Origin of the sequence: Streptomyces azureus, from assembly GCF_001270025.1 — a bacterium.
Lineage (GTDB): Bacteria > Actinomycetota > Actinomycetes > Streptomycetales > Streptomycetaceae > Streptomyces > Streptomyces azureus.
Window position 1 is genome coordinate 53,714 of record NZ_DF968256.1, and the last position, 43,657, is coordinate 97,370.

Sequence of the window (43,657 nt, forward strand, 5' to 3'; positions counted from 1 at the left end):
GCGTTGCGCAACTGGGAGGGCCCGAAAAAAGGACTCCCGTCTACTCCGGACAGGGGTACGTCGTTTGGTCCGTTTCGACTCAGGCCTGGACGCTCCGTCGGCAGGGCGGGCGTCCGGGCCGACGGATCCGCGTCAACTGACGGACTCCGGGGGCAGGGTGACGCGGGCCGTGCGCCGCTCGCCGTCCAGCACCCGCAGCGCCCGGCCGAGTGTGCCGGCGTGCAGTTCCGTCTCGCCCCGCTGATGCATCAGGGCCAGCGCGTCACGCAGCGCCGTCGCCTTGCCCACCAGGGCCTGGGCGGCGCGCAGTCCGCGGTAGGTGTCGCCGGGCAGCGCCGGGTTGATCCGGCCGAGCAGGTCGACGACCTCCAGGTAACGGTCGATCAACTCAGCCTCGGCGCGGGTCAGCGCGGGCAGCGGCGGCAGTTCGGGCGGGAGCACCGGCGGCTCACTCTCCGGTCGGCATGGCCAGAGTGGCCTTGCGGTGGGGGACGATCCGGTCCACCAGGCCGTACTCCACGGCCTCCTGGGCGGTGAGGACCTTGTCGCGCTCGATGTCCTCGCTGAGCTGCTCCCGGCTGCGGCCCGTGTGCCGCGCGAGCATCTCCTCCATGCGGGTCCGGACGCGGGTCAACTCGTCGGCCTGGATCGCGAGATCGCTGGCCTGCCCGCGGGCCGGCTCGGGCAGCGCGGGCTGATGGATCACCAGACGGGCGTCCGGCAGCGCGGATCGCTTGCCGGGTGTGCCCGCCGCCAGCAGGACCGAGGCGGCCGCGCCGGCCTGGCCCAGGCAGATCGTCTCCACGTCGCAGGAGACGTACTGCATCGTGTCGTAGATGGCCGACAAGGCGTGGAAGGTGCCGCCGGGGGAGTTGATGTAGAGCGAGATGTCGCGGTCGGGGGCCTGGTGTTCGAGGTACATGAACTGGGCCATCACGTCGTTCGCCGAGGTCTCGTCCACCGGCGCCCCGAGGAAGACGATCCGCCCCTCCAGCAGCTTCGAGTACGGATCCGTCGTCCGTTGCCCGGACGCGGTGCGTTCGGTGAACTCGGGCAGCACGTAACGGGCGGACGGTCGGGTCATGGTGAACCCCTCCTCGCGGGCAGAGCCGTCTCCTGCGACAGCTGTCTCTGTAAAAAATGTACAGGACGTACGTGACGTTATGATGGCTGCATGGCCTACGAGATTCCGGTGACGCAAGCCAGGGCTGAGCTCGCCGACCTGATCAACCGCGTGGTGTACGGCGGTGAACGCGTCGTCGTCACCCGGCACGGCAAGCCTCTCGTCGCCCTCGTCTCAGCCGATGACCTGCGGCGAATCGAAGAGGCCGCAGAGCTCGCGGAACTCGCGGAGCCCGCGGAGGAGCAGGTGATCAGCGCTGTCTCCACGGTCCGCGAGGTCGCGTCCGCTCCTCGCGAACGGCAGCGGTTCGGGATCGCGGCGAAGCACCGGGGGGCCGGCCCGGCGTAGCCCGGGGTCCGCAGTCCGGGCAGGCCGAAACCGTGCACCCCCGTCCGCTACAGCTGGGGGTGCACGGTCGTTTCTGCTGTGTGATCGCCCTTCTGTGAGGACGGCGGCTCAGCCCACCGCCGCGAGCTCCCGTCCGTCGGTCGCGGCCTCGTCGCGCGCCTTCCGTGCCCGGAGCGCGCCGCCGAGCAGTACGGCGCCCAGGCCCAGCGCCGCCCACCAGGTCAGGGTCAGGGCGGGGCCGGTCGCCGCCGCGCCGTCGAAGTACGACACCGAGCGCAGCAGCGTCGTACCCGCGCCCGGCGGCAGCCACTGGCCGATCGCACCGGCCGGCTCCGGCAGCATCTGCGGTGCCGAGGCGGCGCCGGAGAACGGGTTGCCGAGGAGCATCACCACCGCTCCGGCGATCCCCATGCCGGCGGTGCCGACCAGGGCGGCGAGCCCGGCGACGGCACCACTGACGGCCAGCGCCGAGAGCCCGAGCGCTGCGGCCTCCGTCCACCAGTCGCCCGTGAGCACCCCGAGCCAGCTGTGCGCGACCCCGGCTGCGGCCACGCCCACCAGGGCGGACGCGGCGAGCAGCGCGGTCACGGCCCGGGCGCCGCGCAGCCCCAGCACGGTGACCACCGCTCCCGCCGCGATACCGGCCAGGGCGAGGGGCAGTACGGCGGCATTGAACGCCGCACCGCGCGGATCGCTCGCCGGGGTGGCCACGACGTCGACCGTCCTGACCTGCGTGCCCGCGGCGGCGGCCTGCTGTGCCACCGCCTGCTGGAGGAACTGGGCGACGGCCGGCCCCGCGGCGGACGCGGTGAGCAGTTCGGGGCCCTGGGGAGTGACCACGACCGCGCCGTACACGGTCCGGTCCTCGACGGCGTCCCTGGCTGCGGCCTCGTCGGCGTAACGGTGGATCTCGAAGGCGCCCTCGCGCTGCTCCATCCGCTTCTCCATCTGCGCCGCCGCGGCGGGCGGCCCCGCCACGCCCAGCGGCAGGTCGCGCGGTGCGGTGCGGGCGGCCGGCCAGGCGAAGGCCCACAGAGCCAGGGCCGCGAGGACGGGCACGAGGACGACGACCGCTATCAGGCGGCGGGTCGGGGTGGCGGGCATGAGGATCTCCTGCGAGCGGCAGACAGCGGTGCCGGGCGACTAAAAAGAAGGATCGTTCGTTTTTGTTCTGCCACCACCGTGCGCCGCCCTTCGTCGCTTGTCAAGAATGAATATTCGTTTTACGTTGTGGACCATGGCCCGCGTGTCCCAGGAACACCTCGATGCCCGCCGTCGGCAGATCCTCGACGGCGCCGCGCTCTGCTTCGCCCGCAACGGCTTCCATGCCACGTCCATGCAGGATGTGCTGAAGGAGGTCGGCCTCTCCGCCGGTGCCGTCTACCGCTACTTCAGTGGCAAGGAGGAGCTGATCGGGGCGATCGTCGGTGAGGTGCTCGACGTCGTGGGCGGCGTCTTCGAGAGCGCGGCCGAACAGAGTCCGCCGCCGCTGCCCGACGAAATGATCCCCGGGCTCCTCGCGACCCTGAAGGAAGCCAGGCCCGGAGTGGTGCACAACGGCGAGTGGATCTTCCCCCGCCTCATGCTCCAGGTCTGGACCGAGACCCTGCGCAACGAGGACCTGGCAGCCATCGTCCACGCCGGCTACGCCAGGGTCCGTGCCGCATGGGTGAAGGTCGTGGAGGGCTACAAGGACGCCGACCTCATCGCGGCGGACGCCGACCCCGACGCCATGGCGCGCGTGATGATCGCCCTCGCGCAGGGCTTCGCGGCTCAGATGGCCGTGTTCGGGGAGATGCCCCCGGAGATCATGAGGGACGGACTGCGGGCGATGGTGAGCATGCGGGACCCCGCTCAGCGGCCTGAAGGATCACAGCTCGGTTAACGTGTCTGAAACCCGGTCCAACTAGCCTGCCGCCACGCCACCAGGGCTTTTCCCCGGTGGCTGCGGCAACCGGGCCCCGCACGGTCCGGAGCGAGGACTGTGAGGTGGGACGTGCAACTGACCCCGCACGAGCAAGAGAGGCTGCTGATCCACGTGGCGGCCGACGTGGCCGAGAAGCGCCGGGCCCGTGGGCTGCGGCTCAACCACCCCGAGGCGGTCGCCCTCATCACGTCGCACATCCTCGAAGGTGCCCGTGACGGCCGTACCGTCGCCGAACTCATGTCCTCCGGACGCACACTGCTCACCCGGGACGACGTCATGGAAGGCGTCCCGGAGATGATCCACGACGTCCAGGTCGAGGCCACCTTCCCGGACGGCACCAAGCTCGTCACCGTCCACGAGCCCATCGTCTGAGAGAGGTCTCGATGATTCCCGGAGAGATCCTCTTCGCCGACGAGCCGATTGCGTACAACGAGGGCCGCGAGGTCACCCGGCTCACCGTCCTCAACGCCGCCGACCGTCCCGTCCAGGTCGGTTCCCACTACCACTTCGCCGAGGCCAACCCCGGTCTGGAGTTCGACCGCGCCGCCGCGCGCGGCAAGCGGCTGAACGTCGCCGCCGGCACGGCCGTGCGCTTCGAACCCGGGATCCCCGTCGACGTCGAACTCGTTCCGCTGACCGGCGCCCGTGTCGTGCCCGGTCTGCGCGGGGAGACCGGAGGTGCCCTCGATGCCTGAGATCTCGCGTGCCGCGTACGCCGACCTGTTCGGCCCGACGACCGGCGACCGGATCCGGCTCGCCGACACCGACCTGCTGGTCGAGATCGAGGAGGATCGTTCCGGCGGGCCCGGGCTCGCCGGTGACGAGGCCGTGTTCGGCGGCGGCAAGGTCATCCGCGAGTCCATGGGCCAGGCGCGTGCCACCCGGGCGGAGGGCACGCCGGACACCGTCATCACCGGCGCGGTGATCATCGACCACTGGGGCATCGTCAAGGCCGACGTGGGCATCCGCGACGGGCGGATCACCGGGATCGGCAAGGCCGGCAACCCCGACACCATGGACGGCGTCCATCCAGACCTGGTCATCGGCCCCGAGACCGAGGTCATCGCCGGCAACGGCCGGATCCTCACGGCGGGCGCGATCGACGCCCACGTGCACTTCATCTGCCCGCAGATCGCCGACGAGGCGCTGTCCTCGGGCATCACGACCCTCGTCGGCGGCGGTACGGGCCCGGCCGAGGGTTCCAAGGCCACCACCGTGACCCCCGGGCCCTGGCATCTCGCGCGGATGCTGGAGGCCATGGAGGCCTACCCGCTCAACATCGGCCTGCTGGGCAAGGGCAACACCGTCTCCCACGAGGCGATGCTGTCGCAGATCCGGGGCGGCGCACTCGGCCTGAAACTGCACGAGGACTGGGGCTCGACCCCGGCCGTCATCGACGCCTCGCTGACCGTCGCCGGGCAGACCGGCATCCAGGTCGCCATCCACACGGACACGCTCAACGAGGCCGGGTTCGTCGGCGACACGCTCGCCGCGATCGCCGGGCGGGGCATCCACGCGTACCACACCGAGGGCGCGGGCGGCGGGCACGCGCCGGACATCATGACCGTGGTCTCCGAGTCCTACGTGCTGCCGAGCTCCACGAATCCGACCCGGCCGTTCACCGTCAACACCGCCGAGGAACACCTCGACATGCTGATGGTCTGCCACCACCTCAACCCGGCCGTGCCGGAGGACCTGGCCTTCGCCGAGTCCCGGATCCGGCCGTCCACGATCGGCGCCGAGGACGTGCTGCACGACCTGGGCGCGATCTCGATCATCTCCTCCGACTCGCAGGCCATGGGGCGCGTGGGCGAGGTCATCATGAGGACCTGGCAGACCGCCCACGTGATGAAGCGGCGGCGGGGGGCGCTGCCCGGGGACGGCCGCGCCGACAACCGCCGGGCGCGCCGGTACGTCGCCAAGTACACGATCAACCCGGCACTCGCCCAGGGCCTGGCCCGGGAGATCGGCTCCGTCGAGAGCGGCAAGCTGGCCGACCTGGTGCTGTGGGAGCCGTCGTTCTTCGGCGTCAAGCCGCAGCTCGTCATCAAGGGCGGGCAGATCGCCTACGCGCAGATGGGCGACGCCAACGCCTCGATCCCCACGCCGCAGCCGGTCCTGCCGCGCCCGATGTTCGGGGCGATCGGGCGGGCACCGGCCACCAACTCCCTGAACTTCGTCGCCCCCCTGGCCGTCGAGGACGGGCTGCCGGAGCGGCTCGGCCTCGGGAAGCGGTTCGTGGCGATCGAGTCGACGCGCGGGGTCACCAAGGCCGACATGCGGGAGAACGACGCCCGGCCCGAGGTACGGGTCGATCCCGACAGCTTCGCCGTGCACATCGACGGGCAGCTGGTCGAGGCGGCGCCGGCGGCCGAACTGCCCATGGCCCAGCGGTACTTCCTGTTCTGAGGACGTCCTGATGTCACGTGCGGCACTTCTCGTCCTGGCCGACGGCCGTTTCCCCGCCGGCGGTCACGCCCACTCCGGCGGGGCGGAGGCAGCGGTCAAGGCCGGCCGGATCAGCGGGGCCGCGAGCCTGGCGGAGTTCTGCCGGGGGCGGCTGCACACGGCCGGTTCGGTGGCGGCCGCCCTTTCGGCGGCCGCCGCGCTGGGCATCGACCCCGTCACGCTGGACCGCGCCGCGGACGCCCGTACGCCCTCGCCCGCGCTGCGCGTCGCCGCGCGCAAGCTGGGGCGGCAGCTGATGCGGGCCGCCCGGGTGACCTGGCCGTCCGTCGAACTGGACGCGCTGGCCCGGGAGTTCCCCAAGGGGGCCCATCAGCCGGTGGTGCTCGGGCTGACGGCGCGGGCGGCCGGACTGGGGCCGGTCGACGCGGCGTACTGCGCGGCGTACGAGAGCGTGAGCGGGCCGGCCACGGCGACGGTGCGGTTGCTGAGCCTGGATCCCTTCGACGCGACGGGGGTGCTGGCCCGGCTGGCGCCGGATGTGGACCGCGTCGTGGACCGGGCGGTGGAGGCGGCGCGAAGGGTGGTCGACGAGGGGGTCGACGCGTTGCCGGCGGGGTCGGCGCCCTTGCTGGAGATCGGGGCGGAGGTACACGCGGGCTGGCCCGTGCGGCTGTTCGCCTCATAGGCAGCCGATCAAGTTGATCACCCTCTCCCCCCAAACCACTCGAATCAATCGGGCAAGAACGTAGGAGCCGCGCCATGCACCTCGACCACGACCACACCCACGACGGCCCCGGCGCCGTGAGCGCCGACGCCCTCCGGCCCGACGGCAGCCGCCGAGCGCTGCGCATCGGACTCGGCGGGCCCGTCGGGTCCGGGAAGACCGCCACCGTCGCCGCACTGTGCCGCGCGCTGCGGGACGAGCTGTCCCTCGCGGTCGTCACCAACGACATCTACACCCGCGAGGACGCCGAGTTCCTGCTCCGGGAGGCCGTGCTGCCGCCCGAGCGGATCACTGCGGTGGAGACGGGAGCCTGCCCGCACACCGCGATCCGGGACGACATCTCCGCGAATCTGGAGGCGGTGGAGGACCTGGAGGACGCCGTCGGGCCGCTGGACCTGGTCCTCGTGGAGTCCGGTGGGGACAACCTCACCGCGACCTTCTCCAGGGGACTCGTCGACGCGCAGATCTTCGTGATCGACGTGGCGGGAGGCGACGACATCCCGCGCAAGGGCGGGCCGGGCGTGACCACCGCCGACCTGCTCGTCGTCAACAAGACCGACCTCGCCCCGTACGTCGGCTCCGACCTCGCGCGGATGGCGGCCGACGCCAAGGCGCAGCGGGCCGAACTGCCAGTCGTCTTCCAGTCGTTGCGGAGCGAGCCCGGGGTGTCGGATGTCGCCGCCTGGGTGCGTGCGCAGCTCGCCGCGTGGGCGGCACGAGCGTGAACAGCTCCGGCGTGCGGTCCGTTGCGAGGATCGTCGCCCGGGACGACGGCCGGGGCGGGACGGCCCTGCCCGTGCTGGAGAGCGACGGGCCGCTGGCGCTGCGGCGCACCCGGGCGAGCGGTGCCGAGGCGCGGGTCATGCTGGTCGGAGCGATGAGCGGGCCGCTCGGCGGCGACCACTTCACCGTGCGGGCCCGGGTGGAGGAAGGAGCGCGGCTGTCCGTCGGGTCGGCCGCCGCCACCATCGCCCTGCCGGGGCAGACCAAGGGAGAGGCCCGCTACGACGTCCGGCTCGACGTCGGCGACCGGGCCGAACTGCACTGGGTGCCCGAGCAGTTGATCTCCGCGCAGGGCAGCGACCTGTACGTCACGACCCGCGTCGAGCTCGCCGCCACGGCCCGGCTCGTGCTGCGCGAGGAGCAGGTGCTCGGGCGGGCGGGTGAGGAACCCGGGCGGCTGACGAGCCGGCTGACCGTGCGGGTCGCCGGGCAGGCCGTGCTCGACCAGGAGCTGGCCTGCGGGCCCGGCGCGCCGGGCGGCTGGGACGGCCCCGCGGTGCTGGCGGGTCACCGTGCGGTCGGGCAATTGATCGTCGTACGACCCGAGTTCGCCGTCGAGCCGGTGCCGGCCCGGGCGCTCGGGGAAGGGGCCTCGGTCGTCCCGCTCGCCGGTCCCGCCGCCCTGGTGACCGCCGTGGCGCCGGACGCGCTGCGGCTGCGACGGCTGCTCGACGAGGCACTGGCGTCACTCGTGCGCACGTAGACGTCCGCTCACGCCCCGAACCAGGCGTCCTCCGCCGCGTAGTCGAACAGGTCCGGGTAGATCCGTGCGAGAGTCGGGAACGCGTCCGTCCAGTCCTGCCCGGACAGCCGGCGGGTGAGCCAGTCGACCGTCTCCGGCAGGCTCTCGGGGTAGGACACGACCGGCCGGTAGCCCAACTCCCGCTCCGCGGCGGACATGTCGAAGACCAGCGGCAGCTCCACCGACCAGGGCGAGCTGCCCACGGACGGCGAGGGTGCGGCCCCGTCCACCAGGACGGTCTCCGTCTCCACTCCCATCACCGCGTCCACCGCCGACCCGATCTCGGCCACCGTCGGCGGCTGCGGATCACAGGCGTTGAGCACCCGCGAGCCGGGCCGGGCGGCCGCCAGCCGGATCAGTTCGGCGAGGTTGCGGGCGGCCGACGTGTGAAAGCGGCTCTCACCCCGGTGGGCGAGCACCCTCCTGCGCCGGCCGTCGAGGTTCCGTTTCACGAAGTACAGCTCGCGGGGGAGCGGGCTGTGGGGCCCGTGGATCGCGCCCGCGCGCAGCAGGGTCGTGGGCAACCGGTCGCCCGCCGCGATGAGTTCCCTCTCCAGGGCGGCCTTGCCGGTGCTGTACGTGGCGTCCCCCGGCGGGACCGTCGGCTGGTCCTCCCGTACGGGCACGGGGTACCGCGGGAAACCACCCGGCTCGCTCATCGTGTCGAAGCCGCGGCCCGTGCCGTCCCCGTACACCGACACCGTCGACACGACCACGGCCGAGCCGACGCGGTCGGCCAGCCCCGTCAACTGCCGGGCGTGCCCGGCCCCGTAGGCGACGATGTCGACCACGAGGTCGCAGCCGTCACCGATCAGCGCGCCGAGCGCCGCGTCGTCCTCGCGGTCCAGCCGCCGCGTCCGTACCTCGCCGGGCCAGCTCTCGTCCCGGGCCCCGCCGCGCGACGCGGCCGTCACCTTCCAGCCGTCCCGCGCCAGCGCCTCCACCGCGGGCCGTCCTATCTGCCCGCCGGCCCCGATCACCACAGCACGTCTCATGCCGCGACCATAGGCGGTCGAGGCGGCCGGGGAGACGGCTTCTGCCGACAGCAGAGCCTCAAGTGAGCGGCAGGCGCGGAAACTTCCGCTCCTTCGCGGCGGCGGCCTCCTCGGCCTTCACGACGGCCGCGTACTGGTCGACGTACTCCTGTTCGGACAGGGAGAGGATCGCGTACATGATCTCGTCGGTGACGGCGCGCAGGATGGCCTTCTCGTTCTCCATGCCGGCGTAGCGCGAGAAGTCGAGGGGCTTGCCGAAGCGGATCACGACGGGGTGGACGTTGGGGATGACCTTGCCGGGCGGCTGGGCCTCGAAGGTGCCGATCATCGCGCAGGGAATGACCGGGACACCGGCCTTGAGGGCCATGACCGCGACGCCCACCTTGCCCTTGTAGAGCCGGCCGTCGTGCGAGCGCGTGCCCTCCGGGTAGATGCCGAGCAACTCGTCCTTGCTCAGCACGCCGAGGCCCTCGCGGATCGCGGCCTGCCCGGCGTCCTTGCCGGATCGGTCGACGGGGATCTGGCCGGCGCTGCGGAAGAACGACGCCGTCAGCCGGCCCTTGATGCCCGGGCCCGTGAAGTACTCGGCCTTCGCGAGGAAGGTGATGCGCCGCTTGAGGACCGCGGGCATCAGGAAGTGGTCCGAGAACGACAGGTGATTGCCGGCGATGATGGCGGCGCCCTCCGCCGGAACGTGCTCCAGGCCTTCTATTCGAGGCCGGAAGACCAGCCTCAGCAGCGGTCCGAGCAGCACGTATTTCAGCAGGTAGTAGAACAAAGCGGGCGCTCCTCGACTCTTGCGGTGGACTCAACCGCCGCGTTCCAGCAGGTCAACCGGCATGTCGTGGGGTGCCAGTGTAGGTGCAGGCATGGCCACCGGGCACCTCGTGCGACGGGACCGTGCCGATCCTTTGCCGATTGACTGACGGTCAGTCAGGAAGGTGTATCCGGTGTTGCTCATGCGGCTGGGGAGGACCGCGGGACCAGCGTGCTGCTCCACCCGGGTGGGCTGGCGGGATACGGGCGGTGCCTGGCCACCCGCTGTCTCTTGCGGCCTTCCCGAGTAGTCTGCGAAACATGCGGATCTCTGTTTCCTCGGACATGGACGAGCCCGTCGCCCGCTCCCTCGTGGCCGCGCTGCGCGACCGAGGGTACGAGGTGCGCCCGCACGGCGCGCTGCGTCCCGGGGACGACCCCCAGTGGGCGGTGTGCTCCGAGTCCGCGGCCCGCGAGGTCGCCGACGGGACGGCCGACCAGGCCGTGGTGTGCTGCTGGACCGGCACGGGCGCCTCGATCGCCGCGAACAAGGTGCCGGGCGTCCGGGCCGCCCTGTGCACGGACGCGTACACGGCCGACGGGGCGCGCCGCTGGAACGACGCCAACGTCCTCGCGCTCAGCCTGCGGCTCACGTCCGAGCCGCTGCTGAAGGAGATCCTCGACGCGTGGTTCGCCGGCGAGCCCAGCACGGACGCCGAGGACCGGCAGAACGTGGACCGCGTCAGGCTGCTCGACCACGGCAACACCCGCCGCTAGGGAGTGCCCGCTCACAGCCGCACGATGATCAGCGCGGTGTCGTCCGTGGCGCCGCCCGGCGGCAGCAGTTCCAGCAGGACCGTGTCGGCGAGGGTCTCGGGATCCTGGCCCCGGTTCCGGTGCAGCGCGTCCGCGAGACGGGCCAGGCCGGTGTCGATGTCCTCGCCACGCCGCTCGACCAGGCCGTCGGTGTAGAGCACCAGAGTGGCGCCCGGCGTGAAGGCCGTCTCGGCCTGGGGTCTCGGAATCGGGTCGGGGCGGGCGTCGAGCGGCGTGTCCGTGGCACCGTCGAGGAACTCGGCGCGGCCGTCGGGGTGGACCAGCACGGGCGGCAGATGGCCGGCGCTGCTGTAGGTGATGGTGTGCCGGTCGAAGTCGATGAAGGTCGTCACGGCGGTCGCCGACTCGGCGCCGTCGACCACGTGGGCGTAGCGCCCCAGCACGTCCAGGGCCTGGGCCGGGCCCTCGGCGACCCGGGAGGCCGCGCTGAGCGCGCTGCGCAGCTGGCCCATGACGCCGGCGGCCTCCAGTCCGTGCCCGACCACGTCGCCCACGGACACGCCGACCCGGTGGCCGCCGACCAGGTCGACCAGGTCGTACCAGTCCCCGCACACGTTGAGCGCGCCCACGGCGGGCCGGTACCGGACGGCGGCCCGGTGGTGGGGACTGACCTGGCGGTCGGGCAGCATCGCCTCCTGGAGGGCCAGCGCCACCTCGCGCTCCCGGGAGTGCGCCTGACGCAGCCGCTCGTTGAGCTCCTGGAGCTCGCGGGCGCGGGTGTACAGCTCGGCCTCCAGGACCCGCGACCGGCCGCCCCGGCCCCCTCCCGGGCGGCCCCGGGCCCGGATCAGCTCCGTGACCTCCTCGACACGGTGCAGGATCAGCGCCACCTTGCCGTCGGGGCCGAGCAGCGGCGCGTTCAACGGACTCCAGTAGCGCTCCTGCCATTCCCCGGGCCGCTCGGGATCCTCGACGTCGTAGCGCTGGAGGGCCATGGCGTCGCGCTCCCCGGTCGCCAGGACCCGGTACAGCGAGGCCTCCAGGTTGCGCCTGCCCGTCGAGGCGGGGTCGTTGGGGTTGTCGGGGAAGACGTCGAACAGGTAGCGCCCGACCAGCTGCTCGCGGGAGCGCCCGGACACGCGGACGAACTCATCGTTGACATCCGCGTACACCAGCTCGGGCGTCAACAGCGCCACCATGCCGGGCAGGGCCTGGAAGACCGCCGTGTAGTCGATCGCCGAATCCGTCATGGCCGCCGCCTCACCACTGCCGGGATCAGACCAGTTTCCCACGGTATGGGGGAACCCGGCCCCGGCTTCACTCCAGGAGCGCCACGGGCAGCTCGGCGAGCTCCGTCAGGGACTGCTCCGCCCAGATGATCTTCCCGTCGGGGACGAACCGCGAGCCCCACCGCTGGGTCAGCTGGGAGACCAGCAGCAGACCGCGCCCGCCCTCGTCCGTCGTACGGGGATGGCGCAGATGGGGCGCGGTGGCGCCGCTGTCCAAGACCTCGCAGACCAGGGCGCGCTCCCGGATCAGGCGGAGCCGGATGGGCCCGGTGGCGTGCCGTATGGCGTTGGTGACCAGCTCGCTCACCACCAGTTCCGTCGTGAACGCCAGCTCGTCCAGCCCCCAGCGGGCCAGCTGCCGGGTGGCCGTGCGGCGGGCGTCGGCGACGAGGGCCGGGTCGGGGTCCAGGTCCCAGGCCGCCACCTGCTCGGTGCCGAGGCGTTTCGTACGGGCCATCAGCAGAGCCACGTCGTCGTACGGACGCGCCGGGACCAGCGCGTCGACGACGTTCCGGCAGCGCGCCTCCAGCGGACCCGCCCCTTCCAGCGCCCGGCGCAGCCGTTGCCGGCCGGCGTCGACGGCCCAGGTCTCTCCCTGGGCCAGCAGCCCGTCGGTGTGCAGGGCGAGGGTGCTGCCCTCCATGAGGGACAGCTCGACCGCCTCGAAGGGCGGACCGCCTACGCCGAGCGGCGGCCCCTGCGGGAGATCGACGAACGTGACGGAGCCGTCGGGCAGGACCACGGCCGGTGCCGGATGGCCCGCGGCGGCCATCGCGCACCCGCCGTCGACCGGGTCGTAGACGACGTACACACACCCGGAGCCCACGCACTGCGTGCCCGCGGAGCCCGCCGCGCCCGGTTCGGCGCCCTCTTCCCGGGCCGACCGCGCCACCAGGTCGTCGAGGTGCGCCAGAACCTCCTCGGGCGGCAGATCCTGAGCGGCCAGGGTCCGTACGGCCGTCCGCAGCTGCCCCATGGCCGCGGCGGCGTCGATGCCGTGCCCGGGCACCTCGCCCACGACGAGCGCGACGCGCGCCCCGGACAGCGGGATGAGGTCGTACCAGTCGCCGCCCAGGCCGGTCAGCTCGTCGGCCGGCCGGTAGCACGCGGCCACCTCGACCGCGTCCTGCTCGGGGAGCCGGTGGGGGAGCAGGCTGCGCTGGAGGACGAGCGCGGCGTCGCGCTCGCGCGTGTAGCGCCGGGCGTTGTCCACGCAGACGGCCGCGCGGGAGACGAGGTCCTCGGCCAGGCGCAGGTCCTCCTCGTCGAAGGGCTCCCGGCCGTGGCGCCGGAAGAAGGTGGTGATGCCCAGGGTGGTGCCGCGCGCCCGGACCGGCACGGCGATCACGCTGTGCAGGCCCAGCTCCCGGAACCTGGCCTGCCGGCCGCTCGGTGCGTCCGTGGTCCAGTCCCGGGCCAACGGGTCGAGCCGTTCCTCGCGCCAGGACCGTCCCGTGGTGAGGCAGAGCACCGGGGGCGTTCCGGCCCGGAAGGCCACCACCTCGCCGATGTCGATGACGGACTCCGCGAGGTCGTCCTCCGCGCACCGGTATCCGGCGCGGCGCAGCGCCACCGGCTCCTCCGTGTCCGCGAGCGGGCCGGGGGGCAGTTCGGCGCCCCGCAGCACCGTCTCCAGCAGGTCCACGGTGACGAAGTCGGCCAGCCCCGGCACGGCCACGTCGGCGAGCTCCTGCGCGGTGCGCATGAGGTCCAGGCTGCGGCCGATGCTCTCGCCGGCCCGGTCGAGCAGCGCCAGCCGCTGCCGGGCGCGGTGCCGCTCGGTTATGTCGACGACCGTGTAGTACACGCCCATCGGGTTGCCCTGGTCGTCGTCGAGCCGGGTGAACGACAGCATGTGCGCCGTCTCGCGCAGCGGCGCCGACTGCACATGGCCCACGTGCTCGTACCCGACCACGGCCTCGCCGGTCTCCAGCACGTGCCGCATCTGCGCCTCGACCGCCTGGGCGTCCAGGCCCGGCTGGACGTCCGCGAAGCGCAGGCCGAGCCGCCGGGGCGGTGGTCCGCCGCCGAACTGCTCCAGAGCCGCGTTCGACCACACAAAACGCAGGTCCGTGTCCACGATCGCGATACCGACCGGGGCGTCGGACACCATCCGTTCCAGCACCGTACGGCTCATGTCCCAGCCGGGCGCGTCGGCCAGCTCCGACAGCAGCGCCAGCCAGCGCGCGCCGCCGTGCGCCTCCTCGGCCGAGGTGATCCGGGCCGCGACCCTCACCGGTTGCCCGTCCCGGCGGCGGGCCGTCAGCAGCCCCGTCCAGCCACCGTCCCTGCGGCACCGCTCGACCAGGTCCGGCACGCGCTGCGCGTCCTCGGCCGTCAGCAGATCCGCCAGCTTCCTGCCGACCGCCTCGGCCGCCGGATACGCCAGCAGCCGCCGGGCCTCACCGGTCCAGCCCGTCACCACGCCCTGCGGATCGAGCAACAGGGGCGCGGCGTCGGCCACGTCGAACCGCTGCCGGCCAACGCCGTACTCCTCGTGTGCGCCCACGGCCGACCTCTCTGTCGCTGAGAGTGGTCTACCACCTCTTGCCTCAATCTTCACCCTCCCGGCATGCGGGGGCGGCTTGTGCCGGGCCGGGTCGGGGCCTCTGCCATTGACCTCTTGCCGGGCGGCCTCCGCCATCGCCCCCTGCCAGACAGCCTCCGACCCGACGCTCCGCCAGGCGGCGCTCGCCATCAGCCCCTGGCCAGGGCGGCCTCCGTCGCAGCCCCTGCGCCTCTTACCGCAGCACCTTTTCCAGCGATCCGAGTGCCCCCTCGAGCTCCTCGGCCGTGATGGTGAGCGGCGGGGCCAGGCGGATGGTGGAGCCGTGGGTGTCCTTGACCAGGATCCCCTCCCGCATGAGGCGCTCGCTGATCTCGCGGCCGGTGCCGAGCGCGGGGTCGATGTCGACGCCCGCCCACAGGCCCCGCGAGCGGAAGCCGACGACGCCCTTGCCGACCAGCCCGGTCAGGCCGTCCCGCAGGGCCGCGCCCAGCTCGGTCGCGCGGCGCTGGAACTCGCCCGTCTCCAGCAGCTCGACCACCGCCGTGCCGACCGCGGCCGCCAGCGGGTTGCCGCCGAAGGTCGACCCGTGCTCCCCGGGGTGCAGCACCCCGAGGACCTCCCGCCGGGCGACCACCGCGGACACCGGCACGATGCCGCCGCCCAGCGCCTTGCCCAGCAGCACCACGTCCGGCACGACCGAGTCGTGCTCGACCGCCAGCGTGCTGCCCGTACGGCCGAGCCCGGACTGGATCTCGTCCGCGACGAACAGGCACCCCTTGCGGCGGGTCAGCTCGCGCACGCCGGCCAGGTAACCGTCGTCCGGAATGATCACGCCCGCCTCGCCCTGGATCGGCTCGATCAGCACCGCAGCCGTCGTCTCGTCGACCGCCGCTTCCAGCGCGGCCAGGTCGTTGTACGGCACGATCCGGAAACCCGGCGTGAAGGGGCCGAACCCCTGCCGTGCCGTCTCGTCCGTGGAGAAGCTGACGATCGTCGTCGTACGGCCGTGGAAGTTGTCCGCCGCGACCACGATCGTCGCCCGGTCGGCCGGGACGCCCTTGACGTCGTACGCCCACTTGCGGGCCACCTTCACCCCGCTCTCCACCGCCTCCGCACCGGTGTTCATGGGCAGCACCATGTCCATCCCGGTCAGCGCCGCCAGCCGCTCGGCGAACTCGGCGAGCCGGTCGTTGTGGAAGGCGCGGGAGGTCAGGGTCAGCCGGTCGAGCTGGCGGTGGGCGGCCTCGATCAGCGCCGGGTGCCGGTGGCCGAAGTTCAGTGCCGAGTAGCCGGCCAGCATGTCGAGGTAGCGGCGCCCCTCCACGTCCTCCACCCAGGCGCCCTCGGCACGGGCGACGACCACGGGCAGCGGATGGTAGTTGTGCGCCAGGACCGGCTCCTCCGCGCGGATGAGCTCCTGAGAGCCACGGGTACGGACGGGTGCGGTCATGAGCGGATCTCCCGGATCTCCTGGGTGCAGCACTTGATGCCGCCACCGGCCTTCTGGAACTCGGACAGGTCGACGGGGACGGGGACGTAGCCACGGCCGGCGAGCCGGCCGACCAGGCCCGTCGCCCCCGGTGAGATGAACACGTGCCGCCCGTCGGAGACGGAGTTGAGCCCGAACGCCATCGCGTCCTCGCGGGTGGCGAGCACCGCGTCCGGGTACAACCGGGCCAGCACCTCGCGGCTGCCCGGCGAGAACGCCTCGGGGTAGTAGGCGATGTTGTCGTCGTCGAGGACGAACAGCGCCGTGTCCAGGTGGTAGAAGTACGGGTCCACCAGCGTCAGGCTGATCACCGGTACCCCGAAGTACTCCTGCACCTCGCTGTGGGCTTCACGGGTGGTACGGAAGCCCGTCCCGGCCAGGATCCAGCGGCCGGCCGGCACCAGGTCGCCCTCGCCCTCGCACACCGACTCGGGGTGGTAGACCTCGTAGCCCTCCGACTTGAACCACGCCTCGTACGGCACGGACTCGGGACGGCGCTCGGGCGCGTGGAAGAGGGAGCCGAAGACGCGGCCGTCGACGACGACCGCCGCGTTCGCGGCGAAGACCATGTCGGGCAGACCGGGCACGGGTTTCACAGTGTCCACGGTATGGCCGTGGGCACGGTAGGCGTCGACCAGCGCCTGCCACTGGTCCAGCGCGCGGACGACGTCGACGGGTTCGCCGGGACGCATCCACGGGTTGATCGCGTACTGCACGGCGAAGTGTCTGGGTTCGCAGACGAGGTAGCGCCGCCGGCGCGGCACACGGGAGTCGGGCACAGAGGGGTCCCTCCGCTTCCTCACGGTGTGTGACTGGGTGTTGACACCAAGGTAGGAACTGACGGAGGCGGCCGACAAGGAACATCGGTTGCGCGTGGGCGCAGGAACGCTGCGTCTTGAGGCCCGTCAGCGCACGCCTGCTGCGCCGCCCGGGAACTCCTCCGGCGCGGGATGGCTGGCACCCGCCTCCGGACTCTCCGGAAGCAGATGGGACAGCACCATCACGCTGATCGTCTTCCGGATGAAGGGCTCCTGGCGGATCCGCTCCAGCACCTCCTCGAAGTGCTCCACGTCCCGCGCCCGCACGTGCAGCAGCGCGTCCGCACCGCCCGTCACGGTCATCGCCGCGGTGATCTCCGGGTAGTCGCGCACGACCTCCGCCAGCCGCCGCGGCGGGGCCGCGCCCTCGCAGTACACCTCGACATAGGCCTCGGTGCGCCAGCCCAGCGCCGACGGCTTCACCGTCGCCGTGAACCCGGTGATCACGCCCGTCTCCCGCAGCCGGTCGACCCGGCGCTTGACCGCCGTGGCCGACAGCCCGATCGCCGTGCCGATCTCGGCGAAGGACGTCCGGGCGTTGGCCATCAACGCGGTGATGATCTTCCGGTCGAGTTCGTCGAACGGCGTGGACCTGCTGTTCATGCGGGCACTGTATCCACCGGCATCCCGGCCCGCGCCCGGCCCGGCGCGGGCACCTCGTCCAGGGGCAACGTCCACCGGCACATGTCCAGACGTACGAATCGCCCCTACACTCCGGATTCATGCTGCGCGCCCTCGCTGTCGACGACGAACGCCCCTCGCTGGAGGAGCTGCTCTACCTGCTGCACGCGGACCCCCGCGTCGGCAGCGCGGAGGGCGCCGGCGACGCGACCGAGGCGCTGCGCCGCATCAACCGCGCCCTGGAATCCGGTCCGGGCGGGCCCGAGGCCATCGACGTCGTCTTCCTCGACATCCAGATGCCCGGCCTCGACGGGCTCGACCTGGCCCGGCTGCTCACCGGGTTCGCCCGGCCGCCGCTCGTCGTGTTCGTCACCGCCCACGAGGACTTCGCCGTCCAGGCCTTCGACCTCAAGGCCGTCGACTACGTCCTCAAGCCCGTCCGCAAGGAGCGGCTCGCCGAGGCCGTACGGCGTGCCGCCGAGCTGCGCGGCACCGCGCCCCGCATACCCGTGAGCGAGCCCGACCCCGACCACATACCCGTCGAGCTCGGCGGCGTGACCCGCTTCGTGGCCGTCGGCGACATCACCCACGTCGAGGCCCAGGGCGACTACGCCCGTCTGCACACCGACAAGGGCAGCCACCTGGTCCGCATCCCGCTGTCCACCCTGGAGGAGCGCTGGCGCTCCCGCGGCTTCGTCCGCATCCACCGCCGCCACCTCGTCGCCCTGCGCCACATCGGCGAACTCCGCCTCGACGCGGGCACCGCCAGCGTCCTCGTCGGCACCGAGGAGCTCCAGGTCAGCCGGCGCCACACGCGCGAACTGCGCGACCTGCTCATGAGGAGGGCGTGACGGTGCCCCAGGACCACACCGAGCGCCGCGTCGTCGTCACCGGCCCGCCCCGCCGCACCCGCCGGGCCTCCGCCTACTACTACCGCCCGCGCACCGAGATCGACGAACAGACCACTCTCGGCCACACCTACGTCCGCTCCCTGATGCGCACCCAGCTGCGCGCCGCGCTCACCGTCTTCGCGGTCCTCGGCCTGCTCGTCGGCCCACTGCCGCTGCTGTTCGCGGCGATGCCCGACGCCCGCCGCCTGGAGTGGGCCGTCCTCGGCTTCGGCCTCTACGCCCCGCTGGTCCTGCTCGCCCGCTGGTACGTCCGCCGCGCCGAGCGCAACGAGCGCGACTTCGTACGCCTCGTCGAAGACCGATGAACTCCCACTACGCCGTCCCCGCCGTCGCCCTGGTCGTCGTCGCGACGATTCTCGTGGGCGCCTTCGGCCTGCGCATCTCCCGCACCACCTCCGACTTCTACGTCGCCTCCCGCACCGTCGGCCCCCGCCTCAACGCCGCCGCCATCAGCGGCGAGTACCTCTCCGCCGCCTCCTTCCTGGGCATAGCGGGGCTGGTCCTGGTCCAGGGCCCCGACATGCTCTGGTACCCGGTCGGCTACACCGCCGGCTACCTGGTGCTGCTTCTCTTCGTCGCCGCCCCGCTGCGCCGCTCCGGCGCCTACACGCTCCCCGACTTCGCCGAGGCCCGCCTGGCCTCGCAGGCCGTACGGCGGCTGGCCGGTGCCTTCGTCGTCGGCGTCGGCTGGCTGTATCTGCTGCCCCAGCTCCAGGGCGCGGGACTGACCCTGACGGTGCTGACCGGGGCGCCCGACTGGCTCGGCGGGGTGATCGTCGCCGTCGTCGTGACCGCCACCGTCGCCGCCGGCGGCATGCGCAGCATCACCTTCGTCCAGGCCTTCCAGTACTGGCTGAAACTCACCGCCCTGCTCGTCCCCGCCCTGTTCCTGGTGCTCGCCTGGCAGAGCGACGGGTCTCCCCGCCACGCCTTCGACGAACCGGCCACCTTCCGCGAGCAGCGCGTCGTCCGCGTCGGCGACAGCATCGACCTGAAACTGGACCGGCCCCTCACCGTCACGGTGACCGGCACCGTGGACGGCCGCACGCACACCGATACCCGCCTCGACCTGCCCGCCGGCACCCACCGCGTCGAACGCGGCACCCGGCTCACCTTCGCCGAGGGAGCGGCCGTCCCCGAGGCACAGCGCAGCGGCGGCGGCGACCTGTCGCCCGCACCGGCCGAGAGCAGCGAGGAACGCCCGCTGTACGCCACCTACGGGCTGATCCTCGCCACGTTCCTCGGCACCATGGGCCTGCCGCACGTCGTGGTCCGCTTCTACACCAGCCCGCACGGCGTGGCCGCCCGCCGCACCACCGTCGTGGTCCTCGGCCTGATCGGCGCCTTCTACCTCCTGCCGCCCGTCTACGGCGCCCTCGGCCGCATCTACGCCCCCGAACTCACCCTCACCGGCGACACGGACGCCGCCGTCCTCCTCCTGCCCGACCGCATCATCGGTGGAGTGGGCGGCGATCTGCTGGGCGCGCTCGTGGCGGGCGGCGCCTTCGCCGCGTTCCTGTCCACGGCCTCCGGGCTCACCATGGCCGTCGCGGGCGTGCTCACCCAGGACGTCCTGCCCGCGCGGGGCGTACGGCACTTCCGGCTCGGGACCGTCCTCGCGATGGCCATGCCCCTCGCGGCGAGCGTCCTGGTCGGCGGGCTCCCGGTCGCCGACGCGGTGGGGCTCGCCTTCGCCGTGTCCGCGTCCTCGTTCTGCCCGCTGCTCGTCCTCGGCATCTGGTGGCGGCGGCTGACCCCGCCCGGCGCGGCCGCCGGGATGCTGGTCGGCGGCGGCTCGGCCCTGCTCGCCGTCGCCGCGACCATGACGGGCTACCCGGGCGAGGGCACGCTGCACGCCCTGCTCGCCTGGCCCGCGCTCTGGTCGGTGCCGCTGGGCTTCCTCACCATGATCCTGGTGTCCCTGGCCACCCCCGGCCGGGTGCCACCGGGCACGGCGGCGGTCCTGGCCCGGTTCCACCTGCCCGAGGAACTGCGCACGGAGGTGACGGCATGAGCGGATTCCTGGCCGGCCTGTGCGTCGCCGTGCTCCCGGTGCTGGCCCTGGGCGTATGGCTCGGCCGGCGCACGGCACGCCCCCAGAGCCTCGGCGGCCTGGGCACCCCCGTCGAACACGCCACCTTCGAGACCCTGCACACCGCCTCCCTCGCCGCACCCCCGCTGCGGGCCGGGCTAACGGAGGAGACCGCCCGCAAGTCCGCCCGCAAACTGCGCTCCCTGCTCGGCACGGACGCCCTGTGCCTGACCGACCGCAAACAGGTCCTGGTCTGGGACGGGGACGGCGCCCACCACCGTACCGAGATCATGGAACGTCTCGCCGGCCCTCTGGAGACCGGCCGCGGCGAGGCCTTCCAGCTGACCTGCGACCTCCTCGACTGCCCGGTGCGCTGGGCGGTCGTCGCCCCGCTCACCGTCGACGACCGCGTGCACGGCGCCCTCGTCGCCTGCGCGCCCCGCGAGTCGGCGGTCCTCGTCCGGGCGGCCGGCGAGGTGGCCCGCTGGGTGTCCGTACAGCTGGAGCTCGCGGACCTGGACCAGTCCCGCACCCGCCTCATCGAGGCCGAGATCAAGGCGCTGCGGGCCCAGATATCCCCGCACTTCATCTTCAACTCGCTCGCGGTGATCGCATCGTTCGTCCGCACCGACCCCGAACGCGCCCGAGAACTGCTCCTGGAATTCGCCGACTTCACCCGCTACTCGTTCCGCCGGCACGGTGATTTCACCACCCTCGCCGACGAACTCCACGCCATCGACCACTACCTGGCGCTCGTACGGGCACGCTTCGGCGACCGCCTCTCCGTCACCCTCCAGATCGCCCCGGAGGTGCTGCCCGTCGCCCTGCCCTTCCTGTGCCTCCAGCCGCTTGTCGAGAACGCCGTCAAGCACGGCCTGGAGGGCAAGGCCGACAAGTGCCACATCCAGATCACCGCCCAGGACGCGGGTGCCGAGGCCCTGGTCGTCATCGAGGACGACGGCGCCGGCATGGACCCCGGCCTGCTCCGCCGTATCCTCGCCCGCGAGGTCAGCCCCTCGGGCGGCATAGGGCTCTCCAACGTCGACGACCGGCTCCGCCAGGTCTACGGCGACGACCACGGCCTCGTCATCGAGACCGCCATGGGCGCGGGCATGAAGATCACCGTCCGGCTCCCGAAGTACCAGCCGGGCGTGCATTCGGCCGGACGGCTGATCCCGGAGTGAGCCTCAGGTGCTCTTCGTGGTGACCACCATCCCGAGGGTGATCAGGCCCAGGACGACCCAGCCGAACCACAGCCAGCCGTTGCTGCCGAGCGCCACCGTGTAGGCCGTCACCAGTACGAGGCCGCCGACGGTGACGACTCCCATGGTCTTCGTCGCGTTCGAACCGTTCGTGGAACCGGGCATCGCAACACCCTCCTCATGGTTCTGTTCCCCCCATGGTGCCCCCGTTCTGCCTCCTGACGGTGCAGACGACGACATGAGTACCGGATTTCCAGGGTCCGTCACTGGTCCACGAACCGGCTTCGTAGACGGACGGATCGAAGCCGTAGTCGCGCGGCGCCACGTCCCGGGCGCACGCGGCGTCCGACGAGGTCCGGGCCTCGGCGAGTGTCACGCCGCCGTCCAGTCGGGTGAATCCGAGCACCTGCTGGTCGTACCGCCCGCCGCACGGCACCAGCCGCGCCTCCCGGTTCGAACGGACGTCCAAGCAGTCACGCTTCTGCATGGTCGCGGTGTCGGCGAACGCCGTACCGAACCTACGTCGCTCTCCGAGCGGCCCGTACAGCGGCCCGTGCGCGCCGAGGACCAGGCAGGCGGTGCGCCGCTCCGCCGCCTCGAACCCGGTGCCGCTCGGCACGACGGCGTGGCTGCGGACATCGGCGAGCCGGTCCCGCAGCTCCCGGGTCCGCTCCTCGCAGCGGGCCGGCCCTCGTTTCCGTGCCTCGTCCGCCGAGGCCGCCTCGACGAACGCGACCACCTGCCCGTCGGGCGCCTTGTCCTGGCAGGTCGGGTCCAGGGAGAGCCGGGGCGTGCCGGCGAACCGGGTCCCGCCCGGCCAGTCCGCGAGCACACAGTCGCCGTCCGCGAGCGGCTTTCCCAGCCCGGCGGCCTCTCCGTACGGCGCCGCCGTCCCGCCGCCCGCCCGGTCGGCCAGCGCGTACCAGACGCCACCCAGCGCGAGGACCAGCCCCAGCCCGCAGGCGGCGAGAGCCCGGAGGGCGGGGGAGTGCCGCCGCCGCCGCGCGCCGGACGCGGCGGCGACGGGCCCGAGACCGTCCGCCCCGGTCGGCGGTACGGGTGGGGCCTCCCACGGGGACGGCGACCCGGGGTCCGTCCGGGTCCGCTCGTACGCGTCGGACTGGGGCGTGACGAGCCCCGACAGCGCGGCCTCCGCCTCCTGCGCGGTCATCCGCAGCTCCGGATCCTTGGCGAGCAGCCCGCGCAGCGCGGGCTCCAGAGCCCCGGCCCGGACCGGCGCGAGCGGCTCCTCCATGACCACCGCGGTGAGCGCCGCCAGGTGCGACTCCCGCTCGAAGGGACCGCGGCCCTCGACGCCGAAGTACAGCGTGCAGCCCAGCGAGAACAGGTCGGCGGCCCGCGTCGGCGCGCTGCCGGACGCCCGCTCCGGCGCCAGATACCCCGCCGTGCCGACCAGCGCGGACGCCCTCGTGTACCGCGTCTCACCGGCGTCCGGCCGCACGGAGATGCCGTAGTCGGTGAGCAGCACCCGCCCGTACGGCGAGCCCGTGCGGTCCGGCGCGAGCAGGATGTTCGCCGGCTTCACGTCCCGGTGCATCACGCCCCGCTCGTGGCCCGCGGTCAGCGCGTCCAGCACGGCGAGGCCGACGCGGGCACACTCGGCCGGGGCGAGCGGCCCGCGCCGGGTCACCAGCTCCCGCAGGTCCACGGCGCCGGTCACGTACTCCATGACGATCCACGGCAGCCCCTCGTGCTCCAGCACGTCGTGGACCGTCACCACATGCGGGTGTCCGCGCAGCCCGGCCGCGTGCCGGGCCTCCGCACGGGCCCGCGCGACCCGCGCCTCCCGCTCGTTCCCGGCCTCGGCCGGGTCGCGGAACACGATCTCCTTCAGCGCGACCTCGCAGGCGAGTCTCTGGTCGTGGGCGAGCCAGACATGCCCCATGCCGCCGCTGCCGAGCCGGCGCAGCAGCAGGTAGCGGCCGGCGACGATCCGGCCCACTCCCGACGTCGGTGATCCTGAGGACATCCGGTGACTCCCGGGTTCGGCGGGGGTGTGGTGCTAGACGGTGGCGCTCGGGGCGGGCGGGGCGGTCGCCGGAGCGGTGGACACGGGGATGGTCGTCGCAGGCGTGGTCGTTGCGGGGGCGCTCGACGCGGGCGTGCTGCTCACGGGCGGCGCCGCGCTGCTCGTGACCGGTTCACCGTCGGAAGGCGAACTGGTGGCCGGGGGAGGCGAGCTGGTGACCCGCGGCGGTGAGCTGGTCGCCGCCGGCGGTGCACTGCTCCTGGGCGCGGCGCTCGACGCGGGTGGCACGGAGCCGGGCGGCGCCTTCGACGGGGGCTGACGAGAAGGCGCGGGCCCGGTACTCGTCGGAGGCCTGGAGCCGACAGGGGGAGCCGAGGACGCCGAGGGCGATGGTGTCGACGTACGCCCCTGCGTCCCCGACTCCGCCGCCACGCTCAGCGTCACGTACGCCCCGAACCGCAGCTCGGCGCCCGCGCCCGGGTCGGACGCGACGATCCGCGCACGGTCGGGGGGCGGCTCCTCACCCCGGAACGCGACCGCCAGCCCCGCCTCGGCCAGCCGCCGGCTCGCCTCCCCGAACGTCGTCCCGGCGAGGGGCGGCACGGCCCGCCGCTCCGTCGCGTCGAAGTCGGCGTCGGCCTCGCCCGTCGTGCCGACGGGCCGTTCGACGCCCCGGCCGGAGTCCTGGACGTCGAGGAGGGTGATGCGCTCCAGCTTCCGGGGAGCGGGCCGTACGACCACCACCTCGGCACGGTCGTATCCCTGCCACTTCTCGTTGCCGTCCCCGAACGTGACGGATATCCGGCTCGTGTCGCCCTCGAAGGGCCGCAGCGGATTCCCGCACGAACATTTGACCGACGGAAGTCCCTGCTCATCGACGAGAATCGCGATTCCCGCCTGGAGCAAGGCCCGGAAGGGAACAGCCTTTCCCTTTTTGTAGTCGTGGTTCAACGCGAGGGTGTCGTGACGCAGGAGAACCGGCGTGAGCCGGTCGAGATATCCCGGAATCTCGTCCGCACGCAGATCGAGGGCGGCCGCCCACGCCCGTGCCTTGCGATCGTTGCGCGGCGCGGTGAGGAACCGCTTCAGCCGCTCGACATCACAGATCTCCGGCTGTTTGGTCCCGCCGTACAGCCCCGGCGTGTCCCCCTGCTGGAGACCGCCCGGCACGGCGCGCGACCGCACCTGGGCGTCCCGGCCGAGCCCGCTGTCCTCGGCGAAGAAAGGCGCCAGGGACGGAACTCCCGCGGCGACCGCCTTCACCTCGAACAAGGACCTGCCCGAATCGCACCCCCCGAGAGCCAGCAGAAAAGCGACCAGGACAGCGATCCTCCGCATCACCGCTCCCCCCTGCGGTTCCCCGACGCGTTTCATGCTACTGAAGGAAAAAGCTATTCAGCCGCGTTGTGGAGAAAGAGCAGAGCGAGAAGAACGGGCGCCCTGGGGCGTGGGAAAAATCAGTTCCCGCGTGCGTGCAGCGAGCTCAAATAGGCGTTGTACGCCTCGAGTTCCTTGTCCCCGTCACGGTCGGCGGCCCGGTCCTCGCGCCTGGCCTGCCGCTGGTCCGAGGCGTACCACTGGAACAGCAGCGCGACCAGCACCAACACGGACGGGATTTCGCTGAACGCCCAGGCGATGCCGCCCGCCGCGTTCTGGTCGGACAGCGCCTCGATCCCGAGCGAGGCGGGCGGGTTCTTGAACGTCTCGACCATCGGCTCGGACGCCATCATCAACGCGATCCCGAAGAAGGCGTGGAACGGCATGCCCGCGAACAGCTCCAGCATCCGCATCAGATAGCCCGGCCGGTGCGGGCCCGGGTCCACGCCCATGATCGGCCAGAAGAACACCAGGCCGACGGCGAGGAAGTGCACCATCATCGCGATGTGCCCCGTCTGGGAGCCCATCAGGAAGTCGAACAGCGGCGTGAAGTACAGCCCGTACAGGCTGGCGATGAACAGCGGGATGGTGAACGCCGGGTGGGTGACGATCCGCATGTAGTGGCTGTGCAGGAACATCAGCAGCAGCTCACGGGGCCCCTTGCGGCCCCGACCCGCCGTCGGCAGTGCGCGCAGCGCCAGCGTGATCGGCGCCCCGAGCAGGATCAGGATCGGCGAGACCATGCTGATCACCATGTGCTGCACCATGTGCACGCTGAACATGACCATGCCGTAGTCGTTCAGCTGGGTGCACATCACGAGCACGATGCTCAGCACGCCGATGACGAAGGCGACCGTCCGCCCCACCGGCCACTTGTCCCCGCGCCGCACCAGCCGCACGACACCCCACCCGTACAGCGCCAGCCCGGCCAGGCAGGCGATGAGGAAGAACGGGTCGGTCGACCACTCCAGCCCTCGTCCCAGCGTGAACGGCGGCAGATCCATGGTCATGCCGTGCCCGCTGTGATCCATTCCGCCGGCTCCTGTTTCGTGGGGGTGTGCAGCAATCTGTCCGCCCCAAGAGTAGAACCGCCCCCGGTCACACAAGTGACCGGGGGCGGCAAGACGTGCTCAGGGGCGCGGGGACCTCAGAGAACACACTCCGCCTCGGCGTACCGCTCCTCCGGCACCGTCTTCAGCGTCTCCACGGCCTCGGCCAACGACACCATCACGATGTCGGTGCCCCGCAGCGCGGTCATCTGCCCGAACTCGCCCCGGTGCACGGCCTCCACCGCGTGCCACCCGAACCGCGTGGCCAGCACCCGGTCATAGGCGGTCGGCGTCCCACCGCGCTGCACATGCCCGAGGATCACGGGCCTGGCCTCCTTGCCGAGCCGCCCCTCCAGCTCGACCGACAGCTGACGGGCGATCCCGGCGAACCGCTCGTGTCCGTAGATGTCCTTGCCGCCCTCGTCGAACTCCATGGTCCCGGCCCGGGGCTTGGCCCCCTCCGCCGCCACCACGATCGCGAAGCGCTTGCCCGCCTCGAACCGCTCGCCCACCCGCCGGGTCAGCTCCTCTATGTCGAAGGGCCGCTCGGGTACGACGATGGCGTGCGCGCCGGCCGCCATGCCGGAGTGCAGCGCGATCCAGCCGGTGTGCCGGCCCATGACCTCGACCACCAGAACCCGCTGGTGGGACTCGGCGGTGGTCTTCAGCCGGTCCAGGGCCTCGGTCGCCACCCCGACGGCCGTGTCGAAGCCGAACGTGACGTCCGTGACCGCGATGTCGTTGTCGATGGTCTTCGGCACACCCACGACGGGCAGACCGCTGTCCGACATCAGCCGCGCGGCCTTGAGCGTGCCCTCGCCGCCGATGGGGATGATCGCGTCGAGGCCGAGCTCCTCGACATGGCCCTTGGCCCGCTCCACGCCGTCCCGCAGATGGGAGGGCTGGACCCGGGAGGACCCCAGAATCGTGCCGCCGCGGGCGAGGATGCCACCCACCGCGTCGAGGTCGAGCTTGAGGTAGTCGCACTCCAGGAGGCCCTTCCAGCCGTCCCGGAAGCCGATGACCTCGTCGCCGTGGTCGACGACGGCGCGGTGCACGACGGACCGGATGACGGCGTTCAGGCCGGGGCAGTCGCCGCCGGACGTGAGGACACCAATGCGCATAGCCCGAAAACCTTCTCAACGTGGGCCGGGACCGGACCACGTTGTCCGGCTCGAATCCCCGCCACCCTAGCGGCATCGAGGGGCCGGACCGAAGCACGCGTCCGCCTGCTGGACGACCCCGCTCACCTGTGCGGATGTGCCGTCAGACGGGCTGTTGACCAGCAGGTTGACGCTTCCTGGCCGTACGCTGCCGCGCAGCGCTCACGCAGGCTGCTGGGCAGCAGCGATGCGCTCGTTGCGCAGTGCCTCGTACCAGCGGTCGTCGGTCGGCGGCAGCGCGTTGACGTCGAGGGCCAGCTTCAGCAGCAGGTCCGCGATCAGCGGGTTGCGCGCGAGCACCGGGCCGTGCATGTACGTGCCGAACACGGTGTCGTTGAACGCGCCCTCCGTGCCGTCGCCCGTGCCGTTGCCGTTGCCGAAGCGCACCCGGGCGAGCGGGCGGGCGGTGGGGCCGAGGTGGGTGACGCCCTGGTGGTTCTCGAAGCCGGTCAGCGGGGGCAGGCCGAGGCGCGGGTCGATGTCGCCCAGCACGTCACCGACGCACCGCGCGCCCTCGCCGCGCACCGACACCACGTCCAGCAGGCCGAGGCCGGGCTCGCGCTGTCCGAGGTCGTTGATGAACTCGTGCCCGAGGATCTGGTAGCCGGCGCACACCGAGAACACGATGGCGCCGTTCTCCACGGCCCGGGTGAGTCCGCCGTCCCGGCGCAGCCGCTCGGCGGCGAGCCGCTGCGGCCGGTCCTCGCCGCCGCCGATCAGGTAGATGTCGCCGGAGGTCGGGATCGGCTGGTCGCTGCGCACGTCGAGCCGGGCCACGTCCAGGCCGCGCTGCTGGGCCCGGCGCTGCACGACGAGGACGTTGCCCTGGTCGCCGTAGGTGCTGAGCAGGTCGGGATAGATCCAGACGATGCGCAGTTGGTTGTCGCTCACAAAAGTCCCCTGACGTCTCGTGCTCAGTTGCCGACGCGGCGGCGCAGGTCCTGGAACGCCGTGTAGTTGGCGATGACCTCGATCCGGCCCGGCGGGCAAGCGGCCACGGCCTGGTCCAGGTTCTCGTACACCTGGAAGTGCTGGTCGGCGACCTCCAGGCGCACCGCCAGGTCCAGTCGCCGGTCACCGACGACGCAGATCGGGTGGCCGGTCAGGCGCGTGTAGTCGACGTCCCACAGCCAGGAGGTGTCGGTGCCGTCGGCGGAGCGCGCGTTCACGGACAGGATGACCGGGGCGGGCGGCGGATCGATCAGGGAGAAGGTCTCCAGCCAGCCGGCCGGGTTCTTCGCGAGGAGGAGTCTGAGGTCACGGCCCTGGAACTGGACGACGTCGTACCGCCCGGCCACGGCCTGCACCTGGTACATGCGCTCCAGCGCGACCTGCGGCGGCACGCCGAACACGGCGGCGACGGCGGCCGAGGAGGCGGCGTTGGCCTTGTTGGCGCGGCCGGGCAGCTGGAGGTGGATCGGCCACGCGGAGCCGTGCGGGTCCAGTACGTGGTCGCCGGAGAGTGCCCAGCTCGGCGTCGGACGGCGGAAGCCGCACTCACCGCAGTACCAGTCGTCGCCCGGGCGCTGCATCACGCCACCGCACGACGGGCAGGACCAGGCGTCGTCCTTCCACATCTGCCCGGCGGCGACCCAGATCACGTTGGGGGAGGAGGACGCCGCCCACACCACCAGCGGGTCGTCGCAGTTGGCCACGACCACGGCCTTGGAACCGGCGAGTCCCTCCCGCCAGTTCTCGGCGAGCATGCGGGTCTCGGCGGCGCGGTCGAGCTGGTCGCGGGAGAGGTTGAGCAGCGCGATGCACTTCGGCGCGGTGTCCCGGGCGACGCCGGCGAGGTACTTCTCGTCGACCTCGATGACGCCGTACCGGGCGTCCGAGCTGCCCGCGAGCGCCGAGGTGATGCCGGCCGGCATGTTGGCGCCGAGCGCGTTGGAGACGACCGGCCCCGCCGCGCGCAGGGCCTCGGCGATGAGCCGGGTGGTCGTGGTCTTGCCGTTCGTCGCCGAGACCAGGGTCACGTCCAGGTTCTGCGCGAGCCGGGCGAGGAGGTCGGGGTCGAGCTTGAGCGCCACCCGGCCGCCGATCACCGAACCGCTGCCGCGCCCCGCGGCGCGGGATGCCGCCGCGACCGCCTTGCCCGCGGTCACGGCCAGCTTGGCCCGCGGCGAGAGCGGGTCCGAGTTGCCTGCCATCAGTTCTCGATCCTCCTTGCGTACGCGCCGCGCTTGAAGCCTGACGGCCACGTGGTGTGGACCTCAGCCTATCGAGATCCATTAGCACTCCCGAACCGAGGCACTGTGGTGAATGCGTGCGGGAGGCGCGGAATGACAGGGACCTTACTCTTGCCGCCATGCGAAACAGCCCCATCCCCGGTGCCCACGGCCACGTGAGACCCCTCACCCTGCACGGAGACCCGCTCCTGCACACACCCTGCGCTGAGGTCACCGAGTTCGGCCCCGAACTGGCCCGCCTCGTCGAGGACTTGTTCGCAACCATGTACGCCGCCCAGGGCGTCGGCCTCGCCGCCAACCAGATCGGCGAGCCGCTGCGGGTCTTCGTCTACGACTGCCCCGACGACGAGGACGTCCGGCACCTCGGCCATGTGGTCAACCCGCGCCTGGTCGAGGCGGACGGAGTGGTGATCCGGGGCCCGGAGGGCTGCCTGTCCCTGCCGGGCCTGGAAGCGGCCACGGAACGTTACGACCACGCGGTCGTCGAGGGCTTCACGGTGACCGGAGAGCCGGTCACCGTCCACGGCACGGGCTTCTTCGCCCGCTGCCTGCAACACGAGTGCGACCACTTGGAGGGCCGCATCTACGCGGACCGACTGACGGGCTGGCGCCACCGCAAACTGATGCGGCAGGTGGCCCGGGCTTCCTGGCGCGAGTGAGGTGTCCGACTTCAGGGGCGCGGGGCCGTTTCGATATGCGGCTCCGCCGCGTGGGCGCGAACACCCCCACCGCCCCGCAGTTGAAAGACGACGGTCAGAATCCCGGCCCACCCATCTTGTCCCCGGCAGCCGCAAGACGCCCCCACAGCAGATCAGCCAGACTCCGCACCAACTCCGCACGGGAACAGGGCCGTTCCCCCAGCCACCAGTCCCCTGCGGCATGCATCATGCCGACGATCCCGTGTCCCCACACCCGCGCCAGTTGCTGCCCGCCCGGCCCGAGATCCAGCCGCTCCTCGATGACCTGGGCGAGTTCCTCGCCCATCCGCCGCAGCAACGGCGCACTGTGCTTGCCGACGTCGAACCCCTGATCCCCCGGCTGGCTCCCCTCCGCCGGATGCATCAGGAACCGGTACACCTGAGGCCGCGCCTCGATCGCCGTGAGGTACGTGTCCAGCGTCGCCTCGACCCGCTCCCGTCTCTCCGCCGGCGCGTCCAGCGCCGCCCGCAGTGAGTCCAGCAGGGCGTCCGTGTGCCGTTTGGCAAGGGCCGCGTAAAGTCCGCCCTTGTCACCGAAGTGCCGGTACAGGATCGGCTTGGTGATACCCGCTTCCGCGGCGATCGCGTTCATCGAGGCCTGCGGACCGTCGCGCAGCACCACTCGGTCGGCGGCTTCCAGCAGCTCACGCCGTCGGCGGTCGGCGGACCGTTGCTGGTCGGTCCGCTGCGTGGTGTCCATGTGCTCTCCCCACCCGTGCTGTTTCGATGACGCCTGCGCAAACTAACACTCAAAGATGCCCCAGACATCGAACGGGTGCCGACCGGTCGGTAGGAGTTGACGCGGGCTACCCACCGGTAACAGACTGGTGTTACCGCAAGTAACATGCACGTGTGCCGCTGGAGGGGACCGACATGGCCGAGTTCACCATGGAGCTCAACGACGAACAGAAGGAGGTTCGCGACTGGTTGCACGGCTTCGCGGCCGATGTGATCCGCCCCGCGGCCGCCGAATGGGACGAGCGTGAGGAGACTCCCTGGCCGGTCATCCAGGAGGCCGCCAAGGTCGGCATCTACTCCCTGGACTTCTACGCCCAGCAGTACTTCGACCCCACCGGCCTCGGTATACCCATGGCCATGGAGGAGCTGTTCTGGGGCGACGCGGGCATCGCCCTGTCCATCGTCGGCACCGGCCTCGCCGCCGTCGGCGTCCTCGCCAACGGCACCGAGGAGCAGATCGGCACCTGGATCCCCCAGATGTACGGGGACGCCAGCGATGTCAAGGTCGCCGCCTTCTGCTCCTCCGAGCCCGACGCCGGCTCCGACGTGGCCTCCATGCGCACCAGGGCGGTGTACGACGAGGCCAAGGACGAGTGGGTGATCAACGGCACCAAGACCTGGGCGACCAACGGCGGTATCGCCAACGTCCATGTCGTGGTCGCGGTGGTCGACGCGGAGCTCGGGTCCAAGGGTCACGCCTCCTTCATCATCCCGCCGGGCACCGAGGGCCTGTCCCAAGGTCAGAAGTTCAAGAAGCACGGCATACGCGCCTCGCACACCGCCGAGGTCATCCTGGACAGCGTGCGCGTTCCCGGCTCCTGCCTGCTCGGCGGCAAGGAGAAGCTCGACGAGCGGCTCGCCCGGGCGCGGGAGAAGGCCAGGCAGGGCGGGGAGCGCGTGAAGAACGCGGCGATGGCCACGTTCGAAGCGTCGCGCCCGGCGGTCGGGGCCATGGCGGTCGGTACCGCCCGGGCCGCCTACGAGGTCGCGCTCGACTACGCCAAGACGCGGGAGCAGTTCGGCCGGCCGATCATCGACAACCAGGGCGTGGCATTCCAACTCGCGGACATGCGCACGTCCATCGACGCGGCCCGGCTCCTGGTCTGGCGCGCCTCCTGGATGGCCGTCAACGGCAAGCCTTTCACTGCGGCCGAGGGCTCGATGTCCAAGCTCTTCGCCAGCGAGACGGCCAAGAAGGTCACGGCCCAGGCGGTCCAGATCCTGGGCGGCAACGGCTACACGCGGGAGTACCCCGTGGAGCGGATGCACCGGGACGCGGCGATCTACACGATCTTCGAAGGCACCAGCGAGATCCAGCGCCTGGTGATCGCGCGGACACTGTCGGGCATGACGATCCGGTAACCGGCGCTCTTCTCTGGCCCCCAGGGCCCCTTCCTGGTCGTGGAGGGGGTCCTGACGCGCTTTCGGACGGACGTGAGAGCCCCCCGAGGTTGCTCGTGACCCCGAAATTTTTTGGTTCTGTGCAACCATGCGGTTTCTTCACGGGCCCTTCACTTACGTGTCACAAGGTCAAGGCCCCCGCCAAGGCCGGCAGCGGGCAGAAGGCCGCGAAGAAGCCCGCCGCGCAGGCGAGCGCCGCACCGGAGGTCGCCGAGGTCGGCGAGGGTGGGGCGCCGATCCCGCGCGGGACTACTCCTTGTCGGGGACGCCGTGCCAGGCTCGTCCCGACACCCCCACGACGGAGGACGCGATGACGCACCCGGCCCGGGACCTGCTGACGACGACCACAGCCGAACTCGCCCCGGACCCGCAGTCCAACCCCTTGGTCCCCCGGATCGCTCGTGGCGAGGCCTCCCGCCGTACCCTCGCCGCGCTCGCCCTGGAACAGTCCTGGGTGATCCCCGCGGACCGCCGTGCGTTCCTGCATCTGGCGGAACGCTCCGCGACGACCGACCCGGAGGCGGCGGCCTGCTTCGGGACCCTCGCGGAGGGTGAGGCGCTGGCGGGTGAACGGCTGGACGCCTTCGCGAGGGCGTGCGGGGTGGACGAGGCGGGGGCGGCTGCGTACGAACCCCTTCCGGGCTGCCAGGCCTACCCCGCGTACGTCGCCTGGCTGGCCCTCAACGCCTCACCGGCGGACGTCGTCCTGGCCCTGACCGCCAACTTCTCCGCGTGGGGCGGCTATTGCGCGACGATCGCCGCGGCCCTGCGCACCCATTACGGCTTCACGGACGAGGCTTGCGGCTTCTTCGACTTCTTCGCCCAGCCCCCCCCCGGAGCTGGAGACCCAGGCGACGGCGGCGGTGCAGGCCGCCCTGGACGCGGGGCGACTCGACGAGCCGAGCGCGCGTCGCTACGGGCGTCTGCTGCAAACCTACGAAGCCATGTTCTGGAACGCGTTGACTGCGACGCCCTAGGGGCGCGGGGAGCTGCGCGACCAGCCACAGGCGACCCCCACCCGGCAGTGAACCGGAAAACCTACGTCGCACCCCCGCTGCTGTGCGCAATGCAGGCCACATCAATACGGTCGGCCAACTTCGCCAGCTCGATCGTCAACGCAGCGACCGTGTCCTCGTCGAGCCCCGACTCCCCGGCTTCGACAAGCCGCACCCATCGCCCCCCCACCGTCCGCAACAGCTTGCTGACATCGGCCGCAGCCACCTGCAAGGTCCCGCGGTCGTCGACGATCAGGGGCAGAGTCACTTCGCGGTTCACAGACGGGATCGTAGCCCCGCAACTCTCACGCACCGTGCCAAACGGTCGTGATGTTGCAGAACTCGCGGATTCCATGCCCGGACAGCTCACGCCCGTACCCGGACCGCTTCACCCCGCCGAACGGGAACGCCGGATGGGAGGCCGTCATCCCGTTGACGTACACACCGCCCGCCTCCAGGTCCCGGACGAACCGGTCCACCTCGGCCTCGTCCCGCGTCCACACGTTCGAACTCAGTCCGAAGGGCGAGTCGTTCGCGATCAGAACGGCCTCGTCCAGGTCGGCCGCCCGGTACAGCGTGGCGACCGGCCCGAACGCCTCCTCCCGGTGGATGCGCATCTCCCGGGTGATGCCGGCGAGGACGGTCGGCGCGTAGTACCAGCCCGGCCCGTCCGGCCGTTCGCCACCGCACAGCACCTCGGCACCGCCGCGCACCGCGTCGTCGACCAACTCCTCCACGTCGCGCAGTCCCTGCTCGCTGGAGAGCGGCCCGACCTCGGTCTCCTCGGCCATCGGGTCGCCGACCTTCAGCGCCTTCATGCCCTCGGCGAAACGCTCGGCGAAGGCGTCGTAGACGTCCGTGTGCACGATGAACCGCTTGGCCGCGATGCAGGACTGCCCGGTGTTCTGCACCCGCGCGGTCACCGCGACCTGCGCGGCCCGGTCGATGTCGGCGGAGGGCATGACGACGAAGGGGTCGCTGCCGCCCAGCTCCAGCACCGTCTTCTTGACCATCTCCCCGGCGGTGGAGGCGACCGCTCGTCCCGCGGGCTCGCTGCCGGTGAGGGTGGCCGCCTTCACGCGCTCGTCGCGCAGGATGTCGTCGACCGCGGCGGAGCCGATCAGCAGGGTCTGGAAGCAGCCCTCCGTGAAACCCGCCCGGTGGAACAGGTCCTCCAGGTACAGGGCGGTCTGCGGGACGTTCGAGGCGTGCTTGAGCAGGCCCACGTTCCCCGCCATCAGCGCGGGCGCGGCGAAGCGGACCACCTGCCACAGCGGGAAGTTCCACGGCATGACCGCCAGCACCGGTCCCAGCGGCCGGTAGCGCACCCGCACGCGCGAGGCGCCGGAGTCCTTCACATCGGTGTCGGAGGGCTCCTCGTCGGCGAGCAGTTCCTCGGCGTGGTCGGCGTACCAGCGCATCGCCTTGGCGCACTTCGCCGCCTCGGCCCGGGCCTGCTGGATCGGCTTGCCCATCTCGGTGGTCAGCACGCGGGCGATGTCCCGCTGGTCCTCTTCGAGGAGATCGGCGGCCTTCCTCATCAGCCGGGCGCGCTCGTCGAACGTCGTCGTCCGGTACGTGCGGAACGTGGCCTCCGCGAGCTGGAGCCGGCGCCCGATCTCCTCCTCGCCCATGGCCTCGTACGTCTTGAGCGTCTCGCCGTTCGCCGGGTTCACCGTTGCGATGGGCATGGCTGACCTCCCTCGGTGCGGGCTGTACTCCGACCTTCCCGCGCGGCGGAGGTGACCGCAACGCGGGAGCGTCTCCTCAGGGCGAGTGCTCCGCCAGGCGGTCGAGAAACGCCGCCTGCGCCTTGACGATCACCTCGCGGCCCCGGTCGAGCCCGAACCACGCCACCCGGTCCAGCTCGGGGAACTCCTGGAGCTGTCCCGACCTCGGCGGCCACTCCATCCGGAAGGTGCCGGGCGCGATCGTCGCCGGGTCGAGGTCCGCCTCGATCGCCCAGGCCGTGACGATCTTGCCGCCTGTCTGCCGGACCTCCCCCAGGGCGAGGGCCTCGCCGTCGGGCGGGGGCAGCCCCAGTTCCTCCTCGAACTCGCGCCGGGCCGCCGCCCAGGCGGACTCGTCGGGCTCGTACTCGCCCTTGGGGATGGTCCACGCCCCGGCGTCGCGCCGGGCGAAGAACGGGCCGCCCATGTGGCCGAGCAGCACTTCGAGGCCGTCGTCGGTGTGGTGGAAGAGCAGCAGGCCGGCACTGCGCTTCACGGGCCCACCTCCGGATGCGCGGCCAGCAGCGTCTCCACCGTGTCGGCGTCCTCGGGGTGCTTGTCCTCCCGGTAGCGGACCACGCGGGCGAAGCGCAGGGTGACGCCGGCCGGGTAGCGGGTGGAGCGCTGGAGGCCGTCGTAGGCGATCTCTACGACGAGCTCCGGGCGGACGGTCACGACGTGGCCGTCGTCGTCGACGGCGAGCTGCTGGAGCCGTTCGGTCTGCCAGGTCAGCATCGCGTCGGTCATGCCCTTGAAGGTCTTGCCGAGCATGGCGAGGCCGCCGTCGGCGGTGTGGGCACCCAGGTGCAGGTTGGAGAGCTTGCCCGTGCGGCGGCCGTGTCCCCACTCGGCGGCCAGGACGACCAGGTCGAGGGTGTGGACGGGCTTGACCTTCAGCCAGGAAGCGCCGCGCCGGCCCGCGCTGTAGGGGGCGTCCAGCGCCTTGGCGACGACGCCCTCGTGGCCGCGCTTCAGCGTCTCGGCGAGGAACTCCTCCGCCGTGTGCAGGTCCTCCGGGCCGGACACCGTCGTGCGCCGCACCCGCATCGGCTCGGGGACCAGCCGGGCCAGCTCGGCGTGCCGCTCGGCGAACGGCAGGTCGAGCAGGTCATGGCCCTCGACGGAGAGCGCGTCGAAGAAGACGGGGGAGACCGGCACCGCGCGTGCAGCCGTCGCCACGTCCGTGCGCGAGCCGACGCGGCCGGCGGTCTCCTGGAACGAGCGGGGGCGGCCGCCCTCGTCGAAGGAGATCACCTCGCCGTCCAGGATGAACCGCTCGCCCCGCAACTCCAGCGCGGCGGCCGTCACTTCGGGCAGGCGGTCGGTGATGTCGTCGAGGGTGCGGGTGTAGAGCCGTACCGTGTCGCCGTCCCGGTGCACCTGGACGCGGATGCCGTCCAGCTTCTCCTCGACCGCGCAGGCGCCGAGCTTGTCCACCGCCTCGGCGACCGAGGAGGCACTGTGCGCCAGCATCGGCCAGACCGGGCGGCCGACGGTGAGGCGGAAGCGGTCCAGGGCGGCGGGACCGTCCGCGAGCAGCGCCTCGGCCACCGTCTGGAGGGAGCCGGCGAGCATCACGGCCCGCCGTACGTCCGCCGGGGGCGCCCCGGTCGCCTGGGCCAGTCCCTCGACCGCGACCGCGTCCAGCGCGCCCTGCCGCACCTCGCCGGTGAGCAGCCCGATCAGGAACCGCTGCTCGTCCTCGGTGACCGCGCCCATCAACTCCCCGACCAGCCGGGCCCGTTCCGCCTGGGAGCCGGGGCCGGACACCTCGGCCAGCTCCGACAGCCGGGCGTCCACATCCCGCACGGTCAGGCCCGGTTCGGCGGCGGGGGCGACCGGCCGGCTCAGTACCTTCCAGCCGACGCCGATCCGGCCTTGTGGCAGCCGGCCTGCCAGGTACGGGATGACGATCGGCACGTCGTCCGCCTCCGCGTCCCGGAAGAGCTCCGCGAGCAGGGCCGTCTTCCGGGACCGCGCCGAGGTGGCGGCGATCTCCTGGGACACTCGGGCCAGCCGGTGCAACAGCATGCAGCCATGGTGCACCGGAGGGGCCGCCTCTACACCCGGGCGGCGGGGTCGCGGTCCGCCGTCAGGCCGCCGGCGATCGCGCAGGCGGCATCTCTACTCCCGGGCGGCCGCGTCGAGGTCGGTCATCAGCAGATCCCCGACGATCGCGGACGCCGCCCGGTACCCGCCGCTCGCCGCGTGCACGACCTGCTCGGCGAAGCCGATCGCGTTGCCCGCGGCCCACACGCCCGGGACGGTCGTCAGCCCGGTCGGGTCGACCACCGGGTACGCGCCGAAGGGCGTCTCGTGCAGCTCGGCGCCGAGCCGCTCCAGCAGGCCGGTCTGCGGGACCGGGCGCGGGCCGACGAACAGCACGGAACGGGCATGCGTCGTACCGTCGGCGAGCCGGACACCGGTGAGCCGGTCGTCCTCGGCCACCAGCCCCGCGACCTCGCCGGGCACCACGTCCACCCCGGCCGCGGCCAGCCGGCGCAGATCCTGGTCGGACAGCTCCTCCTCGGCGACCGTGTGCAGGAAGAACCGCACGTCCTTCGACCACTGGGACACGATCAGTGCCTGGTGCACGCTCGCCGGGCTCGACGCCAGCACCCCGAACGGCTGGTCGCGCACCTCCCAGCCGTGGCAGAACGGGCAGTGCAGCACGTCCCGGCCGAACCGCTCGGCGACCCCGGGGACCGCGGGCAGCTCGTCCCGCAGCCCGGTGGCGACGATCAACCGCCGAGCCCGCACCGTCCGTCCGCCGGCCAGCACCACGGCGAAGTCCTCGCCCTTCTCCACCTCCACCACCCGGTCCCGCACGAGCTCCACGCCGTACCGCGCGATCTCCTCCCGGCCCACGGCGAGGAACTCGGCGGGCGGCATCCCGTCCCGCGACAGATAGCCCTGCATGTGCGCGGCGGGCGCGTTGCGCGGCTCGCCCGCGTCGACGACCAGGGTGTGGTGCCGGGCCCGGCCCAGCACCAGCGCCGCGGACAGGCCCGCCGTACCACCGCCGACGACTACGACTGCGTACTTCTCGGTCATGGTGACCACCTCCACCGCCGAGAGTCGCCCCGGTGCCACGGGATTGACAAACATGTTTGCCGAATCTGCAATACGACCATGACTACGGACGAGGTACTCGCGGGTGTCGGCCCCCGGCTGCGGCAGATGCGCAAGGAGCGGGAGGTGACCCTGGCGGCGCTCTCCGAGAGCACCGGCATCTCCGTCAGCACCTTGTCGCGGCTGGAGTCCGGCCTGCGCAAACCGAGCCTGGAGCTGCTGCTGCCGATCGCCCGGGCGCACCAGGTGGCCCTGGACGAGTTGGTCGGGGCCCCGACGGCCGGTGACCCGCGGGTGCGGTCGAAGCCGATCGAGATGTTCGGCCGCACCCACTGGCCGCTCACCCGCCAGCCCGGCGGCCTCCAGGCCTACAAGGTGCTGGAACCCCAGCGCAGACAGGAGCCGGACCCGCGCACCCACGAGGGCTACGAGTGGTTGTACGTGTTGTCCGGGAAGCTGCGCCTGGTGCTGGGCGAGCACGACGTGGTGCTCACGGCGGGGGAGGCCGCGGAGTTCGACACCCGCGTGCCGCACTGGTTCGGGTCGACGGGGGAGGGGCCCGTGGAGTTCCTCAGCCTGTTCGGGCCGCAGGGGGAGCGGATGCATGTGCGGGCGCGGCCCAGGCGGTCGTGACGTACGAGATACCTCTCGGCGGCACTCGTCCCCCGGAGGCTGTTCCCTGATCTGCAAGCGACCGCTTAGTATGCGACTCGACCCCGGTCAGACGACGCAGTCGACGCAGTCCCGTGGAGGCCCCGCATGCAGGCATGGCAAGTGCACGAGAACGGCGAGCCGGGTGAGGTGATGCGGCTGGAAGACGTGGAAGCGCCCACGCCCGGCGACGGCCAGGTCCTGCTGAAGGTGCGCGCCGCGAACATCAACTTCCCCGACGCCCTGCTGTGCCGGGGCCAGTACCAGGTCAGGCCGCCGCTGCCGTTCACCCCGGGCGTGGAGATCTGCGGCGAGACCGAGGACGGCCGCCGGGTGATCGCCAACCCGGTGCTGCCGTACGGCGGCTTCGCCGAGTACGCCGTCGCGGACTTGGCCGCCCTGCTGCCCGCGCCGGACGCCCTGGACGACGCGGAGGCCGCGGCCCTGCACATCGGCTACCAGACCGGCTGGTTCGGTCTGCACCGCCGGGCCGGTCTGGAGGCCGGCGAAACCCTGCTCGTCCACGCTGCCGCAGGAGGGGTCGGCAGCGCGGCCGTGCAGCTCGGGAAGGCCGCCGGCGCCACCGTCATCGGTGTCGTCGGCGGCTCCGGGAAGGCGGCCGTCGCCCGCGAGCTGGGCTGCGACGTCGTGATCGACCGGCACTCCGAGGACGTCGTCGCCGCCGTCAAGGAGGCCACCGGCGGCCGGGGCGCCGACGTGATCTACGACCCGGTCGGCGGCGAGGCCTACGCCCAGTCCGCCAAGGTCGTCGCCTTCGAGGGGCGCATCGTGGTCGTCGGCTTCGCCAGCGGCACGATCCCCAGCCCGGGGCTGAACCACGCCCTGGTGAAGAACTACTCGATCCTCGGCCTGCACTGGGGCCTGTACAACACCAAGAACCCGAAGCTCGTCCAGCACTGCCACGAGCAGCTCACCGAGCTGGCCGCCCGGGGCGCGATCAAGCCGCTGGTGAGCGAACGCGTGCCGCTCGGCGGGGCCGCCACCGCCGTGCAGAAGGTCGCGGACGGCCTGACCACCGGCCGGATCGCCGTCGTCGTGGAGGAGGCAGCATGACCAGCGGAGAGCAGCGCGCTGTGCCCAGCGCCGAGGAACTGCGCCGTCGCACACAGGACTTGCTGGCCGCTCACCCGCCGGCCTCAACCGGCCGCCTGGACTTCCTCCGGGCCCGTTTCGACGCCGGACTGGCCTGGGTGCACTACCCGGAGGGGCTCGGCGGACTCGGCGCTCCCCGTTCCCTCCAGGCCGTCGTGGACGCCGAAGTGGAGGCGGCCGGGGCGCCCGACAACGACCCGCGGCGCATCGGCATCGGCCTCGGCATGGCCGCGCCGACCATCCTCGGCTACGGCACCGAGGAGCAGAAGCGGCGGTACCTGAGGCCCCTGTGGACGGGGGAGGAGGTCTGGTGCCAGCTGTTCAGCGAGCCGGGTGCCGGATCCGACCTGGCCGCACTGGGTACCCGGGCCGTCCGGGAGGATGGGGGCACCTCCCGCTCGAGCGAAGCCGAGGGTGGGGGAGACTGGGTCGTCAATGGGCAGAAGGTGTGGACGTCCAGCGCCCACGTGGCCCGCTGGGCGATCCTCATCGCCCGCACCGACCCGGACGTGCCCAAGCACCGGGGCATCACCTACTTCATCTGCGACATGACCGACCCGGGTGTCGAGGTCCGGCCGCTGCGCCAGATAACGGGCGAGGCCGAGTTCAACGAGGTGTTCCTCACCGACGTCCGCATCCCGGACTCCCGCCGCCTCGGCGAGGTCGGTGACGGCTGGCGGGTCGCGCAGACCACCCTGAACAACGAGCGCGTCGCCATCGGCGGCATGCGGCTGCCCCGCGAGGGCGGCATGATCGGCCCGGTCTCCAAGACCTGGCGCGAGCGCCCGGAGTCGCGCACCCACGATCTGCACCAGCGCCTGCTGAAGCTCTGGGTCGAGGCCGAGGTCGCCCGCCTCACCGGCGAGCGGCTGCGCCAGCAGCTCGTCGCCGGCCAGCCCGGCCCCGAGGGCGCCGGCATGAAGCTCGCCTTCGCCCGTCTCAACCAGGAGATCAGCGGCCTGGAGGTGGAACTCCTCGGTGAGGAGGGCCTGTTGTACGACGACTGGACCATGCGCCGCCCGGAGCTGGTCGACTTCACCGGCCGCGAGGCCGGCTACCGCTACCTGCGCTCCAAGGGCAACAGCATCGAGGGCGGGACCAGCGAGGTCCTGCTGAACATCGTCGCCGAGCGCGTCCTCGGTCTGCCCGCCGAACCGCGCACCGACAAGGACGTCGCCTGGAAGGACCTCGCCCGATGACCGACCTGTTGTACTCGGAGGAGGAAGAGGCGCTGCGCGCCGCCGTCCGCGATCTGCTCGCCGACCACTGCGACGCGCCCGGTGTCATCGCCCGCATCGAGTCGGACGCGCCGCACAACCTGGCGCTGTGGAAGGCTCTCACCGACGGCATGGGCCTCGCGGGCCTGCTGGTGCCGGAGGAGCTGGACGGCCAGGGTGCCACGCACCGGGAAGCCGCCGTGGTGCTGGAGGAACTGGGGCGTGCGGTCGCGCCCGTCCCGTACCTCACGAGCGCTGTCGTGGCCACCGAGGCGCTGCTGGCCTGCGGGACCGACGACCTGCTCACCGAGCTCGCCTCCGGGACGTCGATCGGAGCCCTGGCGGTCGCCCTCAACGTCGCACCGGGTGCCGCCTACAAGGTCGTCCAGCACGAGAGCGGCCTGCTGCACGGCGAACTGACCGGCATCGCGGACGCGGCCGTCGCCGACGTGCTGCTCGTGCCCGCCGACGACGGCGGCCTGTACGCGGTCGACGCCACCGCCGCGACCGTCACGCCCCAGGTCTCCCTGGACCTGACCCGGCCGCTCGCGACCGTCACCCTCGACGGGGTGCCGGGCCGCCTGCTGGGCGACGCCGAGCCCGCCGTGCGACGGGCCCTGCGCGCCGGAGCCGGGCTGCTCGCCTCCGAACAGCTCGGACTGGCCGACTGGACGCTGACGGAGACGGTCCGCTACCTCAAGGACCGCAAGCAGTTCAACCGGCCCGTCGGCGGCTTCCAGGCGCTCAAGCACCGGCTGGCCCAGCTGTGGCTGGAGGTCGCGGGCCTCCGCGCGGCCGCCCGCAACGCCGCCGACGCCCTGTCGACCGGCCGGGACGCCGACGTGGCGGTCACCGTCGCCCAGGCCTACGGGGCACCCGTGGCCGTCCACGCCGCCGAGGAGGCGTTGCAACTGCACGGCGGCATCGGCATGACGTGGGAGCACCCGGTGCATCTGTACCTGAAGCGCGCGAAGGCCGACTCGATCGCCTACGGCACGGCCGGCGCCCACCGGGAGGCACTGGCCGGACTGGTCGACCTCCAGGCCCCCTGACATACACCTGGCCGGCGCCTCGTCAACGTCTCGTCGACGCCGGAGAAAAGCCCGTCCCATCAGGGGCGGGCTTTTCCGTGTGCTCTCCTCCGCTGAAGTGAACGCACGACGGCACTCCAGCCAACTCCCCGCAAGGCCCTGCTCCTTGGGCCTGCGCGAACCCCATACTCGCAGGGTTCCCGTACGGCACTTCCAGGGAGGCAGAGCATGGACCTCACCACCCGTCGCAGAGCCCTCACCACCCTCGGCGCCGCCCTCGCGGGCTCGGTCGCCCTCCCCGCCGGCCACGCCCTCGCCGGCGAACGGCGGCACGGACCCCGCCCGTTGTGGCGCGCCCACGCCCACAACGACTACGAGCACCCGCGCCCCCTGCTCGACGCCCTGGACCACCGGTTCGGCAGCGTCGAAGCCGACATCTACCTGGTCGGTGACCAGCTCCTCGTCGCCCACGACCCGCAGGACCTCGACCCGGCCCGCACGCTGGAGTCCCTCTACCTCGACCCGCTCGCCGCGCGCGTGCGGGCCAACCGCGGCTGCGTGTACCGGGGGTACCGCGGATCGCTGCAACTGCTCGTCGACATCAAGACCGAGGGCTCGTCGACGTACCTCGAACTCGACCGCCACCTCAGGCGCTACCGGCACCTGTTCACGACGTACGCCCACGGCCGTGTCCTCCCCGGCCCGGTCACCGCCGTCATCTCCGGCGACCGCGCGGCCCGCGCCCCCATGGAGGCCCAAACTGTCCGGCGCGCCTTCCACGACGGCCGGCTCGCCGACCTCGGCAGCCAGGCGCCGGCCTCCTTCATCCCGCTGATCAGCGACAACTGGACGCTCAACTTCACCTGGCGGGGCATGGGCGCGTTCCCGGACGCCGAGCGGGAAAAGCTCCGCGGTATCGTCCGGGCCGCGCACCGGCGGGGGCAGAGGGTGCGGTTCTGGGCGACCCCGGACCTGGCCGGGCCCGCCCGGGACGCGCTGTGGGCCGAACTGCTCGCCGCGGACGTCGACTACCTCAACACCGACGACCTCGCCGGACTGGAGGCGTTCCTGGGCGCCCGGCGGGCGGCGTAGGACGCACACGACATGTTCGACACCTTGGGCACGTAGGACACGGACGGACACCACACGTTCGGCGGACAGGTCAGCCGCCCGGATGAACCCTCCGCTACGCCACACTTACGGCCGAACGCCGTGAACCGGACATGGCGGCGTGGCGGAGGAGTCGACGATGGCCATTTCCATCTCTGTGGTGCTGCTGCTCGCGATCCTGGCGGTGATCTTCCTGCGCAACGGCGGGCTGAAGGTCTCCCATGCGCTGGTCTGCCTGCTGCTCGGCTTCTACCTGGCCAGCACCAGCATCGCTCCCACCATCCACAGCGGCCTCACGGCGACGGCGGAGATCGTCAGCGGTCTGCGGCCCTGACGTCACGCCCCGAGAACACGCCGATGCCGTTCGGAACGGCCCGTTCGGCGCCGCCGCTGGGATGGTTGCGCACCGAGACGGTGCCCGCGCCCGCCCTCCGGGCGACCAGCGTCGACGACCCGCCGCCGTCCAGGCTGAAGGCGTCGTCCGAGCCCAGCTTCCGCATGGTGCCGGCCACTTCGGCGATCGTCAGGCCGCTGCGGTAGGCGGCGGCGCCGTCCAGCGCGAGCAGCAGCATGCGCCGCCCGCTGTCGGCGATCCCCACGGCCGTGCGGACGGCCGACGCCGTGTTGTCCAGGCCCGGCAGCGGCCGCCCGCCCGTGAGGACCGGGTAGCCTCCG

Annotated in this window: 45 protein-coding genes and 1 pseudogene; 22 read left to right on the forward strand and 24 right to left on the reverse strand. The window is 72.2% G+C overall.

The window, feature by feature from the left end:
• Positions 1-132 precede the first annotated feature (132 nt).
• Positions 133-441, reverse strand: a complete 309-nt coding sequence (locus AOQ53_RS15190; RefSeq protein ID WP_059417645.1) for a hypothetical protein — start codon at positions 439-441, stop codon at positions 133-135.
• Between the two features lie 7 nt (positions 442-448).
• Entirely contained in the window at positions 449-1,084 is a 636-nt protein-coding gene (locus tag AOQ53_RS15195) for an ATP-dependent Clp protease proteolytic subunit (protein ID WP_059417646.1), read from the reverse strand.
• Between the two features lie 90 nt (positions 1,085-1,174).
• On the opposite strand from AOQ53_RS15195, the gene AOQ53_RS15200 reads away from it, so the two are divergent.
• Entirely contained in the window at positions 1,175-1,471 is a 297-nt protein-coding gene (locus AOQ53_RS15200) for a type II toxin-antitoxin system Phd/YefM family antitoxin (RefSeq protein ID WP_059417648.1), read from the forward strand.
• A gap of 108 nt (positions 1,472-1,579) precedes the next feature.
• Here AOQ53_RS15200 and AOQ53_RS15205 read toward each other — a convergent pair whose 3' ends face one another.
• Complete coding sequence (locus AOQ53_RS15205; protein WP_059417650.1) at positions 1,580-2,575, reverse strand: ABC transporter permease; 996 nt, start codon at positions 2,573-2,575, stop codon at positions 1,580-1,582.
• Positions 2,576-2,708: 133 nt separating this feature from the next.
• Between AOQ53_RS15205 and AOQ53_RS15210 the strand changes: the two genes are divergently transcribed.
• From AOQ53_RS15210 to AOQ53_RS15240, 7 genes are all read left to right on the forward strand, one after another.
• Positions 2,709-3,356 (forward strand): TetR/AcrR family transcriptional regulator, encoded by a 648-nt coding sequence (locus AOQ53_RS15210; RefSeq protein WP_059417652.1) that lies wholly within the window; start codon positions 2,709-2,711, stop codon positions 3,354-3,356.
• A 111-nt stretch (positions 3,357-3,467) separates the two neighbouring features.
• Entirely contained in the window at positions 3,468-3,770 is a 303-nt protein-coding gene (locus tag AOQ53_RS15215) for an urease subunit gamma (RefSeq protein WP_010041087.1), read from the forward strand.
• 11 nt (positions 3,771-3,781) lie between these two features.
• Positions 3,782-4,093 (forward strand): urease subunit beta, encoded by a 312-nt coding sequence (locus AOQ53_RS15220; protein WP_059417654.1) that lies wholly within the window; start codon positions 3,782-3,784, stop codon positions 4,091-4,093.
• Positions 4,086-5,807 (forward strand): urease subunit alpha, encoded by a 1,722-nt coding sequence (locus AOQ53_RS15225; protein WP_059417657.1) that lies wholly within the window; start codon positions 4,086-4,088, stop codon positions 5,805-5,807. Before AOQ53_RS15220 ends, AOQ53_RS15225 begins: the two co-directional genes overlap by 8 nt.
• 10 nt (positions 5,808-5,817) lie before the next feature.
• On the forward strand, positions 5,818-6,492 hold the full coding sequence (locus AOQ53_RS15230) for an urease accessory protein UreF (protein ID WP_059417659.1): 675 nt from the start codon (positions 5,818-5,820) through the stop codon (positions 6,490-6,492).
• 74 nt (positions 6,493-6,566) lie between these two features.
• Positions 6,567-7,256, forward strand: coding sequence for an urease accessory protein UreG (gene ureG, locus AOQ53_RS15235; RefSeq protein ID WP_059417661.1), 690 nt, complete (start codon positions 6,567-6,569; stop codon positions 7,254-7,256).
• Positions 7,238-8,017 carry an urease accessory protein UreD gene (locus tag AOQ53_RS15240; RefSeq protein ID WP_059417662.1) on the forward strand — a complete coding sequence of 260 codons (780 nt, stop codon included), beginning with the start codon at positions 7,238-7,240 and terminating at the stop codon, positions 8,015-8,017. The genes ureG and AOQ53_RS15240 overlap by 19 nt, the downstream gene beginning before the upstream one ends.
• Positions 8,018-8,025: 8 nt before the next feature.
• Here AOQ53_RS15240 and AOQ53_RS15245 read toward each other — a convergent pair whose 3' ends face one another.
• Together AOQ53_RS15245 and AOQ53_RS15250 are read right to left on the reverse strand one after the other, a co-directional pair.
• Positions 8,026-9,051: an NAD-dependent epimerase/dehydratase family protein gene (locus tag AOQ53_RS15245; RefSeq protein ID WP_174523292.1), complete on the reverse strand. Its 1,026-nt coding sequence runs from the start codon at positions 9,049-9,051 to the stop codon at positions 8,026-8,028.
• Between the two features lie 58 nt (positions 9,052-9,109).
• The gene (locus tag AOQ53_RS15250; RefSeq protein ID WP_059417668.1) at positions 9,110-9,829 is read right to left on the reverse strand and encodes a lysophospholipid acyltransferase family protein; all 720 of its coding nucleotides are present in this window, start codon (positions 9,827-9,829) and stop codon (positions 9,110-9,112) included.
• A gap of 299 nt (positions 9,830-10,128) precedes the next feature.
• Between AOQ53_RS15250 and AOQ53_RS15255 the strand changes: the two genes are divergently transcribed.
• Positions 10,129-10,584, forward strand: coding sequence for an RpiB/LacA/LacB family sugar-phosphate isomerase (locus AOQ53_RS15255; protein ID WP_059417670.1), 456 nt, complete (start codon positions 10,129-10,131; stop codon positions 10,582-10,584).
• 11 nt (positions 10,585-10,595) lie between these two features.
• On the opposite strand, the gene AOQ53_RS15260 is transcribed toward AOQ53_RS15255, so the two are convergent.
• The 5 genes from AOQ53_RS15260 to AOQ53_RS15280 all read right to left on the reverse strand — a co-directional run bounded on the left by AOQ53_RS15260 (position 10,596) and on the right by AOQ53_RS15280 (position 17,292).
• On the reverse strand, positions 10,596-11,834 hold the full coding sequence (locus tag AOQ53_RS15260) for a PP2C family protein-serine/threonine phosphatase (protein ID WP_059417672.1): 1,239 nt from the start codon (positions 11,832-11,834) through the stop codon (positions 10,596-10,598).
• A gap of 67 nt (positions 11,835-11,901) precedes the next feature.
• Positions 11,902-14,382: a SpoIIE family protein phosphatase gene (locus tag AOQ53_RS15265; protein ID WP_059417673.1), complete on the reverse strand. Its 2,481-nt coding sequence runs from the start codon at positions 14,380-14,382 to the stop codon at positions 11,902-11,904.
• Between the two features lie 232 nt (positions 14,383-14,614).
• Positions 14,615-15,832: an ornithine--oxo-acid transaminase gene (rocD, locus tag AOQ53_RS15270; protein WP_059417675.1), complete on the reverse strand. Its 1,218-nt coding sequence runs from the start codon at positions 15,830-15,832 to the stop codon at positions 14,615-14,617.
• Positions 15,829-16,650 carry a dimethylargininase gene (gene ddaH / locus AOQ53_RS15275; RefSeq protein WP_059417677.1) on the reverse strand — a complete coding sequence of 274 codons (822 nt, stop codon included), beginning with the start codon at positions 16,648-16,650 and terminating at the stop codon, positions 15,829-15,831. Before ddaH ends, rocD begins: the two co-directional genes overlap by 4 nt.
• 126 nt (positions 16,651-16,776) lie before the next feature.
• Positions 16,777-17,292: an Lrp/AsnC family transcriptional regulator gene (locus tag AOQ53_RS15280; protein WP_059417679.1), complete on the reverse strand. Its 516-nt coding sequence runs from the start codon at positions 17,290-17,292 to the stop codon at positions 16,777-16,779.
• A gap of 119 nt (positions 17,293-17,411) precedes the next feature.
• Between AOQ53_RS15280 and AOQ53_RS15285 the strand changes: the two genes are divergently transcribed.
• The 4 genes from AOQ53_RS15285 to AOQ53_RS15300 are packed head-to-tail and all read left to right on the forward strand — an operon-like array spanning position 17,412 to position 21,437.
• Positions 17,412-18,161, forward strand: a complete 750-nt coding sequence (locus AOQ53_RS15285) for a LytR/AlgR family response regulator transcription factor (protein ID WP_059417680.1) — start codon at positions 17,412-17,414, stop codon at positions 18,159-18,161.
• Positions 18,162-18,163: 2 nt separating this feature from the next.
• Positions 18,164-18,526 (forward strand): hypothetical protein, encoded by a 363-nt coding sequence (locus AOQ53_RS15290; RefSeq protein ID WP_059417733.1) that lies wholly within the window; start codon positions 18,164-18,166, stop codon positions 18,524-18,526.
• A complete protein-coding gene (locus tag AOQ53_RS15295) occupies positions 18,523-20,235 on the forward strand; it encodes a sodium/solute symporter (protein WP_059417682.1) in 1,713 nt (570 codons plus the stop codon). Before AOQ53_RS15290 ends, AOQ53_RS15295 begins: the two co-directional genes overlap by 4 nt.
• Positions 20,232-21,437 carry a sensor histidine kinase gene (locus tag AOQ53_RS15300; protein WP_059417683.1) on the forward strand — a complete coding sequence of 402 codons (1,206 nt, stop codon included), beginning with the start codon at positions 20,232-20,234 and terminating at the stop codon, positions 21,435-21,437. Before AOQ53_RS15295 ends, AOQ53_RS15300 begins: the two co-directional genes overlap by 4 nt.
• Before the next feature lie 3 nt (positions 21,438-21,440).
• Here AOQ53_RS15300 and AOQ53_RS15305 read toward each other — a convergent pair whose 3' ends face one another.
• From AOQ53_RS15305 to AOQ53_RS15335, 7 genes are all read right to left on the reverse strand, one after another.
• Positions 21,441-21,620, reverse strand: coding sequence for a hypothetical protein (locus AOQ53_RS15305; protein ID WP_010041043.1), 180 nt, complete (start codon positions 21,618-21,620; stop codon positions 21,441-21,443).
• A gap of 13 nt (positions 21,621-21,633) precedes the next feature.
• The gene (locus tag AOQ53_RS15310; protein WP_059417685.1) at positions 21,634-23,445 is read right to left on the reverse strand and encodes a serine/threonine-protein kinase; all 1,812 of its coding nucleotides are present in this window, start codon (positions 23,443-23,445) and stop codon (positions 21,634-21,636) included.
• Positions 23,446-23,478: 33 nt separating this feature from the next.
• Entirely contained in the window at positions 23,479-24,783 is a 1,305-nt protein-coding gene (locus tag AOQ53_RS15315; RefSeq protein ID WP_059417687.1) for a PASTA domain-containing protein, read from the reverse strand.
• A 119-nt stretch (positions 24,784-24,902) separates the two neighbouring features.
• Positions 24,903-25,853 (reverse strand): cytochrome c oxidase assembly protein, encoded by a 951-nt coding sequence (locus tag AOQ53_RS15320; protein ID WP_059417688.1) that lies wholly within the window; start codon positions 25,851-25,853, stop codon positions 24,903-24,905.
• 116 nt (positions 25,854-25,969) lie between these two features.
• A complete protein-coding gene (locus AOQ53_RS15325; RefSeq protein WP_059417689.1) occupies positions 25,970-26,995 on the reverse strand; it encodes a 6-phosphofructokinase in 1,026 nt (341 codons plus the stop codon).
• A 201-nt stretch (positions 26,996-27,196) separates the two neighbouring features.
• The gene (locus tag AOQ53_RS15330; protein ID WP_059417691.1) at positions 27,197-27,925 is read right to left on the reverse strand and encodes a type 1 glutamine amidotransferase; all 729 of its coding nucleotides are present in this window, start codon (positions 27,923-27,925) and stop codon (positions 27,197-27,199) included.
• Between the two features lie 23 nt (positions 27,926-27,948).
• Positions 27,949-29,187, reverse strand: coding sequence for a MurT ligase domain-containing protein (locus AOQ53_RS15335; RefSeq protein WP_059417694.1), 1,239 nt, complete (start codon positions 29,185-29,187; stop codon positions 27,949-27,951).
• A 158-nt stretch (positions 29,188-29,345) separates the two neighbouring features.
• Between AOQ53_RS15335 and def the strand changes: the two genes are divergently transcribed.
• Positions 29,346-29,885, forward strand: a complete 540-nt coding sequence (def, locus tag AOQ53_RS15340) for a peptide deformylase (RefSeq protein ID WP_059417696.1) — start codon at positions 29,346-29,348, stop codon at positions 29,883-29,885.
• A gap of 94 nt (positions 29,886-29,979) precedes the next feature.
• On the opposite strand, the gene AOQ53_RS15345 is transcribed toward def, so the two are convergent.
• The gene (locus AOQ53_RS15345) at positions 29,980-30,624 is read right to left on the reverse strand and encodes a TetR family transcriptional regulator (RefSeq protein WP_059417697.1); all 645 of its coding nucleotides are present in this window, start codon (positions 30,622-30,624) and stop codon (positions 29,980-29,982) included.
• A gap of 173 nt (positions 30,625-30,797) precedes the next feature.
• Between AOQ53_RS15345 and AOQ53_RS15350 the strand changes: the two genes are divergently transcribed.
• Both AOQ53_RS15350 and AOQ53_RS46260 read left to right on the forward strand, forming a co-directional pair.
• Positions 30,798-32,024, forward strand: a complete 1,227-nt coding sequence (locus tag AOQ53_RS15350; protein WP_059417699.1) for an acyl-CoA dehydrogenase family protein — start codon at positions 30,798-30,800, stop codon at positions 32,022-32,024.
• Between the two features lie 349 nt (positions 32,025-32,373).
• Positions 32,374-33,040, forward strand: a pseudogene (locus tag AOQ53_RS46260) (thiaminase II/PqqC family protein).
• Between the two features lie 61 nt (positions 33,041-33,101).
• Here the strand turns inward: AOQ53_RS46260 and AOQ53_RS15360 are convergent.
• The 5 genes from AOQ53_RS15360 to AOQ53_RS15380 all read right to left on the reverse strand — a co-directional run bounded on the left by AOQ53_RS15360 (position 33,102) and on the right by AOQ53_RS15380 (position 37,842).
• Positions 33,102-33,338 (reverse strand): DUF6213 family protein, encoded by a 237-nt coding sequence (locus AOQ53_RS15360; protein WP_059417701.1) that lies wholly within the window; start codon positions 33,336-33,338, stop codon positions 33,102-33,104.
• Positions 33,339-33,363: 25 nt separating this feature from the next.
• The gene (locus tag AOQ53_RS15365; RefSeq protein ID WP_059417703.1) at positions 33,364-34,749 is read right to left on the reverse strand and encodes an NADP-dependent succinic semialdehyde dehydrogenase; all 1,386 of its coding nucleotides are present in this window, start codon (positions 34,747-34,749) and stop codon (positions 33,364-33,366) included.
• A gap of 76 nt (positions 34,750-34,825) precedes the next feature.
• Positions 34,826-35,284 (reverse strand): NUDIX domain-containing protein, encoded by a 459-nt coding sequence (locus AOQ53_RS15370; RefSeq protein WP_059417705.1) that lies wholly within the window; start codon positions 35,282-35,284, stop codon positions 34,826-34,828.
• Positions 35,281-36,819: an ATP-dependent DNA ligase gene (locus AOQ53_RS15375; protein WP_059417706.1), complete on the reverse strand. Its 1,539-nt coding sequence runs from the start codon at positions 36,817-36,819 to the stop codon at positions 35,281-35,283. The genes AOQ53_RS15370 and AOQ53_RS15375 overlap by 4 nt, the downstream gene beginning before the upstream one ends.
• Positions 36,820-36,912: 93 nt before the next feature.
• Entirely contained in the window at positions 36,913-37,842 is a 930-nt protein-coding gene (locus AOQ53_RS15380; RefSeq protein ID WP_059417708.1) for an NAD(P)/FAD-dependent oxidoreductase, read from the reverse strand.
• Between the two features lie 78 nt (positions 37,843-37,920).
• On the opposite strand from AOQ53_RS15380, the gene AOQ53_RS15385 reads away from it, so the two are divergent.
• The 6 genes from AOQ53_RS15385 to AOQ53_RS15410 all read left to right on the forward strand — a co-directional run bounded on the left by AOQ53_RS15385 (position 37,921) and on the right by AOQ53_RS15410 (position 43,316).
• Positions 37,921-38,493, forward strand: a complete 573-nt coding sequence (locus tag AOQ53_RS15385; RefSeq protein ID WP_059417709.1) for a helix-turn-helix domain-containing protein — start codon at positions 37,921-37,923, stop codon at positions 38,491-38,493.
• A gap of 126 nt (positions 38,494-38,619) precedes the next feature.
• Positions 38,620-39,585, forward strand: coding sequence for an NADPH:quinone oxidoreductase family protein (locus AOQ53_RS15390; RefSeq protein ID WP_059417711.1), 966 nt, complete (start codon positions 38,620-38,622; stop codon positions 39,583-39,585).
• 20 nt (positions 39,586-39,605) lie between these two features.
• A complete protein-coding gene (locus tag AOQ53_RS15395; protein WP_099054604.1) occupies positions 39,606-40,823 on the forward strand; it encodes an acyl-CoA dehydrogenase family protein in 1,218 nt (405 codons plus the stop codon).
• The gene (locus AOQ53_RS15400; RefSeq protein ID WP_059417715.1) at positions 40,820-41,893 is read left to right on the forward strand and encodes an acyl-CoA dehydrogenase family protein; all 1,074 of its coding nucleotides are present in this window, start codon (positions 40,820-40,822) and stop codon (positions 41,891-41,893) included. Before AOQ53_RS15395 ends, AOQ53_RS15400 begins: the two co-directional genes overlap by 4 nt.
• Positions 41,894-42,100: 207 nt before the next feature.
• Complete coding sequence (locus tag AOQ53_RS15405) at positions 42,101-42,964, forward strand: phosphatidylinositol-specific phospholipase C/glycerophosphodiester phosphodiesterase family protein (protein WP_059417719.1); 864 nt, start codon at positions 42,101-42,103, stop codon at positions 42,962-42,964.
• 157 nt (positions 42,965-43,121) lie between these two features.
• Positions 43,122-43,316 carry a hypothetical protein gene (locus tag AOQ53_RS15410; RefSeq protein ID WP_059417734.1) on the forward strand — a complete coding sequence of 65 codons (195 nt, stop codon included), beginning with the start codon at positions 43,122-43,124 and terminating at the stop codon, positions 43,314-43,316.
• On the opposite strand, the gene AOQ53_RS15415 is transcribed toward AOQ53_RS15410, so the two are convergent.
• Positions 43,297-43,657: phosphodiester glycosidase family protein (locus AOQ53_RS15415; RefSeq protein WP_148640328.1), on the reverse strand; the 361-nt coding region annotated here is incomplete at its 5' end. The genes AOQ53_RS15410 and AOQ53_RS15415 overlap by 20 nt on opposite strands.

Coding starts and splice junctions, on each gene's coding strand:
- AOQ53_RS15280 (WP_059417679.1), bottom strand. CDS start 17,292: ATGAACAGCAGGTCCACGCCGTTCGACGAACTCGACCGGAAGATCATC.
- AOQ53_RS15320 (WP_059417688.1), bottom strand. CDS start 25,853: ATGGATCACAGCGGGCACGGCATGACCATGGATCTGCCGCCGTTCACG.
- AOQ53_RS15245 (WP_174523292.1), bottom strand. CDS start 9,051: ATGAGACGTGCTGTGGTGATCGGGGCCGGCGGGCAGATAGGACGGCCC.
- AOQ53_RS15305 (WP_010041043.1), bottom strand. CDS start 21,620: ATGCCCGGTTCCACGAACGGTTCGAACGCGACGAAGACCATGGGAGTC.
- AOQ53_RS15300 (WP_059417683.1), top strand. CDS start 20,232: ATGAGCGGATTCCTGGCCGGCCTGTGCGTCGCCGTGCTCCCGGTGCTG.
- AOQ53_RS15205 (WP_059417650.1), bottom strand. CDS start 2,575: ATGCCCGCCACCCCGACCCGCCGCCTGATAGCGGTCGTCGTCCTCGTG.
- AOQ53_RS15285 (WP_059417680.1), top strand. CDS start 17,412: ATGCTGCGCGCCCTCGCTGTCGACGACGAACGCCCCTCGCTGGAGGAG.
- AOQ53_RS15405 (WP_059417719.1), top strand. CDS start 42,101: ATGGACCTCACCACCCGTCGCAGAGCCCTCACCACCCTCGGCGCCGCC.
- ureG (WP_059417661.1), top strand. CDS start 6,567: ATGCACCTCGACCACGACCACACCCACGACGGCCCCGGCGCCGTGAGC.
- AOQ53_RS15210 (WP_059417652.1), top strand. CDS start 2,709: ATGGCCCGCGTGTCCCAGGAACACCTCGATGCCCGCCGTCGGCAGATC.
- AOQ53_RS15315 (WP_059417687.1), bottom strand. CDS start 24,783: ATGCGGAGGATCGCTGTCCTGGTCGCTTTTCTGCTGGCTCTCGGGGGG.
- AOQ53_RS15400 (WP_059417715.1), top strand. CDS start 40,820: ATGACCGACCTGTTGTACTCGGAGGAGGAAGAGGCGCTGCGCGCCGCC.
- AOQ53_RS15195 (WP_059417646.1), bottom strand. CDS start 1,084: ATGACCCGACCGTCCGCCCGTTACGTGCTGCCCGAGTTCACCGAACGC.
- AOQ53_RS15230 (WP_059417659.1), top strand. CDS start 5,818: ATGTCACGTGCGGCACTTCTCGTCCTGGCCGACGGCCGTTTCCCCGCC.
- AOQ53_RS15390 (WP_059417711.1), top strand. CDS start 38,620: ATGCAGGCATGGCAAGTGCACGAGAACGGCGAGCCGGGTGAGGTGATG.
- AOQ53_RS15385 (WP_059417709.1), top strand. CDS start 37,921: ATGACTACGGACGAGGTACTCGCGGGTGTCGGCCCCCGGCTGCGGCAG.
- AOQ53_RS15350 (WP_059417699.1), top strand. CDS start 30,798: ATGGCCGAGTTCACCATGGAGCTCAACGACGAACAGAAGGAGGTTCGC.
- AOQ53_RS15310 (WP_059417685.1), bottom strand. CDS start 23,445: ATGTCCTCAGGATCACCGACGTCGGGAGTGGGCCGGATCGTCGCCGGC.
- rocD (WP_059417675.1), bottom strand. CDS start 15,832: ATGACCGCACCCGTCCGTACCCGTGGCTCTCAGGAGCTCATCCGCGCG.
- AOQ53_RS15410 (WP_059417734.1), top strand. CDS start 43,122: ATGGCCATTTCCATCTCTGTGGTGCTGCTGCTCGCGATCCTGGCGGTG.
- AOQ53_RS15255 (WP_059417670.1), top strand. CDS start 10,129: ATGCGGATCTCTGTTTCCTCGGACATGGACGAGCCCGTCGCCCGCTCC.
- AOQ53_RS15380 (WP_059417708.1), bottom strand. CDS start 37,842: ATGACCGAGAAGTACGCAGTCGTAGTCGTCGGCGGTGGTACGGCGGGC.
- AOQ53_RS15260 (WP_059417672.1), bottom strand. CDS start 11,834: ATGACGGATTCGGCGATCGACTACACGGCGGTCTTCCAGGCCCTGCCC.
- AOQ53_RS15335 (WP_059417694.1), bottom strand. CDS start 29,187: ATGGCAGGCAACTCGGACCCGCTCTCGCCGCGGGCCAAGCTGGCCGTG.
- AOQ53_RS15345 (WP_059417697.1), bottom strand. CDS start 30,624: ATGGACACCACGCAGCGGACCGACCAGCAACGGTCCGCCGACCGCCGA.
- def (WP_059417696.1), top strand. CDS start 29,346: ATGCGAAACAGCCCCATCCCCGGTGCCCACGGCCACGTGAGACCCCTC.
- AOQ53_RS15365 (WP_059417703.1), bottom strand. CDS start 34,749: ATGCCCATCGCAACGGTGAACCCGGCGAACGGCGAGACGCTCAAGACG.
- AOQ53_RS15225 (WP_059417657.1), top strand. CDS start 4,086: ATGCCTGAGATCTCGCGTGCCGCGTACGCCGACCTGTTCGGCCCGACG.
- AOQ53_RS15200 (WP_059417648.1), top strand. CDS start 1,175: ATGGCCTACGAGATTCCGGTGACGCAAGCCAGGGCTGAGCTCGCCGAC.
- AOQ53_RS15220 (WP_059417654.1), top strand. CDS start 3,782: ATGATTCCCGGAGAGATCCTCTTCGCCGACGAGCCGATTGCGTACAAC.
- AOQ53_RS15325 (WP_059417689.1), bottom strand. CDS start 26,995: ATGCGCATTGGTGTCCTCACGTCCGGCGGCGACTGCCCCGGCCTGAAC.
- AOQ53_RS15375 (WP_059417706.1), bottom strand. CDS start 36,819: ATGCTGTTGCACCGGCTGGCCCGAGTGTCCCAGGAGATCGCCGCCACC.
- AOQ53_RS15295 (WP_059417682.1), top strand. CDS start 18,523: ATGAACTCCCACTACGCCGTCCCCGCCGTCGCCCTGGTCGTCGTCGCG.